Source organism: Glycomyces endophyticus, from assembly GCF_039531525.1.
Classification (GTDB): Bacteria; Actinomycetota; Actinomycetes; order Mycobacteriales; family Micromonosporaceae; genus Glycomyces; species Glycomyces endophyticus.
The window spans coordinates 166685-220931 of record NZ_BAAAQF010000010.1; the positions used below are offsets into that span (position 1 = coordinate 166685).

A 54247-nucleotide genomic window follows, 5' to 3' on the forward strand; every position below is an offset into this window, starting at 1 on the left:
GACGGCGCCTTCGACCTGGCAGCCGGTGAGCCAGGTGAAGTCGCTGTCGGCGCGGAAGAGGTAGTCGCTGTCGTCGTTGCGCACGCGGGCGGTGCCGGCGGCGGCGACGATCGCGCGGCCGGGGAGGCGGGCGCTGAGGCGGTCGCGGTGGGCGGCGGCGGCTTCGGGCGCGCCGGGGACCGGGGTCGCGGGGACGGGTCCGGCGGCCCAGCCGGTGGCGATGTAGTCGGTGAACGCGGGGATCTCGGCGAGCCGCGGGTAGCGGGTGCCGGCGTACGGGGGTCGGGTGTCGGTCATCGCCGTTCTCCTCCTCGGTCGCGGACCAGTTCGCGCAGGCGGGTGAGGACCCTGCCCGATCCGATGCCGTCGTGTTCGAACTCGTTGGTCACCCATGCCTGGGCGTTGCCGATGCCGTCGAGGGTGGCCAGTTGCAGTCCCGAGTCGACGAACATGTCGTCGAAGTAGACGACGGCGGCGAGGGGGACCTCGTTGGCGGCCAGGCGGTCGGCGTCGAGGATGGGGCTCCATTCGCGGCGTTCGGCGAGGGCGTGGACGGCGGGTTTGAAGCCGCGCAGGAGGCGGACCTCGTCGAACATCCAGGGGAAGGCCATCTCGCCGGTGAACGGGAGCGGGCGCCGGTCCTCGCCGAACTCGGGGCGGCGGTCGCGTTCGCGCTGGGCGGCCCAGGCGGTGGGGCCGTTGGGGCCGTCGCCGTAGATGGACTCCTGGAGGGTCCAGAAGAGGGGGTTGGCGGCGGAGGAGGTGCGGGCGAGGACGTCGGCGAGGAAGGCCTCGGAGAGGCGGCCGTCGCGGATGAAGGCGTGTTCGACGAGCCAGTGCATGCGCTCGAAGCCGGGTTTCATGCCGAAGTCGATGCCGAGGGTCTGGAAGCGGCGGACGGTGAGGACGTCGCCGTCGGGGAGGTGGACGGGGTCGGCGGCGAGCCGGTCGGCGACGGCGGCGACGCGGTCGGCGTCGTGGGGGTAGCGCCGGTAGTACTCGGCGGTCTTGGCGGCTACGCGGTCGAAGGTGCGGCGGTAGACCTCGTCGGCGTCCATGGGGTTGCCGGGGATGCCGCCGCACACGTATGCGGCGCTGAGGGCTTCGGGGGCGCGGGAGAGGTAGGCGAGGGTGAGCCAGCCGCCGTAGGACTGCGCGAGCGTCGCCCATTTCCGTCCGTTGTAGACGGTCTGGCGGACGTGCTCGAGGTCGCGGACGATGGAGTCGGCGCGGAAGCGGGCGAGGTGGTCGGCGCCGGCGTCGGCGTCGCCGATCTCGGCGAGGATCTGCGCGTCGAGGGGCGTGCTGCGGCCGGTGCCGCGCTGGTCGACGAGGACGACGCGGTAGTCCTGGAGGGCCTCCTCGATCCAGCCGTCGGCCTTGAGGGGGCGCGGGTTGGCGCCGCCGGGGCCGCCCTGGAGGTAGGTGAGGAGCGGGAGGTCGGCGTCGCGGCGGTCGGGGTCGACGAGTTCGCGCACGAACACCTCGATGCGGCCGCGGGTCGGGTCGTCCCAGTCGAGCGGGACCTCGACGTACCGCTCGCGCACGTGCATGCCCGGCATGGAGTACTGCACCTGGGTCATCGTCCGGCCTCCTGTCGTTGGGTGCGGGCGCGCTCGTTGCGCCGCCTCGCGGCGTCCCATTCTGGCCGGATGCGCGGGACGGCCGCGAGGAGTCTGCGGGTGTAGGGGTCCTGCGGGTCGCCGAAGACCTGGTCGCGGTCGCCGGTCTCGACGATGCGGCCGCCGTTCATGACCGCCACGCGGTGGGCGATCTGGCGGACGACGGCGAGGTCGTGGGCGATGAACAGGTAGCTGAAGCCCTCCTCGTCCTGGAGCCGCCGCAGCAGGTTGATCACCTGGGCCTGCACGGAGACGTCGAGGGCGGAGACGGCCTCGTCGGCGATGATGAGCTTCGGGGCGACCGCGAGCGCGCGGGCGATGCCGATGCGCTGGGCCTGGCCGCCGGAGAACTGGGCGGGGAAGCGCCCGGAGTGGTCGGGGTCGAGGCCGACGCGCTCCATGAGCTCCCTGGTGAAGGCGCGGGCGCCGCCGGGGATCGGGCGCTTCTGGTAGACGAGCGGGGCGGTGACGATCCGCTCGACGGTGTGCTTGGGGTTGAGCGAGGAGTAGGGGTCCTGGAAGACGACCTGGACCTCGCCGCGGTAGGCGTGGAGGTCCTTGCCGGTGAGGGAGTGGACGTCGCGGCCGGCGAACTCGATGGTGCCGCTGGTGGTGTCGATGAGGCGGGCGACGAGGCGCGCGGTGGTGGACTTGCCGGAGCCGGACTCGCCGACGAGGGCGAGGGTCTCGCCGGCGCGGACTTCGAGCGAGACGTCGTCGACGGCGCGGAACTTCGCGGTGCGGCCGAGGAGGCCGTCGCCGCGGATCGCGAACTCCTTGACGAGGCCGGTGGCGCGGAGCAGGGGGCCGCTCATCGGTCCTCCTCGGTGGTCGTGGTGCGGAGCAGGCCGATCTCGTCGTCGATGCGCGGGACGGCGTCGAGGAGCATGCGGGTGTAGTCGGCCTGCGGGTCGCAGAAGATCCGCTCGGCGGTGCCCTGCTCGACGAGGTCGCCGTCGCGCATGACGACGATGTGGTCGGCGACCTCGCTGACGACGGCGAGGTCGTGGGTGATGAGGATGAGGCCGGCGCCGGTGTCGCGGCGGATCTCGGCGAGGAGGTCGAGGATCTGGGCCTGGACGGTGACGTCGAGGGCGGTGGTGGGCTCGTCGGCGATGATGAGGTCGGGTTCCATGCTCAGGGTCATGGCGATCATGACCCGCTGGCGCATGCCGCCGGAGAACTGGTGCGGGTAGTGGTCGACGCGGCGGGCGGCGTCGTGGATGTGGACGCGCTCCATGGCCTCGATCGCGACCTTGCGGGCCTGGCGGCGGGTGACGCCGGTGCGGTGCGCCCGGTAGGCCTCGGCGATCTGGGTGCCGACGGTGTAGTACGGGTTGAGCGAGGAGAGCGGGTCCTGGAAGACCATGGCGATGCGGTCGCCGCGGACGGCCTGCATCTGGCGCTCGCGCAGGGTGGTGAGCTCGGTGCCGTCGAGTTCGATGGAGCCGGTCCGCCTGGCGCCCTTGGGGAGCAGGTCCATGATGGCGAGGCTGGTCATGGACTTGCCGGAGCCGGACTCGCCGACGATGCCGAGGGCGCCGCCGCGGGCGAGGTCGAAGCCGAGGTGCTTGACGACGTCCACGTCGCCTGCGGCCGTGGTGAAGCCGACGGTCAGGTCGCGCACGCGCAGCAGCGGCCGGTCCTGTTCGGAGGTCGTCATGTCGCGCTCCCCACTCGCACTCGCGGGTCGATGGCGGTGTACAGCAGGTCGACGACCATGTTGCCGACGACGACGAGGAACGCCGCGAGGAGCGTGACGCCCATGATGACGGGCTGGTCGTTCTTGGTGATGGAGTCGGCGGCGAGCTTGCCGATGCCGTTGAGGCCGAACACGGTCTCGGTGATGAGGGCGCCGCCGAGGAGGCCGGCGAAGTCCATGCCGAAGATCGTGACGATGGGGGTGAGGGCCGGGCGCAGGGCGTGCCGGCGCCAGACGAGGCCGGGGCTGAGGCCCTTGGCGCGGGCGGTGCGCACGTAGTTCTCCTGGAGGGTCTCGATGACGTTCGCGCGCGTGAGTCTGGTGTAGACGGCCGCGGCGCCGATGGAGAGGACGATCCAGGGCATGAGGAAGTTGAGGAACCACTGCGCCGGGTCCTCGCTGAACGGCACGGCCCGCGGGAACGGGAGCCAGCCGAGGGTGACGACCAGGAGGAACTGGAGCGTCAGGGCGAGCACGTAGTTCGGGACGGACATGCCGGTGAGGGTGAGGCCGGTGATGAACCGGTCGGCGAACCTGCCCTCCTTGACGGCGCTGAGGAGTCCGGCGGAGACACCGGCGAGGAGCCACAGCACGGCGGCGCCGACGGCGACGGTGGCCGAGACGGGCAGGCGCTGGAGGATCATGTCGAAGACCGGCTGGCTGGTCTGGAACGAGTAGCCGAGGCACGGTGCGGCGCAGTCGATCGCGTTGACGCCGGTGCCGTAGGTGCGGCCGGTGAACAGGCCGGTGAGGAACGTCCAGAACTGGGCCCAGAACGGCTGGTCGAGGCCGAGGTTCGCGCGGATCTGGTCGATCGCCTCGGGGGTGCAGTTCTTGCCGCAGATCTGAACGGCCGGGTCGGGCGAGAGCACGAAGAAGATCACGTAGGTGAACAGGCACACCAGGAACAGCACGACGACCATGCCCAGCAGGCGGTTCGCGAGGAAGCGGATCATGCGCGGCCCTCCCCGGACTCGGCGATCTTCTTGATGCGGTCGCCGAGGACGGTGAACGACAGCACGAGCAGGAACAGGAACGCGCCCGGGAACAGGAAGTAGGCGGGGTCGACCGCGTACCAGGGCACGGAGGAGGCGATCATCTGCCCCCAGGACGGGGTCGGCGGGACGACGCCGACGCCCAAGAAGGACAGTCCCGCCTCGGTGCCGACGTAGCCGGGCACCGCGAGGGTGGTCATGACGATGATGGTGGAGGAGAGGTTCGGGAGGATCTCCTTGAAGATGATCTGGGCGCTGGAGGCGCCCGACGCCTTCGCGGACTCGACGAACTCGCGCTGCTTGAGCGACATCGTCTGGCCGCGCACGATCCGCGCCAGGTACGGCCAGCCGAAGAACGAGATCACCACGACCAGGAGCGCCTGCCGGTTCTCGGCCGGGAGGGCCGAGAGGACCGCGATCATGAAGATGAGGGCCGGGAAGGCCATCAGGAACTCCATGACGCGGGAGACCACCATGTCGACGCGGCCGCCGAAGTACCCCGCGACGAGGCCGAAGACGACGCCGAGGACGCTGGTGAGCGCGGTCGCCAGGAGCGCGATCGTCATGGACACCCTGGCGCCGTAGACGATCCGCGCGAAGATGTCGCGCCCGTTGCCGGGCTCCACGCCGAACCAGTGGTCGGCGCTGATCCCGCCGCCCCAGCCGAGTGGGATGCCGCCCAGGTTGGGGTCGACCGCGGCCTGGTCGAACTCCAGCGGGCCGTGCCCGCTGAGCTTGACCAGGAGCGGCGCGAACAGCGCCATGAGGATGACGATGAGGATGTAGGCGCTGCAGGCGACCGCGACGCGGTCGCGGAGGAAGGTGCGGGTCAGGCGTCGCCCTGAGCGGGGCGGCGAGGTCGACGCGGGGTCGCCGGTCGCCTCACCGCCCGCCGCACCTTCAGCTTCGAGTGCTGTCGGAGTGAAGGTCATCGGTATCAGCCCGCGGACGGGTCCTTGAGACCGATGATCGTCAGGTCGGTCATGCTGGTGTTGGGGATGTAGTTCGCGACGTTCTCGCCGGGGAGGAAGACGCCCTTCTCCCACAGCAGCGGCGCCATCGGCGCGAGGCCCATGACCTGCTCGTCGAACTCGCCCCACGCCACGTTCGCGGCGTCGAGGTCGGTCATCGCCTTGATCTCGTCGATGCGGGCGTTGACGCCCTCGTCGTTCAGCTGCGCGAGGTTGTTGTTGCCCTTGTCGGTGATGAGTCGCCCGTCGACCAGCGGCGGGACCATCGTGGAGGCGCTGGAGGCCCAGTCGGGGCACCAGCCGGTGATGGCCGCGTCGGACTGCTGCGAGGGCGTGCCGATCGTCTCGTAGTACGTGGACGTGTCGATGACGTTGAGGACGACCTCGACGTTGATCTTCGCGAGCGCCTGCTGGATCGACTCGGCCTGCGCCTGCATGGCCGGCTGCGAGCGGATGTCCAGGGTGAACGAGAAGCCGTCCTGGAGGCCGACTGAGGTCAGCAGCTCCAGGGCCTTGTCCGGGTCGCCGGTGCCGTCGTCGCTCGGGTAGAGGTCGAAATCCTTGTGACCGTTCACCGCCGGAGGCGTGATCGTGGTCGCGGGGTCGGCGAGCTGGTTGCCGCCGGAGGCGGTCTGGAGGGACGCGCGGTCGATGGCGTAGTTCATCGCCTGGCGGACCTCGACCTGGTCGAACGGCGCCTTGGTGGTGTTCATGCCCATGTAGGTGGTGCAGTAGGCGTCGGCGGTCTCGACGCGGTCGGCGAGGTCCGGGGACTGGATGCGGGCCAGGGTGGCCGGCTGGATGCGCCCGGAGATCGCGTTGACGTCGGCGCCCTGCCCGGCCATGAGGCGCTCGTCGATCGTGGCCCCGTCGAGGCCGATCTCGAACTCCCACGCGTCGGGGTAGGCCTTGCGGACGTCGTCGGTGGCGGCGTCCCAGTGCTCGTTGCGGACGAGCTTGATGAGGCTGCCCGGGGTGTAGGTGTCCAGCGTGTAGGGGCCGGAGGCGATGATGTCGTTGATGAACTCGTCGCCCGCGCCGGTCCCGATCGGGAACGGCACCGCGTTCGGCTGGGCCAGCACGGAGTCGAACTCGGGGAACGGCTTGACGAGGTGGAAGACGATAGTGTGCTCGTCGGGCGTCTCGATGCCGGGGTGGTCGCCGGACTGGTACGGGCCGGCGTAGTCGGCGGGGGCCTCGACGGTGTTCTTGAGCCACGGGGAGCCGATGCCGATCTCGGGGTCCCACGCGCGGGAGATGCCGAACTCGAGCTCGGCGGAGGTGATGGGGTCGCCGTTGTCGAACTTCAGGCCGTCTTTGAGGGTGTAGGTCCAGGTGAGGCCGTCCTCGGAGGCCGTGCCGAGGCTTTCGGCCATGTCGGGGACGATCGCGTTCGGGTCCTCGGCGTCGCCGGAGGCCTGCATGGTGAGGCCGCGGTAGACGAGGCGGTAGAAGGCGTTGACGCCGCCGTCCCAGCCTCGGGCCGGGTCGAGGTACGAGAAGTCGGCGTTCTGGAGCATGTGCATGGTCCCGCCGGCCACGGGGTCGTCGCCGGCCGCGTCGCCGGCGCCGTCGTTCTGACCGCTGCAGGCGGTGAGGAGCAGCGCCGCGGCGACGAGGGCCGCCGGTGCTCGCGTGAGCTTCTTCAGCATGGGGGATTTCCTTTTCGGTTGTCGCGCCGATGACCGCTCCGCGGGGGCCCGGGGGGCGGGCGCGTGCTCGGAACCGTCGCACCGGCCCGTTGCGGCGCCGGTTCGCAGTAACATATCACATATCACATATCACTGAACCGGGCTGAACTTCGGCGGCGAACGGGCAGCGTACGGTGGGGAAAGAGCCGGTTTCGCGGATCTGGGCCGGGCCGCACGGGCCCAGGGCGGGCCGGGCGGGCTCAGGGGCGGGCCGCAGGGCCGGAGGCGAGGCGGGTCGGACCCGGCGCGCGGACCGGGCGGGGCCCGATGAATTCGGCGCGCGGGCGGCCGGGCGGGCCGGGCGCCGATGAATTCGGCGGGCGGGTCCGGTCATACGTGGAGAGGCGGTTCACCGGGAACCGCACCTGCCGAAAGGATCGGGCGATGACCGAGGCGACGATGGAGCCGCACTCCCCCGCACCCGGAAGGGCGCTGCCTCCCAACGGGTTCCGGACGTTCCTCCACGTGCTGGCGAACACCGCCGTCGCCAACGTGACGACGAGCTTCCTGTGGTTCGCGCTGACGTTCTGGATCTACGTCGAGACGCGCAACGTCATCGCCACCGGCGTGATCGGCGCGTCCTACATGCTGTTCCTCGCGGTGTTCGGGATGTTCTTCGGGACGCTCGTCGACCGGTTCCGCAAGAAGGCCGTGATGCTGTGGGCGACCGTCGCGGCGCTCGGGGTCTTCGTCGTGGACGCGCTGTTCTTCTTCGCGGCGGGCGCGGACCGCATCAAGGACCTGGGCGCGCCGTGGTTCTGGATCTTCGCCGTGGTGATGCTCGCCGGCGCGGTCGTGGAGCAGCTGCGCGCCATCGCGCTGTCGACCACGGTCACGCTGCTGGTCCCCCAAGAGCGCCATGCGAACGCGAACGGGATGGTCGGCACCGTCCAGGGCGTCGCGATGCTCGTCACGAGTGTCTTTAGTGGACTGTCGGTCGGATTCCTGGGCATGGGCTGGACCCTCGTCATCGGCATCACCGCGCTCGCGCTGACCCTCGTCCATCTGATCCCGCTGCCGATCCCCGAGGAGCGGGCCGAGCAGTCGGGGCCGGTGGAGAAGTGGGTCGACGTGCGCGGCGGCTGGCTCGCCGTCCGGGCCGTGCCCGGACTGCTGGCGCTCGTGCTGTTCAGCTCGCTGAACAACCTGTTCGGCGGGGTCGCGATGGCGGTCATGGACCCGTACGGGATCGACATGTTCGGCGTGGAGGGCTGGGGCTTCTGGTTCGCCGTGGCCTCCACGGGGTTCATCGCGGGCGGCGCGGTGGTCGCCAAGAAGGGCATCGGGAGGAACCCGCTCCGCACCATCCTGATCGTGGTCGTCGTCCTCGGCGCGGCCGGCGCGGTCTCCACGCTCCGCGAGTGGGCGTGGCTGTACATCGCGGGCGTCTGGCTGTTCATGGCGCTGATCCCCGCGGCCGAGGCTGCCGAGCAGACCGTCATCCAGCGGGTCGTGCCGTTCGAGCGGCAGGGCCGCGTCTTCGGGTTCGCGATGACGTTCGAGGCGGCCGCCGCGCCGGTCACGGCGCTGTTCATCGCGCCGCTCGCCGAGCTGCTGGTCATCCCCTACATGCGCACGGACGCCGGCCAGGCGCAGTGGGAGTGGCTCCTGGGCACCGGCGACGGCCGCGGCATCGCCCTGCTCCTCCTGTGCGGCGGCGCCTTCACCGCCGTCCTCGCGTGCGTCGCACTGCTCGCCCCGCAGTACCGCCAGTTGAGCGAGCGCTACCGCGAGGCGACCGAGCGGGCCGAGGCAGAGACGGAAGACCGCGAAGAGGTCGCGGTCTGAGCACGGCACCACACGGACGGCCGCATCCCCACGGACGCGGCCGTCCGCCGTTCGCGCGGCGCTGACGAGGTCGTTCGCGTGGCCGGTCGGCCCGGTGAATGGGCCTCCGAGTCGACGTCCTGAGCGTCGTGCCCGGGCGGGCGTTCAGTCGCGTTCGAGGACGCCCGCGAGGGCCGCGGCCGTCCGCGAGACGGTCGGGTCCTCATCACGGGCCGCCGAGCGGAGCATTTCCAGCGCGAGCGGTCGCGGCAGCTCGGCGAAGGCCTGCACGAGGCGGAGCCGGGCCGCGGCGTCCTCAGTGGATGCCGCGAGGACGTGTTCCAGGACGCGCTTGATGCGGTCCGCCTGCGCCGGATCGTTCGCCAACGCGCCCAGTACCTCCGCGGCGTCGACGTCGTTGGCGCCCTCGACCACCATGCGGACGAGGACGGGCACCGCCGCCGGATTCCCGCGCGAGCCGAGCGCCAGGGCCGCGTGCCTGCGGACCGCGCCGTCCGAGTCCTCCAGGGCCGTGACGAGGGCGGCCGAGGCGTCGTCGTCGGGGAGCTCGGCGAGGGCGAGGACCGCGCGGCGCCTGACGTCGACGTCGCCGGAGGCCAGCCCGGGGGCCAGGCTCGCGGCGACGTCGTGGTCGGCCCGCGCGAGCGCCCAGCGCAGCGCGCCCGCGACGTTGGTGTCGGCCTCGGTCAGGATCGCCTCCGCCAGCGCGGGCGCGGGCACGTCGGCGGCGGGGGCGAGGACGGCCTGCTGGCGGCGGGCGGCGTCGGGCGAGGTGAGGCCGTGGAGGAGTTCGACGATGCGCAGGACCTCCTCCCATCCGGCGGGCTCGCTGGAGTCGACGGCCTTGAGCCGCTTGAGGAGTTCGCGTTCGCGGGCGAGGCGGTGCTCGGTCGCGTCGATGAGGTCGCCGATGAGCGCGGCGGGCGCGAACTCGGGGTCGTCGAGGACGCGGCCGATCTGGCGCAGCGACAGGCCCAGGGTGCGCAGGCTCTCGACGTGGAAGATCCGGCGGATGTCGTCGTCGGAGTATTCGCGGTAGCCTCCGACGGTGCGGCCGGTGGGCCGCACCAGTCCGAGGTTGTCGTAGTGCCTGAGCATCCTGGTGCTGACGCCGGACCGGCGCGCGACCTCACCGATGAGCATCGGGTTCCTTTCCGCCGAGTGCGTAGGTGCGCCTGGCGGCGTCGAGGTTGAGCTCGAACGCGGCCTCGGGGTCGCGCAGGAGCCGTTCGGTGGCGGCCGCGTGGGCGGCGACGACCGGGTCGTCGCCGTCGATCGCAGCCTGGAGCACCGGTTCGACGGGTTCGCCGAGGGCGACGAGCGCCCGGCTGAGGCTGACCTGGACCTCGCGGTCGCCGCGGCCGAACTGGGTGGCGAGCGCGGCGGCGAGGTCCCGTTCCTGTCCCTCAGGGACGAGGACGACGGCGGCGCGCCAGGCGGCGCGGGCGACCTCGTCGTTCCGGTCGCGCAGGAGCTCGGGCGTGACGGCGGCCCAGGTGTCCGGGTCGCCGATCTTCGACAGCGTGTGCAGGGCCTGGCTGCGGTCCTGGTCGCGGCCGTCGGCGAGGGCCTCGCGCAGCTTCGGCACGACGTCGCCGGCCGGGTACCGGGTCAGGGCCCAGGTGAGCATGTCGCGCACGTAGAAGTCCGGCTCGACGCCGCACCGGGCGATGAGCGCGTCGACGTACGCGGGCTCGGGATCGGTCCCGGCGGCCATGGCGGCCTTGAGCCGCACCGACGACTCCTGGGCGCCGAGTGCGGCGATCAGGCTGGTGACCTGCGGGTTCGTGTGTGCCGTGTTCATCTGAAGCACCTCCGGTACTCAAGGGAACACCTTGTCACCGTGTCAATGTCAAGTCTTTCGCGGATCGGGCCCGGGCTCGGTGTCGAAGCGCTCGGGTTCTCCTGGCCGGGCTAGGGGCTGGCCGGTAGGCCGGGTCGGCGTCGTTCGCTCGGCGCGTGGTCGGGGCCGCCGCGTGGTCGGCGGCGGCCCCGGCGTTTCGGGCGGTCGTCAGCGGGCGAGGAGGGAGCGGAGGGCCCCGGTGATCTCGGCCGGGGCCTCTTCGGCCATGAAGTGGCCGGCGGTGGTGAGGCGGTGGTCGAGGTCGGGGGCCCAGGCGCGCCAGAGGGCGGCGGCGTCGTAGCCGAGGGCGGCGCCCCAGTCCTGCTGGACGACGGTGACGGGCATGGGGAAGGTGGTGCCGGCGGCGAGGTCGGCGCGGTCGTGGTCGATGTCGATGCCGGCGGAGGCGCGGTAGTCGGCGACGATCGAGGGCACGGCGGCGGCGGAGGCGCGGAGGTACTCGGCGCGGACGTCGGGGCCGATCGCGTCGGGGTCGCGGGTCCAGACGTCGAGGAAGTGGCCGAAGAAGGCGTCGGACTCGGCGGCGATCATGCGCTCGGGGAGGCCGGGGGGCTGGGCCATGAGGTACAGGTGGAAGGCGACGGCGGCGCTCGCGCCGTGGAGGACGTCCCACATGTCGAGGGTGGGGACGACGTCGAGCATCGCGAGGTGGGTGACGGCGTCGGGGTGGTCGAGGCCGGTGCGGAAGGCGACGAGGGCGCCGCGGTCGTGGCCGGCGAGGGCGAAGCGCTCGTGGCCGAGGGCGCGGGCGAGGGCGGCGACGTCGGCGCCCATGGTGCGCTTGCTGTAGGTGTCGGGGCCGTCCTCGGCGGGCTTGTCGCTGTCGCCGTAGCCGCGCAGGTCGGGGCAGATGACGGTGTGGTCGGCGGCGAGGTCGGCGGCGACGCGGCGCCACATGAGGTGGGTCTGCGGGAAGCCGTGGAGGAGGACGACGGGCGTGCCGGAGCCGCCGACGGCGGCGTTGAGCGAGACGCCGTCGGCGACGGGGACGCGGTGGTAGGCGAAGCCGGGAATCTGCATGGTTGCTCCTTCGTGTTCGGTGGGACTGCTGAAGCGTCTCCGGCGTCGATGAGCGTTCGATGAGCGATAGGTTGGGGCGTCGGCGGGAGGGGGCGCGGTGCAGGTGGGGTTCGGGGTGCTCGGGCCGGTCGCGGCGTGGGACGGCGAGGGCCGCGAGCTGGCGTTGAAGGGCGCGCGGCACCGGTCGGTGCTGGCGCGGCTGATCGCGGCGCGGGGTCGGACGGTGTCGGTGGAGCGGCTGGTCGACGACGTGTGGGAGGTGCCGCCGGACGGTGCGGTGGGCGTGGTGCGGACGTTCGTGGCGGCGCTGCGGCGGGCCGTGGAGCCGGGTCGGGAGCCGCGGACCCCGGCGCGGGTGATCGTGACGGACGGGCGCGGGTACGCGCTGCGGGCCGGGGAGGACGCGGTGGACGCGTGGCGGTTCGAGGCCGCGGTGGCGGCGTCGGCCGGGGCGGGGCCACGGGCGGTGCTCGCGGGGCTCGACGCGGCGCTGGGCTGGTGGCGGGGCGGCGCGTACGCGGATCTGGACGAGCGGCCGTGGGTGCTGGCCGAGCGGCGGCGCCTGGGGGAGCTGCGGCTCGACGCGGTGGAGCGGCGGGCGGGGGCGCTGGTGGCGCTGGGCCGGGCCGGTGAGGCGATCGCGGCGCTCGACGCGCACGTGGACGGGCACCCGTGGCGGGAAGAGGCGTGGCGGCTGCTGGCGCTCGCGCTGCACCGGAGCGGGCGCCAGGCCGAGGCGCTGGAGGTGGTGCGGCGCGGCGGCGCGCTGCTGCGGGACCGGTTGGGGCTCGATCCCGGTCCGCGCCTGCGGGATCTGGAGGTGGAGCTGCTGCGCGGGAGCGAGCCGGCCGCCGGTGCGCACGAGGCGGTGTGGGCGCAGGCGGCGGCGTCGCTGGACGGTTCGGTGGGCGCGCGGGCGGTGCTGGACTCGACGGTGGGCCTGCTGCGGTATCTGGCGGTGACGGGCGCGGGCGGCCTGGAGGCGGCGGGGGCGCGGCGGATCGAGGCGGTGGAGGCCGCCGAGCGGCTGGGCGACCCGGTGCTGACGGCGCGGGTGATCGGCGCGTACGACGTGCCGGCGATCTGGACGCGCTCGGACGACCCGGCCCGGGCGGCGCGGATCGTCGCGGCCGCCGAGCGCACTTTGAAGACGCTCGGCGAGGAGGCGTCGGCGGTGACGCGGGCGCGGCTGCTGGCGACGGTCGCGATGGAGTCGCGGGGCACCGGGGGGCCGCGGGCGCGGGCGGCGGCTCGGGAGGCCGAGCGGATCGCCCGGGACCTGGGCGATCCGCCGCTGCTCGCGTTCGCGCTCAACGGGGTGTTCATGCAGTCCTGCCACCGCGCGGGCCTGGCCCCGGCGCGCGACGCGGTCGGGGCGGAGCTGACGGCCCTGGCCGCCCGGCACGACCTGGCCTCGTACGAGGTCTTGGGGCGGCTGATCCGGATGCAGGCGCGCGGCGCGCTCGGGGACTTCGCGGGCGCCGACGCCCACGCGGCGGCCGCGGAGGCGCTCGCGGACCGGCACGAGCGGCCGCTCACGGGCGTGTTCACGGCCTGGTACACGGCGATGCGCACGGCGGCGACCGGGAGCCCGGAGGCGGCCGAGGCGGCGTACGCGGCGGCGGCGGACCGGCTCTCCGGTGCGGGGATGCCGGGGGTCGAGCGGGGGCTGGAGCCGTTGGCGCGGCTGTGCACTCGCATCCATTATGGACTGACTGAGGGGGCGGAGGACGGGTCGGACTGGGGGCCGTACCGGCCCTGGGTCGAACCGGTGCTGTCGCTGGCGCGCGGCGACCGGGACGGGGCGGCCGCGGCCCTGGAGCGGGCGCCCGCGCCGCCCGGCGACCTGATGCTCGAAGCACTGTGGACGGTCATGTCGCGGGCCGCGGTCGGCCTGCGGCACCGGCCGGCGATCGAACGGGCCCTGGCCGCGCTCGAACCGGCGGCCGGCGAACTCGCGGGGGCCGGCTCGGGGACGCTCACGGCGGGCCCGGTGGACCGGCACCTCGCCGAGCTGCGCCGCGCGCTCGCCGACGCGTGACCGCTTCCGCCGCAATGCAAGCGCTACCACAGTGGATCGCGTTCGGGGAATGCGCTGTACCGGCCGGTAACACTTCGGCCGCCAGAACACAAGTCGCACGGATCGCGCGAGACCTATTGAATCCCTTCGTATTCTGGCAATAGACTCACGGACATGCATCCCTCCCCCCGAACGGTCGCCGTCGGCGTCGACCTCGGATCTGCGACCACGACCGTGTCGACACGTCGCGACGGCGGCGCCGAGGAGCCCCGGGAAGTGCATCAGCGCCCGACCGCGGACGGCGGCGCGGCCCGGCCGGTCCCCGACGAGGCCGCGCTCATCGGACTCGCCGTCCCCGCCACCTGGAACACGACCAGGCGCCGCGCCCACGCCGAGGCCGCCGCGAACGCGGGCTTCGACGCGGCGTTCCTCGTCTCCGAACCCGAGGCGGCCGCACGGCACTTCGCCGCGGTCCAGGGCCGCCGGCTCGACGCGGGCGCGCCGCTCGTCGTCTGCAACCTCGGGGCCGCCTCCTGCCACGTGGCCGTCGTCCGCCGCGAGGGCGAGCGGTACCAGATCGAGGCCGCCCGCACCGCCGACGACCTCGGCGGCCGGGCCTTCGACCAGGACCTCCTCGACCACCTCGCCGGCCGGCTGCGCCGCACCGACGCCGACTACCTCGCGCGCGTGCAGAACCCCGGCGAGACCGCCCTGCGCGCGACCGTGCTCGACGAGGTGCGGCGCGCCCGCGAGCGCCTGACCGACCACCCGTCGGCCACCGTGAACCTCCCCGGCCTCGACCGCGAGCTGCGCCTGACCCGCGAGGACGCCGACCAGTGCCTCACCCCGGCGGCGCTGCGGACGGTGAGCCTCGTCGAGGACGCCATGCGCGACGCCGGGATCGAGTCCGACCAGATCGCGGCGCTGCTGCTGGTGGGCGGGGCGAGCCGCACACCGCTCATCGCGGACGTCGTCGGCCACCACTTCGGCGTCGAGCCCGTGCTCCCGGACCTCCCCGACCTGGTCATCGCCGAGGGCGCGGCGCTCGCGGGCCTCGCGCGGATCGGCGGCGGCGAGGACGACGAGTCCCCGGCGGCCGCGCACCTGGCCCGGATGCGCACGAGTCCCGAAGTGCTGGTGACGATGATGGTCGTGGTCTTCGCCGTGCTCTCCTTCGCGGGCGTCGCCCTGCTCAACCGCGGCGGCCCCGACGCGCAGGAGCTCGACGCCGCCACCGAGACACCGCTGCAGGACACCGGCAACGAGTCCGTGGCGGCCGACCCGACCTCGGCCGAGGCCGAACCGGAGCCGGACGCGGCGCCGGCGTCGCCCGAGCCGTCCGACGAGTCCGGCGAGCCGAGTCCGAGCCCGTCCGGGGCGACCGAGCCCGCCGCCGTGCCGGCCAGCGACGCCCCGCCAGAGTCCGCCACGCCCGTGACCGAGGCCGGGATCGCGGTGCCGGACGTGCTGGGACAGACGCTCGCCGACGCGATCAGGGCCCTCGAGGAGGCCGGGTTCACCATGATCGGATCGTCCGGCGAGGACCGCGGCGGCGACGGCGCGGACTCGCGGAACTGCCTGGTCCTCACCCAGTCGCCCGAGGGCGGCGTGCAGCACCCGGCGGACGAGCCGGTGAGCCTCGTCTACGCCTACGCGGGCAACGACGCCTGCCGGGGCTAGGGCGCGCAGGCGCGCACGAGCGCGGGGACGAGCCGCTCCAGCAGGGCCTGGTCGGCGGGATCGGACGGGGCGTACTCGGTGATGCCGAGCCCCGCGATCTCGTGGCGGGCCGCGAGCGCGGCGACGCCGTCGAGCAGCTCCGCCGCGCTGAGGCCGCCGGGCTCGGGGTAGCAGACCGAGGCGATGCCGTCGAGCACGTCGAGGTCGACGTGGACGTAGACGACCGCGTCGGGGTCCAGTGCGTCGGGACCGCCGATGTCGTGGCGGGCGATGTGCTCGGCCTCGCCGGGGTCGATCGAGCGCGCGCCGACGAGCGCGGTCCGGTCGGGCCGCAGCGCGGGCCCGGCGGTGAGCCCGGCAGGTCCTTCGCCATGCAGCGCACGGAGGATCATGCCGTGGAACGCCCCTGACGGGGAGGTCTCGGGGGTGTTCAGGTCCGGGTGGGCGTCGAACCACACGACGGCGAGCCGGTCGCCGTGGCGTTCGAGCGCGGCCTGGACGGGGGCGAGCTCGACGCCGCAGTCGCCGCCGACGGTGCAGGTGAAGTCGTCGCCGGGGAGGGCGTCGCGCACACGGGCGGCGGTCTCCTGCAGGGTCGCACCGGGTTCGACGCGCACACGCCGGTCCGCGGGAACCATGGCGGCGAGGCGCGCGGCGCCTTCGGCGAGCCGCTCGGCGTCCGGTGACCCCGACCCGCGCCACTCGGGCACTTCGACGACCGTGACCATGCGATTCCCCTTCCGTCCGTTGCGGTCCAGGCTAGCGCGGGCTCAGGCGACGGTGGTGAGGGCCGTGGTGCGGGTGCCGATCTCGGTCGCGACGTGCTCGGCGAAGGCGTCGACGGCGGCGGTGCCTTCGCCGTCGCGCCACACCAGGCCGTACCTGACGGGTTCGGCGTCGACGATCTGGACGTGCGCGACGCCGGGGCGGGCGTGGTAGGTCGCGGTGTGGGCGGCGGTGAGCATGGCGCCCTTGCCCGCGGCGACGAACATGAGGGCTTCTTGGAGGCTGGTGACGACCGGCCCGGCGGGCACGGGCAGGCCCGCGGGGGTGCGGCCGGGGGTCTGGAGCGCGCGGCGGTAGGCGGGGAGGTCGCCGTCGGTGGTGATGAGGTCGACTCCGGCGAGGTCGTCCATGGTGAGCCAGGGCCGGGCGGCGAGGGGGTGGCCGGCGGGGACGGCGAGCATGCGGCCCTCGGTGAGGAGGGTGGGGCCCTTGGCGAGGTCGTCCTCGCGCACGGGCAGCTCCATGAGGAGCACGTCGTAGTAGCGGTCGCGGACCTGCGCGAACGGGTCGGTGAAGGACATCTCGCAGATCTCGACGGCGAGTTCGGGGTGCTCCGCGCGGAGGGCGTCGACGGCGTTCATGGCGATCTCGCCGGTGAGCGGGGCGGAGAAGCCGACGCGGAGGGTGCCGCCGAAGCCGCGGGCGGCGGCCGCGGTGCGGGCCACGGCGCGCTCGATGGCGCGGTGGTGGGGCTCGACGTCGTCGCGGAAGCGGGCGCCGAGGTCGGTGAGGACGACGGTGCGGCTGGTGCGCTCGAACAGGGGCGCGCCGAGGCGGCGTTCGAGGCGCTGCACGAGCTGGCTGACGCGGGCGCGGGAGAGCCGCATGCGGGCGGCGGTGCGCCCGAAGTGCAGCTCCTCGGCCAGGATCAGGAAGCACTCGAGTTCGTCGCGTTCCATGGGGCCCTCCGTATCGGTAAGTCTCACTGAACGAACGTTGCCGACTTCGTCGTTGTTCCCGGGGGCGATCGGGCCGACGATTGCACGGCCAGAGAAACCACGTCCGTTGAGGAGAAACCCGTGAAAGCCCGTGAATGGGGTGTGCTGCTCGTCCTTTCAGGAGCGATCTTCCTGGAGGGCATCGACATCGCCATGCTCAACATCGCCCTGCCCTCGATCCGCACCGACCTCGGCCTGGACACCGGGTCGCTCCAGTGGGTCGTGAGCGCCTACGTCCTCGGCTACGGCGGCTTCATGCTGCTGGGCGGCCGGGCCGCCGACATCCTGGGGCGGCGCCAGGTGTTCCTGACCGCGCTCCTGGTCTTCCTGCTGTTCTCCGGGCTCGGCGGCCTCGCCGAGAACGGGGCGACGCTCATCGCCGCCCGGTTCGTCACCGGCCTCGCGGCCGCGTTCATGACGCCCGCCGGCCTGTCGATCATCACCACCGGGTTCGAGGAGGGGCCCAAGCGCGACCGGGCCCTGATGATCTACGGCGCCATCGGCGCCGGGGGCTTCACCCTCGGCATGGTCATCGGCGGCCTGCTCACCGCGCTCGACTGGCGCTGGGTGTTCTTCATGCCGGTGGCGCTGTCGCTGGTCCTGCTGGTGGCCGCGTTCGTGCTCATCCCCCGGTCGCCGCGCCCCGAGCGCCGCGGGCAGCGCTTCGACCTGCTCGGCGGGCTCACCATCACCGCGGCCGTCGTGCTGCTCGTGCTCGGCGTCGAGCGGGCGGCGCATGTCGGCGTCGGCTGGACGGTCGGCGCGGTCGCGGCGAGCCTCGCGCTGATCGCCGCGTTCGTCGCGGTCGAGCGGCGCACCGCCTCGCCGCTGGTGCGGCTGGGGATCTTCAAGTCCGGGTCGCTGGTGCGCGCCAACGTGGTCGGGATGCTGTTCATGGCCGGGTTCTTCGGCTTCCAGTTCCTGGTGGTGCTGTACCTGCAGGAGCTGCGCGGCTGGTCGACGATCGAGGCGAGCCTGGCGATGCTGGTGATGGGCATCGACGTGGTGCTGGCGCCGACCCTGACGCCGAAGCTGTTGCGCCGCTTCGGGAACGCCCCGGTGCTGCTGGGCGGCCTGGTCGCCGCCGCGCTCGCCTTCGCGCTCTTCCTGACGGTCGGAGCGAGCACCTCGTACCCGGCGATGCTGCCGAGCCTGGTGTTCATGGGCCTGGCGTTCACGCTGGCGTACGGCCCGCTGACCATCATCGCCACCAACGGGATCGACGAGGAGGAGCAGGGGCTCGCCGGCGGGCTGCTGTACACCTCGTTCCAGTTCGGCGCGGCGATCGGCCTCGCGGGCGTGGCCGCGGTGAACGTCGCGGCCACGGCGTCGGCGTCGTCGCAGGACCTGCTCGGCGGCTACCGGGCGGCGATGCTGGTGCCGCTCGCGGCCGCGGTGGTCGCGGTCGCGGTGGGGGCGTTCAACCTCCGCCGCCGCGAGCGCGAGGCGGCCGCGGAGCCGCAGCTCGCGGGCGTGGCCTGACGCCGGGCGCGGGGGCGCCGGACCGCCGATGCGGTCCGGCGCCCCCGCGGCGCGTCACGGGAGGGGTTCGGCGAGGTACCGCTGGATGGTGGGGCCGTAGCTGGCCGCCAGCTCTTCCACGTCCATGGCGGCCACGTCCGGGACCTCGAGGATGTAGCGGCACAGGGAGATCCCGAGGATCTGCGTGGCGACGAGCCCGGCCCGCCGCCGCACCTCCGCTTCGTCGGCCACGAACGCCCGGACGACCGCGGCGAACTCGTCCTGGATGACGCCGCGCATCCGCTCGGCCGCCTCGGGGTCGTTGACGGCGCGGCGCAGCCGGGCCAGGACCGCCGGGTCGCCCTCCCAGAGCGCGAACATGCGCCGGACCACGGCCTCGCCGATCTCCGCGGGGGGCACGGACTCGAGTTCCGGGAGCCGGTACGGGACGTCGACGGCGGTCGCGAACAGCTCCTCCTTGCTCCCGAAGTAGCGCATCACCATCGAGGGGTCGATGCCGGCGTCCGCGGCGATGGCCCTGATGGTCGCCCGGTCGTACCCCTCCGCGCCGAACCGCCTGCGGGCGGCGGCGAGGATCGCGGCCTTGGTCGCGTCGGAGCGGCGCGGCTTCGGTGTGTGCATGCCGAGCAGTGTATGCCAACACGCGTTGACTCCCGGCGTTCGCGGGGCCTATGATGCCAACAACCGTTGGCAAACAGTTGTTGGCGGACTACACCCCAAGGGAGACATCATGTCTGCTGACCCGCAGCCCGAAGTCGTCATCGTCGGTGCCGGGCCCACCGGCCTGCTGCTGGCGGGCGACCTCGCCGAAGCGGGCGTCCGCGTGCTCGTGCTCGAACGGCGCGGCGCCGAGATCTCGAACCTGTCCCGCGCCTTCGGCGTCCACGCCCGGACCATGGAGGAGTTCGACGCCCGCGGCCTCGCCGAGGAGCTGCTCGACTTCGGCGGCGCGCGGCTGCCGGGCATCCGCCTGTTCAACCGGGTCACGCTCCACCTCGCCGACCTGGAGACCCGCTTCCCCTACCTGCTCATGACCCCGCAGTACAACGTGGAGAAGGTGCTGCTGCGCCGGGCGCTCGACGCGGGCGCCGAGATCCGCTACGACAGCCCGGTGACGGGCGTCGAGCAGGACGGCGGCGCGGTGACCGTCCACACTGGAAGCGAGTCCGTGACCGCCTCGTACGTCGTCGGCGCCGACGGCGTCGGCTCGGCCGTGCGCCGGGCGATCGGCATGCCCTACCCGGGCGAGTCGGTCCTGAAGTCGATCATGCTCGCCGACGTGCAGCTGACCGACCCGCCCGCCGAGAGCCCGGCGATCCAGGGCGTCAACGGCGCGTTCTGCTTCGTGGCGACCTTCGGCGACGAGTACTGGCGGATCTTCGCCTGGAACTCGGCCGACCAGAAGAGCGACGACGAGCCGATCGAGCTCGACGAGGTGCGCGAGGCGGCCCGCCTGGCGTTCGGCACCGACTTCGGGATGCACTCGCCGCGGTGGCTCTCGCGCTTCCACTCCGACGAGCGCCAGGTCCCCGAGTACCGGTCGGGGAACGTGTTCCTCGCCGGGGACGCGGCCCACTGCCACTCCCCCGCCGGGGGCCAGGGCATGAACACGGGCCTCCAGGACGCGGCGAACCTGTCGTGGAAGCTCGCGGCCGTCCTCCGCGGCGCCGACCCCGCGCTCCTGGACACGTACCACTCCGAGCGCCACCCCGTCGGCAAGGCGGTGCTGCGTTCCAGCGGCGCGATCATCCGGCTCGCGGCCGAGCGCTCGAAGCTCAAGGCCGCCATCGGCGGCCTCGCCGCCGCCACCGCGCTGCACATCAAGCCGATCGAGGCGAAGGCCATGGGCATGATCTCGGGGGTCGGCATCCACTACGGGCACGGCAAGGGCGAGGACGCGCTCGTGGGCCACCGCGCCAACGACATCGCCCTCGCCGACGGCACCCGCCTGTACGAGGCGCTGCGCGGCGGGCGCTTCGTCGTCCTCGACAGCGCCGAGTCGTTCGCCGGGGACTTCACCGCCGACGCGGCCTCGGCCGCGCCCGACGGCGAGGCGAAGGTGATCCGTCCCGACGGGTACGTCGGATGGGCCGGCGAGGACGACCCCGCCGCGATCCGCTCCTACCTGAAGCACCGCGCGGGCTGACGCGCGGCGGTCGCGGCGGCGCCCGGCGCGGGCGCCGCTGTGACCGGTCGTCCCACTAGCCGGTCGGCCGGATGGTTCACGGTCCCCGGGGTTCTACGATTGCGCCATGAAGGTCTGGATCCCTCACGAAGCAGGACTGGCGTACCTCGGCGACCTCCCCGAGGACGTCGACGTCGAGATCTACGAAGGCGGCGAGCGCCCCTCGGACCCGGCCGGCGTGCGGCTGCTGGTGCCGCCGGGCGGGGTCGAGCCGGCGCAGGTGTTCGCGGACTTCCCGGCACTGGAGGCGGTGCAGCTGCTCAGCGCCGGCGCCGAGACCTGGGTGCCGCACATGCCCGAGGGGATCGCCTTGTGCGACAACAAGGGCGCGCACACCGAGGCCACCGCGGAGTGGATCCAGACCGCGACGCTGGCGTCGATCCGGCGGTTCGACGCGTTCGCGCGCGGGCAGGCCCACCGCGACTGGCGGCCGGTGCGGACCGGGACGCTGACCGGCGCGACCGCGCTCATCGTGGGCGCCGGGTCGATCGGCGAGTCCGTCGCCAGGCGGTTCGCGGCGAGCGGCACCGAGATCCTGCGGATCGCCCGCACCGCGCGGGCCGGGGTGCACACCGTCGAGGACCTGCCCGACCTGCTGCCGAAGGCCGACGTCGTGGTGATCATCGTGCCGCTGACGCCGGCGACCGAGCGCCTGGTCGACGCCGCGTTCCTCGCTCGGATGAAGGACGGCGCGCTCCTGGTCAACGCCGCCCGCGGCCGCGTGGTGGACACCGACGCGCTCACCCGCGAGGTGGCCTCCGGGCGCCTGCGGTGCGCGCTCGACGTCACCGAGCCCGAGCCGCTGCCGGCCGACCACGAGTTGTGGGGCCTCGAGGGCGCCCTCATCACCCCGCACGTCGGCGGGGCCGTGGAGGGCTTCATCGGGCGGGTGTACCCGCTGGTGGGCGACCAGATCCGCCGCCTCGCGGCCGGGGAGCCGCTGGCGCACACCACCGAGAACGGGTACTAGGCCGCGTTTCATCACCCGGGCGAGGTGGCGTCCGAGTCCGTCCCTTCGCTCGCAAGGCGCCGGGCGACCCGGTGACCGGGTCGTTCGGCGACGCAGCGAACGGGCCTGATGCGGACCGGTCGGGTCGTGCGACAGGGCCTGAGGCCCGTGCCTCCTGAGACCGGACCGATTTCGGGAGGGCCGACGACGCGGCGACCGGTCCGATGCCGTGGGCGGGCGTCAGCTCGCGAAGATCCGCGCGCGGGCCTCGACGGTGTCGACGCCGAGGGCGGTGAAAAGGTCCGCGACCGGGTCGCGCGGGTCGCGTTCGAGGAGTGCGAGGAGCAGGTGGCGCAGCTCGATGCGCTTGGCGCGGGCGCCCATCGCGAGGGTGAGCGAGCGCGCGAGGACGTCTTTCGCGCCCGCGCCGAAGCGGGGGCTCTTGCGGCGCGGGGCCGGGCCGGTCGGCCGGAAGGTCCCGAGGTCGACGCCGACGGCGGCGAGCGCGCGGCGGTCGAGTTCGTCGGCGGCGGCGCGGGCGTCGGCGGCGCGCACGCCGAGGAGCGTCTCCCCTTCGCCGTCGCGGAGGACGGCGAGCAGGAGGTGCTCGGTGCCGACGCTGCGGTCGCCGCGTTCGCGGGCCTCGTCGACCGCGGCGGTGACGGCGGACTTCGCGGTGGCGGCGAAGCGCTCGAACATGTCAGTGCCCCTTTCCGTGCTTGGCGTGCACCGACTGTCGCGTGACGCCGAGGGCGTCGCCGATCTGCTCCCAGGACCAGCCCTGCGAGCGGGCGCGCGCCACGTTGGCGGCCTCGACCTGCTCGGCGAGCCGGTGCAGGGCGCCGACGGCGCGCAGCCCCACGGCGGGGTCGTCGGTGGCGATGCGGGTCGAGAGGTCGTCGGTGCTCATGCTTGTCAGTTTAGACTGACAACTCACATGCTGTCAATTCAGACTGACAGTCAGCGGCCGATGGGCTCCTGGGCGTGGAGGCGCGCGGCGTCGGCGGCGGCGAGGCCCGCCACGTGGCCCTCGTAGTTGGTGATCCGGGTGGAGCGCCCGAACTTCAAGCGCGGGAACAGCTCCTCGGTGCGGGTGTCGACGCGCTGGTCGCGCTCGCGCATGACCGGCACGAGGTCGGTGCCGGTCTCCTCGGCGACCTCGCGGGCGGTGTCGTCGGCCGATTCGCGCAGGCGCTCGCCGATGCGCATGGCGAAGGAGGCGAGGAACGACTGCCGGAACGAGCGGGTCTGCGACTTGCCGCGCTTGGCCGAGACCGAGCCGACCCGGGCCATCGCCGCGGTGGCCTGGACCAGGAGCGAGTGGTACAGCAGCTCGACCGAGCGCAGGTCGGCGCGGTCGCCGATGATCGTGGTGAAGCCGCCGTCGGGCCAGTAGACGGACCGGCAGTGGTTGGCGTCGGCGATCTGCGCGATCAGCTCGGACTTGGGCTGCTCGTAGGGGCGCTCGATGACGACGCGCAGCGCCTCCGGTTCGCGCCGCTCCTGGCCGGTCTCGGCGAGGAGGGCCTCGTTGATGCTGTGGCGCGCGATGAGCTGCTGGGCCTTGGCGGTGAACGCCTCGGCCTCGGCGTCGGAGTCGGTCGACTCGGCCTTCGCCAGGAGCGCCCGGATCTTCTGGTACTCGCGGGAGGACTCGGCGACGCCGAGCTTGTGGGCGATGAGCGGCGTGCCGGGCAGGGGCTCGACGCGCGGGATCTTCGGGAGCCCGCCGACGAACTCGAGGGCTTCGAGGACCGCGGCCCACAGGACGATGCGGTCCCACCGGCCCAGGCCCGCGCAGGCCGCGGGAACGCCCGCGTCGGAGACGACGGCGGCCAGCTCCTCGCGGTGGACGTTCCAGCGGTCGCTCAGCTGCGACTCGCCGTACCGCGCGAGCTGGCCGCGCATCATGACGGCGCCGGCCTGGGCGGCCTCCGGAGCGCACGACTTGCGCAGGGCGCTGGAGACCTCGCGTGGCATCCAGCCCCACTCCCAGGCGCGGAGCACGGCGTCGTCGCCGAGCTCCTCGAAGACGCGGGCCAGCACGGCCGGCCAGCCCGCGTCGTCGGAGGCGCCTTCGAGTCCGGAGGCGGCGTCGACCCAGTCGGGGCGCGCGCTCATGGCGCGCTGGAGGACGCCGAGCACGAGCTGGCGTGCGCGGCCTTCGGGCGGCAGCCCGTTCAGCTCGTCCTGTTGCACCGGTCCCCCAACGACGTGCGCGAAAGGTGCAACTGTACCCGCGGGGCTCAGGCCTCGTCGGTGTCGATGTCCTCGCGGGTGACGTCGGCCCTGCCGTCCTTGGTGTACATCCGCAGGAAGGCGAAGATCCCGGCCAGGCCGGCGACGACGCAGACCGGCTGGAAGAGGGTGGTGCCGCCGAAGACCACGGTGTCGGCGTCGCCGACGAGGATGCCGATCACCTGCGTGAAGGTGACGACGAACCCGCCGATGACGAGGACGACGATGCAGATCCGCGAAGCGGCGGAGAGCAGGCTGCTCATTGGTCGGTGCTCCTAACTGTCCGGTTCACGGGACCCAGGCGATGCCGACGGCCATGAGGACGCCGAGCACGAACGTGGGGATGAGGTAGTAGGCGATGACCGGCTTGAAGGTCTTGACCGGGTTGACGTCGGCGATGCCGGCCGCGACGTACAGCGGCGCGGCGCCCGGCGGGGAGGCGCTCTCGGAGGCGGCCCAGACCAGGACCGCGGCGAAGGCGGCGGCGGGCGCGACCCCGACCGCGGTGAGGGCGGCGTAGCCGACGCCGCCGACGGCCGCGATGGTGCCGGTGGTGCTCAGCGGCCCGGCGATGACGATGATGAGCGCGCCGACGACGAGCGCGGCGACGACCGTGGGGACTCCGCCGAGCTGTTCGAGGAGGGGCGCGAGCTGCTCCCCCAGGCCGAGGTTCGAGATGACCTCGGAGGCGGAGAACGCCGCGATCATGGTGACGGCGACCAGGCCGAGCTTGGGGCTGACGTCGCCGAGGAAGTCCCACCAGGCGCGGGTGGTCTTGGGCAGGAGCCTGCGCCCCACGATGAGGCCGGGGATGAGCATGGCGACGGGGAGCCAGAACAGCACGGGGATGGTGTCGGCGGCCTCGGGGCCGATGCGGGCGGTGACGGCCTCGCCGGTGGCGCCGTTGGTCGCGAGGATGGGCACGGCGATCGCGAGGAGCACGATGAACGACGACCATCCGGCCTTGGCGGTGCGCCGCAGCGGCTGGACGTCCTCGGGGTTCATGGCGCCGACGCCGCGCCGGCGGATCATGACGTACGCGGCGATGACGCGGGAGGCGAGGAACCACAGGGCGGCGACGAACATGGTCAGGATGACGTCGTTCGAGGTGAGGTCGCCGACGACCGTGGGGAAGGCCAGCAGCAGGAAGAACGCGCCGCTGAAGGGGAAGACCGCGCCGATGCCGGCGTTGCCGCCGAGCACGGTCGCGGCGGTCTCGCCGCTGGCGTTGGAGCGCTTGATCCAGGGGATGGTGATCGAGCCGACCGTGGCGGCGGTGGCCGCGCCGTTGTGGGCGACGGCGCCGAAGAGGGCGGAGCCGAGGGTCGCGGCGTAGACGGAGCCGCCGCGGAAGCGGCCGATCATGGAGCTGAGGACGTCGACGATGCGCTGGACGACGCCGACGCGCACCAGCAGCTCGCCGACGATCACGAACGCGAGGGCCGCGTAGGTGACCTCGTTCATGAGGCCGTCGAGCAGGCCGGTCCACAGGGCCGGGAAGAAGTCGGCGCCCGCGAAGAGGGCGCTCACGATGAAGCCGGCGAACATCGACTCGCCGATGTTGCGCTTGAGCAGCACGTTCCAGACGACGATGGTGCCGATGAAGGCGGCGAGGGCGATGACCGCGATGTAGTCGCTCACGAGTCGCCTCGCGGGGCGGGCGGGCCCGAGTCGGACCGAGGGGTACGGGGACGGGACATGGTCTGGCCTCCTCTTTGAAACCTGATGGACTGTTGCCCGACCGACAATACTATAGTTTGGATCAAGATCAAACAGTATCTCGCCCTGAATTCCAGCGCGTGTGCACCGCTCGCGGCGCACGCCGAAACCCGGCCCGTCGCGGTGGACGGGCCGGTGAGCGGTGGTGCGGAGGGGGTGGTCTAGGCCAGGACGCGGTGCTTGGCGCCCTCGATGTGGCCCTTCATGAGCGCGGCCGCGCGCTCGGCGTCGCGGGCCTGGAGGGCGTCGAGGATGAGGCGGTGCTCGCGGGCGGCGTCGCCGACCCCGGTGCGGCCGCGCTTGGTGAACAGGCGGAACCGCTGCATCTGGCCGTCGAGGGAGTGCAGGGCCTGCTCCAGGAACGGGTTGTCGCTCTGCACGGCGATGAGACGGTGGAACGCGTCGTCGGAGGTCCAGTAGTGTCGGAATCCCTCGGGGTCCTCGTCGGCGTGCGGCACGGTGGCGTCGAGGTCCTCGACCGTCGCGCGCAGCTCGTCGAGGAACTCGGGCGTGGTGCGCAGGCCCGCCTGGAGCGCCAGCTCGGGCTCGATCACCATGCGCGCCTCCATGAGCTTGGCGACCTCGCGGTCGGTGAGGGCGTCGGCGACCTGGTAGCCCTTGAGCGCCTCGCGGCGCACGAGCCCGGTGTGCTCCAGCCGCGCGAGGGCCTCGCGCAGCGGCGTCTGGCTGACCTCCAGCTCGCGCGAGAGGGCGCCGATGTTGAGCGGCTCGCCCGCGGTGCGGCGGCCGTCGAGGAGCTGCTGGAGGAGGACCCCGTACATCCGGTCCGCCACCGGTTCGCGGGTCGACCGCCTGCTCGTGACCACTGGACGCTCCTTCGCTTTCGGACCCTTGATTCTGCCATACACGATCGGGCCCGATTCGATACCAGTCGCGGCGATCCCCGAGCGCGGAGGCCGCCGGGCGGCCTCCGCGGGCGTCCTAGGCGACGGTCAGGAGGTTGGTCCGCCCGTAGGCCGCGGCGGCGACCGGTCCGGTCAGGTAGTCGACGAACGCCTGGGCCGCAGCCGAACCGGCGCCGGCGGCGAGCGTCGCGGAGAACTCGGTGTAGTGCTGGACCTCGTCGGGGAACGGGCCGACGATCACGGCCTCGGGCACGAAGAGGAGCTCGCTGAGCTGCTGGATCGCGACGTCGGCGCGGCCGTCGACCACGGCTTCGGCGATGAACCCCTTCTCGATGATCGTGGCCCGCTCGTTGAGCCGGTCGGCGATCCCGAGGTCCTCGATGAGCCGCTTGAAGTAGATGCCGCTGGCGCCGGTGACCGAGTACGCGACGCTGCGGGCGTCGAGCAGGGTCTGCACGAACGCGTCCTTCGTGGCGATGTCGGGCAGGGGCGCGCCCGGGGGCACGGCCAGGCCGATGCCGCAGCGGGCCACGGCCGTGCGGGTGGCGAGGTCCACGATCCCCTGCTCGGCGAGCGGGTCGAACGAGCCGGTCACCCCGATCATCACGTCGAAGGTCTCGCCCGCGTCGATGCGGCGCACGAGCTGGACCGTGGGGTCGAACACGGTGTGCACGGCGATGCCGGTCTCGGCGGTGAACGCCTCCAGGATCGCGTCGTCGAGGGCCTTGCGGACGGCGAGCGTGGAGAACAGCGTGATGGAGCTGGACATGGCGGTTTCCTTCTGTCGGTGAGCGAGTGGGACGGAACGGGTCTAGGACGGGCGCAGCGCGGCGGCCTGCGCCGCGGTGAGGGGCCGGGTCGCGGTGCCGCGCAGCAGCAGGTGCAGCTTCGCGGTCTCCTCCAGCTCCTCGACCGCGTCCACGGCCGCGGCGAGCGTGCGGCCGGAGACGACGGGGCCGTGGTTGCGCAGCAGCATCGCGTGGCCTTCGCGGGCGGTCGCCTCGGCGAGCGCTTCGAGGGCCGCGTCGCCGGGCGCGTGGTACGGCAGCAGGGGGAGCCGGCCGATCCGCATGGCGTAGTAGGCGGTCAGGGGCGGCAGCGCGTCGTCGGGGTCGAGCCCGTCCATGCAGGAGACGGCGGCCGCGTGGGTCGAGTGCGTGTGCGCGACGGCGTGGTCGCCGGGCCTGGCGCGCAGCACGGCCGCGTGCAGGAAGGCCTCTTTGGACGGTTTCGGGCCGTCGAGGTACGCGCCGCTCACGTCGATGAGGGAGAGGTCCGCGGCGGTGACGGTGCCCAGGCTGGAGCCGGTGGGCGTGATGAGGATGCCGTCGGCGGTCCGCACCGAGAGGTTCCCGGTGCTGCCGTGGGTGAGGCCCCGCGAGAACAGCGACCGCGCGGCGGCGACGATCTGGTCGGCGGCAGTGGCGGTGTCGGTGGTCATCGCGGCTCCGATGCGGTGAGGAGGAGGTCCGGATCGCCGAAGTTCCCGGACTTGAGCAGGACGTCGAGGCCGTCGGCGGTGTGGATCCAGGGCACGCCGCGCGCGGCCTCGGCGCCGATGAGGCCGCCGCCGATCCCGAGCGCGGCCACGATCGCCCCGGAGGTCTCGCCTCCGGCGCACACGAACCTGGTGACGCCGCGTTCCTTGAGGCCCAGGGCGACCCGGGCGACGGCCGCTTCGAGGATCTGGGCCGAGCGCTCGGTGCCGTGGGCCCGCTGGACCTCGGCCAGCGCCTGGGGCGGGAGCGAGGCGTAGACGAGCGGCGCCGCTTCGGTGTCGAGCGCGTCGTACCAGGCGAGGGCGGTCGCGGCGAGCGCCTCGGGGTCGGGGGTGGCGAGGGCGTCGAGGCGGTGCGCGGGGCGTCCGGCCTCGCGCAGGTGCGCGATCTGTTCGAGGGTGCGCCGGGAGCAGCTGCCCGCGAGGACGGCGGCGCGTCCGCCGGGCGGCTGCGGGGGCGGACCGGTCGCGGGGCCGCGGCGTTCGGCCGCGACGCGGGCGAGGGCCCCGGCGAGGCCGGCGCCGCCGCCGGTGAGCGGCTCGTCGGCCACGGCGCGGGCGACGGCGAGCAGGTCGGCGTCGGTGAGCGCGTCGGGGAACAGGTATCGGAAGTCTCTGCGGGCCTTCGTGATCGCGGCGGCGATGGCTTCGGCGCCGTCGCTCACGACCTGGTGCGGGACGGCGGCGCTGCGGCCGGTGCTCTGGGCGTCCATGAGCCGCACCAGGTTCGCGTCGCGCATCGGTGTGAGCGGGTGGTCGCGCATGGGCGAGTCCGACAGGAGCTGGTCGTGCACGAAGAGGTGCCCTTGGTAGGCGGTGCGGCCGTGCTCGGGCGAGGCGGGGGTGTGGACGACGGCGTCGGCGCCGGTGAGGGCGGCCAGCGCGTCGAGCACCGGGCCGATGTTGCCTGCGGCGGTGGAGTCGAAGGTGGAGCAGTACTTGAAGTAGAGGCGGTCGGCTCCGGCGGCGCGGAGGCGGTCGGCCGCGGCGAGGCTCTGGGCGACGGCGTCGGCGGCGGGGATCGTGCGGGTCTTGAGTGCGATGACGACGGCGTCGAGGCCGGGGTCCACGGCCTCCGGGAGTCCGAAGTGGATGGCGGTGCGCAGGCCCTGGCGGCGGAAGGCGACGGCGGCGTCGGTGCCGCCGGTGACGTCGTCGGCGATCGCGCCGATCATGACGCGTCCTCGGCGAGGCGGCGGCGCAGGGCGGCGGCGGCGCTGGCGGGGCCGGAGACGACGGGGAGGCCGAGGGCCGCGGCGAGCCGGTCGCCGGCGGGGGCGAGCGAGTACTGGGCGAGGAAGACCGCGTCCACGTCGGCGGCGAGGGGGCGGCAGGCGTCGACGAGGGCGGTCGCGAGCGCGTCGGCGTCGCCGGCCTTGGTGGCGGCCATGGCGGCGGGCACGGCGAGGGCGGTGACCTCGGTGCCGTTGTCGCCCAGGGCTTCGCGTAGGCGGGCGGCGGAGTCGTCCTTGGCGGTGTCGAAGGAGGCCACCACGAGCACGCGGGCGTGTCCGGCGGCGGCGAGGTCCGCGAACGCGGACTCGTCGGGGGCGAGGACCGGGCGCTCGGACCGGTAGCCCTGGGCGACGGGGCCGTAGAGGGAGCAGGTGAGGAGGACGCCGTCGGCGCCGCTGTCGAGCGCGAGGGCGATGAGGGCGTTCATGCGGGCGCGGAGGTCGTCGTCGAGGCCGCCGCGGGCGTCGGCGTCGGCGAGGAGGCGGTCGTCGAGGAGGTTCCACACCTCGGCCTGCGGGAAGTCGCGGGCGAGGGCGTCCTGGGCGGGCGCGATGGCGGCGGCGACGGCGTTGATCAGCGCGATGCGGGTGCTCATGCGCTGTGCTCCTTCATCCAGGCGAGGCCGGCGACGGTGTCGGTGCGGGGGCGGTACTCGCAGCCGATCCAGCCGTCGTAGCCGGATTCGGCGATCGCGGCGAACAGTGCGCGCCAGCCGATCTCGCCGGTGCCGGGTTCGTTGCGGGAGGGCGGGTCGGCGATCTGGAGGTGGAGGACCAGGTGCTGGAGCCGCTGGTAGGTGCGGATGAGGTCGCCTTCGTCGATCTGCGCGTGGTAGAAGTCGAGGAGGAGGCCGACCCGGTCGGGGCCGACGGCCTCGGCGACGGCGGCGGCCTGGTCCTGGGTCTCGAGGATGAAGCCGGGGGCGTCGCGCTTGTTCTGGGCTTCGACGAGGAGACGCACGCCGGTGCCGTTCGCCTGGTCCGCGGCCCAGGCGATGTTGGCGGTGTACTGGGCGAAGGCGCGGTCGCGGGTGGTGCCGTCGGGGACGATGCCGCCGACGACGTGGAGGAAGGGCGCGCCGAGCGCGGTGGCGTATTCGAGGCCGCGGAGGACGCCGTCGCGGTACTCCCCCACCGCGTCGGGGAGGCACGCGAGGCCTTGGCGGGTGGGCGATCCGGCGGGGCCCATGGGGGTGTTGACGAGGATCTGCTCCAGGCCGTTGTCGTCGAGGAGGCGCTTGAGGCGCGCGGCGTCGTGCTCGTAGGGGGAGGCGTACTCGACGGCGGCGAACCCGGCGTCGGCGGCCGCGGCGAAGCGGTCTTCGAAGGCGTGCTCGGTGAAGAGCCACTTGAGGTTGGCGTCGAACCGGAGTGTCATGTCGGTGCTCCTCAGACGGCGGTGCGCGCGTCGGCGCACTCGGGGTTGACGGTCTGCGGGGGGATGCGGCCCTGGAGTCCGTCCACGACGGACTGGGCGGCCATCATGCCGGAGCGGGCGCGGGACTCGACGGTGGCGGCGCCGATGTGGGCGGTGATGAGGAGGTTGTCGAGGCCGCGGAGGCGGCTGTCGGCGGGGAGCGGCTCGGTCTCGACGGTGTCGAGGGCGGCTCCGGCGAGCTTGCCGGAGGCGACGGCGTCGGCGAGCGCGTCCTCGTCGATGAGGCCGCCGCGGGCGGCGTTGACGAGGTAGGCGCCGTCCTTCATCTTCGCGATGGCGGCGGCGTCGACGAGGTGGTGGGTCTCGGGGGTGAGGAAGAGGTGGAGGCTGGTGAAGTCGGCTTCGGCCAGGAGTTCGTCGAGGGTGGCCTCGCGGATGCCGTGGGCCTCGGCGAAGGCGTGGTCGAAGTAGGGGTCGTAGGCGATGACGCTCATGCCGATGGCCTGGGCCATGGTGGCGACGAGCTTGCCGATGGCGCCGAGGCCGACGACGCCGAGGACGGCGCCGCCGAGTTCGCGGCCGGAGACCTGGTCCCAGCCGCCCGCGCGCACGGTCGCGACGTTCTGGGGGATGGTGCGGGCGGCGGCGAGGAGGAGGCCGATGGTGTGCTCGGCGACGGACTGGCGGTTGACGCCGGGGGTGGGGCAGACGGCGATGCCGCGGGCGGTGGCGGCGGCGACGTCGATGTTGTCGTAGCCGACGCCGGTGCGGCCGATGACGCGCAGGTTCGGCGCGGCGTCGAAGAGCTCGGCGGTGAAGGGGTCGGTGCCGGCGACGATCGCGTCGAAGGGGCCGACGAGGTCGGCGAGCCGCTCGCCGGTCTCGGCGCGGTCCTTGAAGGAGCTGTGCACGACGTCGAGTCCGGCTTCGCGCAGGTGGCGGTCCACCGCGTCTCCCGGTCGCAGCCATGCGGTGGTGACGAGCACGCGCCCACTGGTCATCTCATCGGTCCTCTCGTCGCGTCCGAACGTTAATAAAATACTATAGTAATCGATTCGATCGTACAACGATGATCCGGCACACGTGTGCCGCGGGGCGAAGGAGAGGCCGGTCGGCGAGGGACGACGCGGCCGACGAGGGCGGTCCGCCTGCCGCGGGGCGTCGGAGGCCCCGCTCCGCGGGTGTCGACCGGGCGCGACTCGGTCACCGCCGGCGGGTCGCGAAGCAACCCGTCGCCACGGGTCGGCGTGGCGGATCGCCGCGGGCGGGCCGAGGGCCGGTCGCCGAGGGCGGTCTACGCGGGCGGGTCGAGGGTGTCGAGTGCGCCGAGTGCGATCGCGGCGGCGCGGCGCATGGCGTCGGCGGTCTCGGCCTGGCCGTCGCCGGCGCTCAGACTCGCGATGGCGGCGGCGCTGACGGCGCCGACGAGGGCACCCAGGACGGCGGCGGCGCTGGTGCGGTCGAGGACGTCGGGATAGGCGTCGACCAGGGCGTCGGCGATGCGGGCCTGGCCGGCGAAGGCGGTGTGGAGCACGCGGGCCTGGACGGCGGGCGACTCGGCGATGAGGCGGGCGCGGAGTGCGGCCATGCCCGAGGGCAGGTCGCGGGCGGCGGTGTCGTCGATCATCGCGGCGAGCGAGGCGGCCAGGACCTCGCGCAGCGGCGCGCCGGGGGCGCGGTCCTCGATGACCCGCAGCGCCAGGTCGAGGCGGGCACGGCCGTCGCTGAGGAGCACGTCCTCCTTGGTGGGGAAGTGGAGGAAGAAGGTGCGCTTGGAGACGTCGGCGGCCTCGGCGATGGCGGCGACGCCCGTCGCCTCGTAGCCGTGCTCCTCGAACAGCCTTGCGGCCGTGGCGATGAGCGTCTGCCTGGTCTGCTGCTTCTTGCGCTCGCGGCGCCCCGACTCCTCCGGCACCCGGTCAGCATAGTGCAGCCCGGATATCGATGCACCCGGAATATAAGTGCACTCGGTATACTCATATACTCAGTGCATCGATCGCGCGAGGGCGCGGACGGAAGGAGCATGCGATGAGCAGTCTGGAAGGGCGCACGGTCCTGGTGACCGGCGCGGGCCGGGGCATCGGGCGCGCGGAGGCGCTGCACCTGGCTTCGCTCGGCGCGAACGTGGTCGTCAACGACCCGGGCGTGGGCGTCGACGGCCGCGGCGGGGACGCGGGCGTTGCGCAGGCGGTGGTCGAGGAGATCACCGCGGCCGGCGGCAGCGCGGTCGCCGACCACGGGAGCGTCGCCGACTGGGACGACGCCGAGCGGATGGTGGCGCGGGCGGTGGCCGAGTTCGGCGACCTCCACGCGGTGGTCAACAACGCCGCCACCGAGGTCAACAAGGGACTCGAACGGCTCGAGGAGGCCGAGTTCGACGACGTGGTCGCCGTGAAGCTCAAGGGCGCCTTCGCGGTCAGCCGCTGGGCGGCCGCGCACTGGCGCCGGGCGTGGGACGCCGGCGAGCGCACCCCGCGCGCGATCGTGAACACCGCCTCGGGCTCGGGCCTGTACAACTCGCTGCCGGGCCAGTCGAACTACGCGGCGGCGAACGCGGGCGTCGCGGCGCTCACCACGGTCCACGCGCTCGAACTGGGGCGCTTGGGAGTGCGCGTCAACTGCGTCGCGCCCTCGATGGTCCGCACCCGGCTCACGCACGGCGTGCCGGGCATGGACGAGGCGCCCGCCGACGGCCCCGACCCGAAGGACCCCGCGATGGTCGCCCCGCTCGTGTCCTATCTGGCCGGTCCCGACTGCGCGTTCACGGGCCAGGTCCTCTCGATCCGCGGCACCACCGTCCTCGCCTCGAACGGCTGGTCGCTCGGGGAGCACGTGACGAAGGAGGGCGGCCCGTGGACGGCGGCCGAACTCGGCGACGCCCTCGCCGGACTCCCGCTGGAGGACCCCTTCGATAAACTCGCGGCCGCGCTCGGGGCCGCGCTGGGTACCCAGGGGCGCGAGGCGATCGAGGCCATGATCGCGGCCGAGCTCGACAAGGCGTAGCGGGCCGGGCGGTACGCGGGCCGGCGCGGCCGAGGGCGCCGGCCCGGAGGTCCGGGGCGGCGGTGCTCCCCCGCCCGCGCGGCGGATGCGAACCGGGCGGGCCACATGCCAAGCGAAACCGCAGGTCAATGCGCATGCGAGGGATGCCATCAGCGGTTGTCAGCGGTTGTCAGCCGGATATCAGTGCGCTGTCAGGGCGGCCCCCGATAGTTGCTTCATCAAGGCGAACCGCCGAGAAACGAACCGCTTGAAGGAGCACCGAAATGTCGAACGTCACCCTCTCCCCCGCCGACGAGACCGTCATCCGCACCGCCGCGTGGGGCGCCGTCTCCCTCATGTCCGCCGCCGGGATCGCCGGGTCGGCGCACAAGATCGGCACCGAGTCCTCGCTGGCGCTCGTCGCCGCGACCGGCACCGTCGGCCGCGTCGTCGCCAGCGCCAAGGGCGCGAAGCTGAAGGGCAAGTCCACCGCCGAGCTCGCCGACCAGGTCTTCCCCGCGATCACCGAGTCGGTGAAGCTCCTGGAGAGCCGCGACCCGGCCGAGGCGCAGGAGTTCCGGAACCTGATCGGGATCGTCGTGGCGTCGGCGAACCGCGCGCACCGCGGCGGCCCGAGCCCGGTCATGGAGGACATGGCCCGCAAGATCGACGAGGCGATGAACGCCTAGCGATCCGAATCCGCCCCAGGAGAAACGAGGGGGCCGACCGCGCGAGCGGCCGGCCCCTCGTTGCGTTCCCGGGTCCGGAGGCGGCCTCGCCGCGCCCTGAAGCGGGCCTGCCTGCAGCGAGCCGGCCTCGATGCGGAAACGAACACTCGCGGCGGGCCGCCCGGCGCCGGAAGCGGACGGCGTTCACGCCTGAACCGGACTGCTCGGCGCGCTCGGTGCGTGACGGGGTGTCATCGCGCGGCAAGCGGGTACCCGGAGGGGACGCACAGAGAGGGGCCCGCCATGAACGCACGACCGATGTCGACGACCGGCCGCCACTGGTGGGAGGCCGAGCGGCGGCGCACGACCGCCGTCCAGCAGGGGCTGAGCGTGGTCTCCTGGTTCTTCCTCCTGATCGGCGTACTGGGCTTCGTGCCCCTCGTGACGCCCGGGTACTCCGGGATCGCGTTCGCCGGGTCGGACGGCTCGGCCGAGCTGTTCGGCGTCTTCGGGATCTCGGTGCTCACCAACCTGCTGCACCTGGCCTTCGGTGTGCTGGGCTTCATCATGTCGTGGATGGCCGGCGCCGCGCGGCGCACGCTGATCGGCGGCGGCGTGGTGTTCGCCCTCCTGGGCCTGTACGGGCTGTTCACCGACGCGGCCGGGGCCGGGAACTTCCTCGGGAGCAACTGGGCGACCGGCCTGCTCCACCTGGGCCTGGGCATCGTGATGGTGGTCCTGGGCGTGGTCCTGCACCGCCGCCTCCCCCGCGAGAGCGAGGCCCGCGGCGAGGGCGACTTCGGCGAGACGAACCGCGGCGCGGCCCGTTGAGCGGCGGCTGGTTCCCCGGGTTCGAGGAGTGGGACCTCAAGGTGACGCCCGGCGTGGTGCTGCACGGCCGCTCCGGGGGCGCGGGGCCGGCCGTGGTGCTGCTGCACGGGCATCCGCGCACGCACGCGACCTGGTACCGGGTCGCTCCGGCGCTGGCCGCCGCCGGGTATTTCGTGGTGTGCCCGGACCTGCGCGGTTACGGCCGCTCCTCGAAGCCCGAGCCGGACGCCGAGCACCTGCTGTACTCCGACAGGGCGATGGCGGCCGACGTCGCCGGGCTCATGTCGGTCCTGGGCCACGAGCGGTTCGCCGTGGTCGGGCACGACCGGGGCGCGTACGCGGCGTTCCGGACCGCGATGGACTTCCCCGACCGGGTCGCGGCGCTCGCGGTCTGCGACGGGGTGCCGATCCTGGAGGCGCTGGAGCGCGCCGACGCGAAGTTCGCGGCGCGGTGGTGGCACTGGTTCTTCTACGGCGCGTCGCCGCACGCCGAGCGCGTGATCACCGCCGACCCGCTGGCCTGGTACGGGTTCGACGAGGCCGCGATGGGTCCGGAGAACTACGCGGACGCGGTGGCGGCGGTCGCCGATCCGCGCACGGTGCGGGCGATGCTGGAGGACTACCGGGCCGGGCTCACGCGAGACCTTGAGAACGACGCGGAGGACCGGGCCGCGGGCGGGGTCGTCCAGGCGCCGGTGCTGGCGATGTGGTCGCGCTTCGACGACATGGAGGAGCTGTACGGGGACCCGGCCGCGGTCTGGGCGCCGTGGTGCGCGCTCCCGGTGCGCGCGGCGGTGATCGACTCGGGGCACCACATGGCGGAGGAGGCGCCGTCGCAGACGGCCGGGGCGCTGCACGCGTTCCTCGAAGCCGTGCGCCCGCACTGAGCGGCCGTTTACCGGGTCCGCCGCCGGGCATGTTCAGGGATGAGCGATACCCCGCAAGCATCCGAGAAGGAGACGGCCACGATGCCGTCCGACGTCGACGGGAACGTGGGCCGGTTCGACCGGTTCTCGTCCCTGGCCTCGAAGCTCACGAGCAGGCCGGGGTACTTCGCGTTCTGCGTGCTGCTGGTGCTGATCTGGGCGCCCACGTTCTTCGTGTTCGACAAGCTGACCTGGCACCTGCTCATCGACACGGTGACCACGGTGATCACGTTCCTGACGGTGGCGCTGCTCCAGAACAGCGAGACCCGGAACGAGGCGGCGCTCCAGCACAAGCTGAACGCAGTCGCGGGCGGGCTCGCTGACATCATGGACCGGCTCTCCGACGACGAGACCCCGGAGGAGATGCGCCGCCGCCGCGACGAGCTGCGCCGGGCCGTGGGCCTGGAGGAGAACGAGAGCGTCTGAGGTGGCGGGAGCGTCTGCGGTCAGGCGCTCTTGCGCCTGCTCGCGGCGGTCTTCTTGGCCGCGGTCGTCTTGGCGGTGCTCTTGCGGGCGGTGGTCTTCTTGGCGGCGGCCTTGCGCGCGGTCTTCTTGGCGGCCTTGGCCGTGGTCTTCTTGGCCGCGGCTTTCTTGGCGGTGGTCTTCTTTGCCGTGGTCTTCTTGGCGGCCTGCTGCGCGGTGCGGCCCTTGGCGCCCTTCGCGTCGACGCTCTTCTGGAGCGCGTCCATGAGGTTGATGACCTTGGCCTTCGGCGCGGCCTTCTCCTGCTTCCCCGGGGTGGAGCGTCCGGCGGCCTTCGCCTCGATGAGGTCGGCGAGGGCCTCCTGGTAGGCGTCGGTGTAGTCCTCGGGGTTGAAGTCGGCGGTCATGGAGTCGATGAGGGTGGCGGCCATCGCGAGCTCCTGCTTGCGGGCCTCTCCCGCGGCGGCGGTGAACTGGGGTTTGCGGATCTCGTCGGGCCAGAGCATGGTGTGGATGACGAGGAGGTCGTCGCGGGGCCGCAGCACGGCCAGGGTCTCCCTGCGCCGCAGCGTGATCCGCACGATCGCGAGCTTGCCCGAGTCGATGAGCGCCTGGCGCAGGAGCACGTAGGGCTTCTCGGCGCCGTCGCCGGGCTCGGCGTAGTAGGACTTCTCGTAGTGGATGGGGTCGATCTGCTCGGCGGGCACGAACTCGACGACGTCTGCGGTCTTGGAGGAGCTGACGGGCAGGTCGGCGAGGTCCTCGTCGTCGATGAGCACGACCTCGTCGCCGACCTCGACGCCCTTGACGATCTCGGCGGGCGGCACGACCTCCTCGTCGATCTCGCAGACCTTCCAGTAGCGGATCCGCCCGGCGTCCTCGGCGTGATACTGGTGCAGCGCCGGGTCGTGGCTGCTGGTCGCGGTGTGGAGCTTCACCGGGATGCTCACCAGTCCGAACGCGATCGTTCCGCTCCAAATCCCCCCTGGCATGACCACAGCATGACACCGCGGAGCGCCTCGGAACCGAGATATGTCATCTTCTCGTGTTTTCAGGGAGGAGACTGGCGGCAGGACCGACCGCCGCGCACCGCGGCGGGAACGACGGGCGGATCGACGGCGCGAGGGGCGCGCCGAGCCGGGAATGCGGGGCGGGCATGGCGCCGACCATCCACGTGGACGGGCACGACATCGCGCTGTCGAAGCTCGACAAGGAGCTGTTCCCCGAGGACCACGTGAGCAAGGACGACCTGCTCGTGCACTACCTCGCGGTCTCCGAGGCGATGCTCCCGCACCTGGCGGGCCGCCCACTCACGCTGCTGCGGTTCCCGCACGGGATCGGCGGCGAGGGGTTCTTCCAGAAGGAGGCGCCCGACCACTTCCCCGACTGGATCCGCACGGTCGAGGTCCCCCACAAGCACAGCCCGGGCAGCGGCCGGTACGCCGTCTGCGACGACACCGCGACCCTGCTGTACCTCGCGAACCTGTCCGCGATCGAGTTCCACGTCTGGCCCGCGCGGGCGGACCGCATCGACCGCCCCGACCGGCTCGTCATCGACCTCGACCCGCCCGACGGCACCCCGCTCCCGGCCCTCCGCTCGGTCGCCCGCCGCGCGCGCGACCTCTACACCGAGGTCGGGCTCACCCCGTACCTCCAGGCCACGGGCGGGCGCGGCTACCACGTGGTGGCGCCGCTGGACCGCAGCCGGGACTTCACGTTCGTGCGCGACCTGGCCGGGCGCCTCGCCGCGCACCTGGCCGCCGACGACCCCGAGCTGCTGACGACCGCGTTCCGCAAGAACAAGCGCGGGAACCGCGTATTCCTCGACGCCAACCGCAACGGCCGCGCCCAGACCTTCATCGCCCCGTACTCGGTGCGCGCCCGGCCCGGCGCGGCCGTCGCGACCCCGCTGGACTGGAACGAGCTGGGCAGGTCGGTGCCGAACGGGTACACGACGGCCGCGATCCGCCGCCGCCTCGCGCGCAAGCAGGACCCCTGGGCGGACATGGACCGCGAGGCGGCCGACGCCGGGGCGGTGAGCGACCGGCTCGACGCGCTCGACTGAACGGGCGGGGCGCCGGCGGGCGGCAGTCGGTGCCGCGGCGGAGGCCGAGGTCCTTCGCTCGCCGCGTAGGCGGTCTCTGGGACGGGCCGCGGACTGGGGGGGTGCTGTCGGCGGCGGTCGCCGCGAGGGCGGCAGCCGTCCGCTCGGGCGGTTTCCGGTCGATACGCAAACGCACTTCGCGTTCCGGTCATAGGCTCGGTCGATGGACCTGCCCGCACCGATGCTGGCGACCGCCGGGCCGCTGCCCACGGCGAGCGGTTGGGCGTACGAGTTCAAGTGGGACGGCGTCCGCGTGCTCTGCGAGACCGGCGGCGGGTCCTGGCGGCTGCTCACGCGGCACGGCACCGACGTCACGGCCAAGTTCCCCGAACTCGCCGAGATCGCCGACATCGGCGATGCGGTGCTGGACGGCGAGCTCACCGTCTTCGCCGACACGCTCCCCGACTTCAGCGCCGCCGTGCGCCGCCTCCGCGCCGACCCCGCGAAGGTCGAGCGCCTGTCGGTGTCGCTCCCCGCGACCGTGCTCGTCTTCGACGTGCTCCGCTACCGGGGCAAGGACCTGCGGTCGGAGCCGTACGTGCACCGCCGCGTGACCCTCGACGGCATCGGCCTCGACGGCGAGCGCTGGGCGGTGCCGCCGTGGTCGGACGACCGGCTCACCGTGGAGGCGACCAGCCTCGCCCACGGACTCGAAGGGGTCGTCGCCAAGAAGCTCAACAGCCCGTACGTGAGCGGGCGGTCCCGGCTGTGGATCAAGGAGCGGCACGCCAACGTCATCGACACCGTGGTCGCCGGGTGGCTGCGCACCCCTTCGGGGAAGGTCTCGCTGCTGCTCGCCGAGCGGACTCCCGCCGGGCTGGAGTACCGCGGCCGCTGCACGGCCGATACCGACGTGCTCCCCGCACTCGAACCGCTCGCCGCCCACGACCCGCCCGTCGAGGTGGCGGACGCGCCCGAGGGCGTCCAGTGGGTGCGCCCGGACCTCCAGGTGGAGGTCACCGCCGCGTCCCGTCGCCCGGACGGGCGGCTGCGCCAGCCGAAGTTCGTGCGGGCCCGGTTCGACCAGCTCGGCTAGGAACGCACCTGGCGCCCGGCCGCGGGCGTGCCCGCGGCCGGGCGCGTTCGCTCAGGCGTCAGAAGCCCGTGTTGACGGAGTACAGGTCGGGGCGGCGGTCCGGGTCCGTGTAGACCTGCATGGACGCGTAGCTCGTCGCCGAGTCGGGGGTCTTCTCCGTGTAGGTGTAGCCCTGCCAGGTGATGCTTCCGGTGAGGAACACGACCTCGTTGAAGCTCCCCTCCTTGAACCGGACCTTCGCGGTGAAGCCGTCTCCCTGCACCATGTCGCGGAGCTGGCCCGAGTAGTAGCCGTTGCCGTCGCAGGTGCCGGTGACCTGGCGCTCCTGTGCGACAGCGGTCGAACCGTGGTAGCGGGTGATCGTGTAGCCGTTGGCCTGGCCGTTGCAGGCGGCCTCAGCGGGGGCGGAGGAGACGAGCACGGTGCCCAGGGCGGCGAACGCCGACGCGGCGGCCAGGGCCAGCCCGCGTGTGACGGTAGTGCGCTTCAGTGGTCGCATATGCGGTCCTCTCGGGATCGGATCTGGTGGGCGGAAGCACCCACGAGCATCTCGATTCTTCTGTCCTGGAAGGGGATTCGCGAGGCGGTGGACCGGCGGGAGACCGGCGGGTCGGGCGCGAAGCGGCGGGTGGCAGGAAGTCCCGCGGCACGGCCGGGAGCAGCGCCCCGGCTCAGCGGGTCAGGGCGCTGCTTCCGGCGGCAGGGGTGCCGCGCGTCAGGATCGGACGAGTTCGGCCAGGCGCACGTCGTAGACCTCGGCGTAGGTCGCTTCGATGTCGTGCCCCTCGTCGATACAGAGCTCATGGGCCGCCGAGGCGGCGAGCTCCCGCTGTTGCAGTCCCTCAAGGGCGGCAGTCTGGTCGGCGTCGAGGACGTCGGCGACGCGCAGGTCCGCCCAGGTCTGACCGGCGTCGATCAAGGGCTGGCCCTGGGTCCCGTAGGCCTCGATGAACGTCTGGGCCTCCTCTTGCAGCGGCAAGCCCATGTCGTCGCGGTTCGCGAAGTCGTATCCCTGCTCGGCCATGCAGTTCGACCACGCCTCGGTGGCTTCGGCGAGCCGCGGATCGTCGGCCGTCGCCGCGGAGGCCTGCTCGATGTACTCGTTGATCGGGGAGTCGTTGGGCAGGTACACGTTTCCGTCGGCGGGGAAGCCGAACTCGCCGTAGGACCGTTCGAGGCAACCGAGTTCGCTCGGCCGGTACCTATCGCGGTCGTCGGCGGGCAGGGCCTCGAACGCGGCCCGCTGCTCCTCGGCGGTGGCGTACACGAAGTCCTCGTAGGCTCTGGAGAGGTCGATGGTCGTCGAGTGCCCGAACCCGTATTCGGCCGCGAACTGCTCGTCAGTGAGCCCGAGCCATTCGGTCATCGACAGGGCCTCGGCGGGCCCGAGGTACTCCAGGTCGTCTTCGGCCATGCACTCGGCGACGAACTCGTTCCGCGCCGCCTCGGTCTCCGCAGGGTCGGTCTCCGCGCTCGGTGTCTCGCCCAAGCGGTCGACGATGGCCTGCTCGGCTGCGGTGAACTCGCGTCCGGTGTCGCCGGAGCAGCCGGCGGCGACCAGGAGCGCAGCCGCAACGAGCGGCCCCAGGGGGCTTCGTGCCCTCATGTGGCGGTTCCCTTCGAAGGATGCGGCCGGACGAGTCACGTCCGGCCGGGATCATCCTCGCGGCCGATCGAAGGGGTATCAAGGCGGTTCGGCGGCGGGACACCGGCATGAACGAGCGAGGGGCGCTCCCGGCGGGAGCGCCCCTCGTCTCGGTCGTGGATCTAACGAACGGCCCGCTGCGCGAAGCAGTCCGGTGAAGTCGGCCGTGTGGAGGTCGAAGATCGGAGAACCTTCGCCGAGCTTGCTGTCCCGGACCTGGAAGCCGACAGCAGCGGGGCGGGCCTCGACGCAGTCGCTGTTTGCTGAGCCATCACTCCGGCTCGACTTCCGCCAGGGAGCCACCCGTGCCTCGACGCAGTTGCTGTTTGCTGAGCCATCACTCCGGCTCGACTTGCGCCACCCATCCTGGCTCATCGACGGAACTCCTTCAGAGACTTGGCTTGAAGAACCCCCGTTTCGAAAATCTGGCTGTACATCCCCACCGCGTCGGGCTTCTCATAGAAGCGGAACTCGTAGGGGCTCTCCAGATAGACGATGCTGGGGTTCCGGTGATCTCTCAAGGATAGTAGGGAGAAGGGCATCCGCATCTTCGGATACGGTCCCTCCGAGAACGGCAGGTACTTGAAGGTGACGTTCTCGTGCTCATCGAGCTCCAGCATGCGGTTGATCTGCTCGCCATCGCACCCGTTGTGCAGAGCGGCCTCGCTTAGCAGAATCGTCCAGACCGTGGTACCCAGCCGAGCCACGAACTCGCCTTGCCGATGAAGTCGCTCCTCGATGAGGCTCGGGATCCTCCCGGGGTCCTCGCCGCCCTTCTCGAACAGTCGCTGCATGAAGCGTTCGGTCTGCGCCAGCCCAGGCGGGAACTGCGATTCGTATTGCTGGAGACCGACTGCCATCCGCTCGAACTCTAGATACGAGTCCCACCCTGAGTTCGCGACCGCATGGCTGGTCTGCGCCCAGATTTTCGCGTCTGCCAAGCGCCACAGACGCTCCATCTCGTACTTCACCTGGGGTGGCGCCCCGTAGTAGTCGCAGAGCCGACCGATCTGCGAGAAGTTGACGCGTGTCCTGATCCCCTGTTCTACCCGCTTGAGCGACCTCGACGATCCGACGATCGCGCAAGCCTCCGGGTCGTTGGTGCTCTTTCCGGCCCGATCGCGATGCTTCCGCAAGCCACGGCCGACGATCACGAGAAGTTCTGATTCGGTCGCCATCCGTTCATTATCACAGCTTTCGGCGGATTCACAACGGTCGGAAACAGTCGGCAGTTATGCACGCCAAACTGCCGATCATTACTGCCGGTCATTACTGCCGATGCATTGTGGCCCTGCTCAACTGCCCCACCCTCTACCAGGCGATTCGCTCTTGTGGAGGCTGCTCCCCCGTCCTAACCTCGATCCATCGCGGGCGGTAGATGCGGCCCACAAGGGGTCTGAAGTGGAGGAAGCGCGATGGTGATCTCATACGGCGGAGACGATCCGGGCCCGAGCCGGCTCGAACGAGGGCGGTTCAGCGACGGGCACACGAATTTCACGGTCCGGGCGTCGAGTGCGGACGCGCCGGACTCGTTCCAGGTCTCGGCAGACGGGAATGCGGCGGACATCGTGCTGATCGTCTCGGGGCTGAACACCGGTCGGCTGCATGCGACCTGGGGCCAGGGCTGGCGGAGCTTCGCGCCCGACTGGAAGGTCTGGGTGGAGGATGCGGCATACCAGGTCTTCTACAACGGCCTGCGGCTCGGCGAGCGCGGGACCGACGACGGCCGACCGGGACAGGTGCGGTTCTGTGACGGGTGAGGGAGCCGCCGCCGAGCCGCACCCGGACCGGGACGGCTGGCTCGGCGATTTCAGAAGGGGCCCTGCGGTGTTCGCGCTCTTTCGCATCGGGGTCGAGTCGGGCGGGCATCCGCTCGGGCCGCCCGAGTACCGGATCGAGTGCAACGACGGCGCGGGACCGCGCGAGATCTGCCGGTTCGTGGACGAGCCCGACCCCGTTCCCGAGTGGCGGGGCGCCTGGCGCGGCGACGAGTGGTGCGGCTGGATCCTCGATCGCGCCCGCGAGCTGATAGCCCGCCCCCGGAACACCTGATTCCGGTGCGGCGAGGGGCCGGCCGATCCTGGGTGGAGGATCGGCCGGCCCCTGTGACAGCACCGGGCCCGTTCCCGACTTCGGTCGGGCCCGTTCGGCGTTGTGCCTCTGGGCGGTCCGGTGCGGCGATGAGCCGCAGGCCGGTTCTAGAGGCGGCCCTCGTAGTACACGTGCCAGACGGTCCCCATGGCGTTGCCCTGCAGGCACCAGGTGTCGGTGATGCCGTCGAAGGTCCACAGCCAGTCGGCCACCTCCTGGCACCGGGTGGAGGTCCTGAAGGTCATGTAGTACGTGCCCCGGGCCGCCGCGTAGTCGCCGGAGGCGGTCGCGGTCGTCTCGGTCTGGGCCGGGGCCGGGGCCGCCGAAGCGGTGCCGGTGACCGTGAGCCCGGTGATGGTCGCCGCCATCGCGAAGCCGGCGAGCACGGCCGAGACCCGTCGCGCGTTCCTCTTGAGGGCACTGTTCATGGACATCGCGTTCCTTCCGCTGCAAGGGTCGCGCCTGGTGCCGGCGCGGGGCGGCGTTCGGGGCCCGGCCGAGGGACCCGACGCGGGTCGATCGGTGCGGGCCGCCGCCGAGATCAGTCTGGCGGCGGGAGGCGTCGCGTACCAGGCGGAACAGCGGCGGACCAGCGGCGGGAACGCCGATCGAGGGGCCGACGGCGGCGCTACTTCGCGGCGGGTTCGGGGGCCATGATGAGGCCGATGAGTGTGATGCCAAGGGCCGCAGTGGTGTACAGGGCGATCGCGTCGGTGCCGTTCACCCGGTAGAGGGCGATGGCGACAAGCGGCGCGAGGGCGCCGCCGGGGATGCCGGCGAGCTGGTAGCCGAGGGAGGTGCCCGAGTAGCGCACGCGGGTCTCGAAGCGTTCGGCGATGAAGGCGGCCTGGGGCGCGTACATGGCCGCGTGGGCGATGAGGGCGCCGATCACGGCCACCACGATGAGCGCGGTCGAGTCGGTGTCGAGGAGCGGGAAGAACATCCAGACCCAGATCCCGGCGGCGATCGCTCCGGCGAACATGATGCTCGCGCGGCCGATGCGGTCCGAGAGGCGCCCGAACCACGGGATGAGCACCAGCTGCACGGCCGATCCGGCGAGCACCGCGCCGAGGCCCACGTCCTGGCTCACGCCGACGATCCCCGTCAGGTAGGTGATGAGGTACAGGGTGAAGACGTAGAAGGCCACGTCGACGCCGATGCGGGTGAGGAACGCCGAGGCCAGCGCGCGCTTGTGGGTGCGGAAGACCTCGCCGAGCGGGTTGGAGGGGACCGCGCGGATGGAGGCGAACAGGGGCGATTCGGCGACGTTGCTCCTGATCCACAGGCCCACCAGGGCGAGCAGGGCCGAGACCAGGAACGCGAGGCGCCAGCCCCAGGTCATGAAGGCCTCGTCGCTGAGGACGAGGTTCGAGCCGGCGAGCACGCCCGCGGCGAGGAGGTTCCCGGCGGGGACGCCGAACTGGACCCAGGCGGCGGCCGCGCCCCAGCGGTCGCGGCGGTCGTGCTCGATGGAGAGGAGGACCGCGCCGCCCCATTCGCCGCCGAGGCTCAGGCCCTGGAGGAAGCGGAGCAGGACGAGGATGATCGGCGCGGCGAGACCGATGCTGTTGTAGGTGGGCAGGATGCCGATGAGGAAGGTCGACATGCCCATGAGGAGCAGGGAGACGGCGAGGACGTTGCGGCGGCCGACGCGGTCGCCCATGTGGCCGAAGAGAATGCCGCCGATGGGTCTGGCGGCGAAGCCGATGCCGTAGGTGGCGAAGGCGAGGAGGGTGCCGGCGGCCGGGGAGGCGGAGGGGAAGAACAGCGGGCCGAAGACGAGCGCGGCGGCGGTGCCGTAGAGGAAGAAGTCGTACCACTCCAGCGAGGTGCCGACCGCGCAGGCGGCGATGACGGCGCGGGGCGAGCGGGCGGTGCCCGCGGGGGCGGCGGTGAGGGCGGCCATCATTCACATCCTTCGAACTGGGGGATGGGGATCGAGGAGAGGTCCATGCCGGCGGGGGCGAACCACTGCTGCATGAGGAGTTCGGCGGTGCCGTCGGCGTACATGTCGGTGATCGCGCGGTTGATCGCCTCGCAGCCGGCGGTGTCGCCGGGCTGCATGCCGATGCCGAGGCGCTCCTCGGAGTAGCCGGCGCCCACGAGGCGGGCCTGGCCGCCGGACTGCCAGGCGAGGCCGGCGAGGATGCGGTCGTCTGTGGCGATGACGTCGACGCGGCCGTCGATGAGCATCTCCAGGCAGTCGATGGAGTCCTCGGCCTCGACGGGGATCGCGGAGACGCCGTGCTCGACGGTGATGCGGTCGGCGACGTTGGAGCCGCGGGTGGAGCACAGGCGGCGGCCCTCGATGTCGGCGAGCGCGGTGATAGAGGTGTCGTCGGCGCGCACGAGGAGGTCCTGGTGGGCGATCATGTACGGGCCGGCGAAGTCGATGTGCCGCTTGCGTTCCTGGGTGATGGAGAACGAGGCGATCGTGATGTCGGCGCGGTCTTCGAGGAGCACGGTCTCGCGGTCGGCGGTGAGGACGGGGACCCACTCGATGTCCTTGCCGAGGCGGTCGGCGATGTACCGGGCGGTGTCGACGTCGTAGCCCTCGTACTCGCCGTCCTCGCCTTCCCAGCCGATGAGGGGCTGGTCGGCCTGGATGGCGACGCGGAGGACGTCGGCGTCGAGTATGGAGCGGTCGTCGGCGGCGCAGCCGGCCGCGGTGAGCGGCAGGGCGAGCGCGGCGGCGAGCAGGGGCGCGGCGCGTCTCATCGGAACTCCCTGAGTCTGGGCGCGATGCCGGTGAAGGTGAAGGCGGCCAGGGAGACCATCGCGGCGGGCAGGAGGAACGCGAAGTCGGCGATGGCCTGCTCCCCGTCCTCGATGCCGGCTCGGAAGGTGTCGAGGTGCTCTTCGGAGAGGGCGGCGAGCGCGGTGTCGTAGGCGTCGTAGGCGGCGCTGACGGAGGCGAGGCGTTCGCCTTCGGTGCCGGTGCCGGTGCGCATGGCGGCGTCGGCGTCCATGAGGGACTGCCAGGCGCGGGCGGCGTCCCAGGCGGCGGTGGAGTCGGTGAAGCCGTCGGAGAGGAGTCCGGCGGTGCCGGCGGGGACGCCGGCCGGGTCGGTCCAGGCGGCGGCCACGAGGTCGCGGTACTCGTCGAGGTTGCCGGCCTCCTCGTAGTGGAGGGACTGGGCCTTGTCGAGGAGGGTCTGCTCGTAGATGTCGGCGCGTTCGGTGTCGAGGAGGAAGCGGACCTGGTCGACGTAGAGGGCGTTGGAGACGGCGTTGGCGCGGGCGAGGGAGAGGGCGTTGTCGAAGCCGTCCTCCTTGGCGGTCTCCTGGGCGGACTGCTCGGCGGTGAGGACGGCGAGGCCGGTGCCGAGGTAGAGGAGGCAGACGGCGGTGGCGACGAGGAGGGAGGGGTTGAAGACGCGGCCGAAGCCGCGCGCGATGTGGAGCTGGAGCCAGACGAGGGCGGCGAGGGCGGTGAGTCCGGCGACGGCGACCACGAGGAGGCCGGTGCCGATGCGGTTCTCGGAGCGGTCGTAGGCCTCGCGGACGGCGGTGGCGTTCTCCAGGGTGAGGTTGTAGGACAGGGGAAGGAGCCGCCCGCTCATGAGGTCGCCGGCCTCGCGGTAGGCGGCGACGACCTCGGGCGGGGCCTGGCCTTGGGGGTAGGCGGCCTGGTCGGCGAGGAGGAGGGCTTCGGCGGCGAGCTGCTCGTACTCGCCGTAGTGCTCCATGACCGCTTCGATGGTGGTGCGCTGGGCGGCGTCGTCGCCGGCGAGGCGGTGGGCTTCGAGGAGGGCGGCGGCGATCTCGCCGCGGCGCTGGGCGTAGCGGGTCTCGGCGGCCGCGGTGGCGGTGGCGTCGGAGGTGCCGAGGAGCAGGAGGGTGGCGACCTGGGCGTCGGCGTCGGAGAGCGCGAAGTAGAGGTCGGTGGTGGCGACGACCTGGGGTCCGGCTTCGTGGCCGATGACGTCGAGGGCGTCGTTGGCCGCGGCGGCGGCCACGGCGAGCGCGGTGAGCATGGCGGCGAGGGCCGCGACGGCGGCGACGGCGCGGATGAGGAGGCGGGGCGGGGAGGCGGTGCGGTGGGCGAGGTCGAGCCGGGTGGCGAGCGGGTCGCCGTCGGGGCGGGGGCGGGCGATGACGGGGGTGTGGCTCATCGCTGGTCGTCCTTTCCGGTGCGGCGCAGACGGATGGCGGTCCAGGCGCCGAGGTGGAGGACGGTGCCTTCGGGGAGGGGCACGGGCACGTTGGCTTCGAGGCGGCGGCCGCCGAGGCGGGTGCCGTTGTAGGAGCCTAGGTCCACGATGGACCACCCGTCGGAGGTGCGCATGAGCACGGCGTGGAGGTGCGAGACGCCGATGTCGGCCGGGGGCGAGGAGAGGTCGACCTCGGGGCGGTCGCCTCCGTCGCGGCTGCCGCGCCCGATGCGCACGTGGTCGCCGCGCAGCGGGATCCTGCGGTCGGGGGCGTAGGGCGGGAAGGGGAGCGAATCGCCGCCGGGGTGCGCGGCGAGCCGGTCGTAGAACTCGCGGTCGGCGCTGACGAGGACTTCGAAGCCGCTGTCGGGCGCGGGTGGCGCGGGGTCCTGGGGGCGGGCGGGGTCGGGGTCGGGGGCGGCCTGGTCCCGGGCCGCCGGGTCGCGGTCAGGGTCCTGGCCGGCGTCAGCCGGGTCGCGGTCGGCGTCGGCGTCGAGGGCGGGGGCGGCGTCGGGGGCGAGCGTGGTGTGGCCGCTGATCGGGGTCGGTCCGGCGTCGCCCGCGAAGTCGTAGCCGCAGGCCTGGCAGAAGCGGCCGAGCTGGCGCTCCGCGCAGGCGGGGCAGCGGGGCGGGGGCAGGATCGGGCCGGTGGCGTGGAGCGGCAGGGCCGGGTCGCCGCCGGTGAGGGGGCGGCCGCAGTTGTCGCACCACTCGGTGTCGGCGGACTCGTGGGCGCAGCTCGGGCAGGTGACGGTCATGTGCGCTCCGTTCGCGAGGTCGGGGTGCGGACGGTGACGTCGGTGCCGACGTCGAGTTGGAGCCGGTCGGCCTCGGTGACGCCCTGCTTGAGGCGGGCGGTGCCGGTGCCGGGGTCGAAGTCGATGATGCGCTCGATGAGGCGGGCGGTGGCCCGGTTGCCGGCCTCCTCGGCGAGGGTGCGGGCGGTGGCGAGGTGGCGGGTCGCGGTGGGCGGGTCGCCGGCGCGGAGTGCGGCGAGGCCGGTGCGCACGTGCTCGGCGAGCCGCACCTGCCCGGTGTGGACGGCGACCTTGGCGTTGACCTCGGTGTTCAGCACCGGGTCGTCGGTCCAGCACATGAGGACGTTGGCGCGGGCCAGCACCTCGCTGCCGGCGCCCTGCACGACGAGGACCTGCGCGGCGCGGATCTCCTCCCCCACCCGCCAGGCCGGGGCCGCCACCTCCAGCATGTACTCGCGGGTCTCGGTGCCCCACGCCGCCAAGGAGAACAGTGCGCTGCGGCCGTCGAGGTCGCGGCGGTGGCCGCCGAGGTCCTGGAGGGTCGGGTAGACCTGGCGGAGCGAGGCCACCGAGACGTCGGCGGGGGTCTTCACGAGGATCGCGACCTCGCCGTAGGCCCGGCCCATGGCCTTGCCGCAGACCTCGGTGAAGTGGTCGGTGAGGTCGGCGAGGTCCTCGATGAAGGCGCGGGTGCCGTGGAAGCGGTCGGCGATCTGCTTGAGCTGGTCGGGGTCCCAGTCGACGCCGATGCCCACGGCGTCGCAGGCGAACCTGCCCTCGCAGTAGTCGAGGTCGGCGCCGTAGGAGTGGGCGTCCTGGTTGACCATGCCGTCGGTGAGGAGCAGCACGTGGCCGATCGCGCCGGGGCGGGTGGCGAGCAGGTCGGCGGCGCAGCGCAGCCACACCCCGGTGTAGGTGAGGTTGCCGAGCTGCATGCGGTCGATCGCCAGCGCGGCCGCCCTGCGGTGCTTGGGGATCGCCGTGGCGAGGCGGCCGTTGCCGGGGTAGAGCTGGCTCGCGTCGTGGCCGCCGGCGACGATCGCGAAGTGGGCGTCCTCGCGGAGGGCCTCGACGGCGGCCTTGGCAGCGCGCTTGGCCTCCTCGAGTTTGGGACCGCCCATCGACGGGGAGCGGTCGATGACGATGACCTCGGCGACCTCGGCGGCGGCGGTGCCGCCGGTCTGGCATTCCACGCTCAGCACGGCCGCCATCTCGGCGGTGCCGGGCGGCACGAACTTGTTCTGGTCCACGGTGAGGGTGAAGGCGGTGGCGTCGGTCATCGGGGGTTCCTCTCGTGAGAAGCGGGGCGGAGGGGCGGCGGTGCGGCCCGGCGGGCGGGGCGGACCCGCCGTGGCTTGGAACGGGCCCCCGCCGGTGCGAGCGCGGGGCCGCGAGCACCCCGCCGAGGTCGATGCGCGTGAACCGCGGCGGCGGGCCCATCAGCGGGACGCCGCCTGAGCGTCCGGCTCGGCGGCCCGGCCGGTGCGCCCGGCGGGCAAGTACCGGGCGCACCGGAGCCGCGCGGCCGGAGGGTCGGCGTGCGGGCCGGCGCGGCGGGCCCGTTCGCGGCGCTCACAGCCATGTCCTGGGTCTGACCCGGTTGGCCTCGCCGACCACCCACCAGCGCACGCGCTGCGAAGGGACCCTCCCGGCAATGCGGCGCAGCACCGCCTCCCGGGCGGAGCCGACCGCCTCGGAGGTGAACGGCACGCCGTACAGGAGCGTCTGCGGGTCGGGGCCGTCGTCGTCGAGCACGTCCGCGGCCGCGCGCCACAGCTCGGCCTCCAGGAGGTCCGCCTCGGCTCGGTCCAGTGTGGTCAGTCCTTCCAGGAGGGCGGCGGCGCGCTTGAGGTCGGCGAGCGTGGCGTCCGGGTCCCTGACGAGCCGCGCGAGCAGGGCCTGCCGTGCGGCGGCGTGGCTCGACGACGAGGCCGGGACCGCCTCCAGCGCCGCGAAGTCGCCCTTCGCGCGCGCCAGGCCGAAGGCGGCGCTGGTGTACGCGCGGTCGGTGCGCCACACCCGCGCGTGGTGCTCGGCCCCGCCCGCCGGTTCGGCGCAGATCGCCAAGGCCTGCAAGGGGGCCAGCTCTCCGGGCAGGTGCGCCCGCACGCGCGAGAACCAGTACGCGGCGTCCGGCATCCGGTCGGCGTCGCCGAGCGCGGCCATGCCCCGGTACCAGTCCAGGCGCCAGTCCCCGCCGAGCTCGTCGGCGGCCTCGACCAGGAGCGGATCGGTGCGCTCCGAGCCGGTCTCGGCCGCGAGCCGCACCTGCGCGAGCCGGGCCTCGGCGGTGCGCGGCAGGGCCTCCACCAGCGGCAGCGCGGTCTCGGCCGGCTCGGCCGCGAGCGCGGCGAGCGCCACGGCCGCCGGGTCGGACGGATCGGTGAGCGGGGCGGGCAGGAGCCGCCGGGCCTGCACCGGGGCGGCCGGGGCCAGGATCCGGTCGGGGTCGGCGCTCACGGCGCTGGCGTAGGCCCCGCGCTCGGGTCCGAAGTGGGCGGAGACGGCCGGGAACGGCGTGCCGTCGATGCCCGCGCGGATCTGGCGGAGCACGCCGGTGAGCTGGTCGGCCATGTCGGCGGCGGTGGCGAAGCGGGAGCCGGGGTCGGGGTGGCAGGCGCGTTCGAGGAGCAGGTACAGGGACTCGTCGAAGCCGTCGGGGCGGGCCGGGAGCGGCGCGGAGACGATCGTCCCGGCCGCGCCGCGCACGGCCGGGCTGAAGGCGAGGGTGAGGACGGCGAGGGTGCGGCCGACCGTGTAGAGGTCGGAGGCGACGTCGGGGAAGCGGTCGCCGGTGACCTCGGGGGCCTGGTAGCCGATGGTGCCCCAGACGTCGCCGCCGGTGTCGCCGATGCGGCGCATCGCGCCGAGGTCGATGAGGCGGATGCGGTCGCCCACTTGGATGAGGTTGGCGGGCTTGAGGTCGCAGTAGACCATGTCGGCGTCGTGGAGGTGGCCGAAGGCGGCGAGGGCTTCGAGGACGCACGGGATCGCCCACTCCGGCGGCATCGCGCCCTCGCGCCGGCCCAGGCGGGCGCGGAGCTGGTCGCCGAGGGAGACGCCGCCGATGTACTCCATGACGAGGTAGCCCGAGAGGGTGCCGTCGCGGGCGTCGCGGTGCTGCACGAAGTTGTGGATCTTGACGATCCCGGGGTGGTCGACGGCGATGAGGTAGCGCCGCTCGGCCTCGGCGGCGGCGAGCGCGGCCGGGTCGGTGGTGTTGAGCAGTCCTTTGAGTACGACCCACTTGCCGTCGAGGTTCCGGTCCGCGGCGAGGTAGATCCAGCCGAGGCCGCCGTGCGCGAGGCACCCGCGGATCTCGTACTGGCCCGCGACGAGGTCGCCGGGCTTGAGCGCGGGCGTGAAGTCGAACCCGGCGCCGCACTCGGGGCAGAAGCCCTTCGGGCGGTCCACGTGGTCGAGCCGGTGGCCGTTGGCGCAGCGCCGGTCCGCCTGGGGCACGGCGGGATCGGTCATGAGCGCGGAGACGGGGTCGGTGACCGGCACCGAGGGCAGGTCGGCGAGGCCGGTGCCGAGGCGGCCCGCGCTGCGGCGCGAGGAGGTCGAGGGCCGGGAGGGCTGCGTCGGGGGCGCGGCGGCCGCGGGGGCGGCCCGGAGCCCGCAGTCGTCGCAGTAGCCGTCGGCGTCGATGGCACCGCCGCAGTGGACGCAGGTGCCGGGTCGGGCGGGCGGTGCGGGGTGCGGCGGGGCGGCCGGGGCGGCGGTCGGGGCCATCCGGCCGGTGGCGAACGGCGCGGCGGGCGGCGCCTGGAGGCCGCAGTCGTCGCAGTAGCCTTCGGCGTCGATCGCGCCGCCGCAGCGGAGGCAGGGGTCGGTCATGGGCGGTCTCCGTTCGCGAGGGCGGCCAGGTCGTCGACCGCGGTGCGGGCCTCGGGGATCGAGCAGGGGGCGGTCCACAGGACGGCCTTGGCGCGGGCCCACGCCTCGCGGAAGGCCGGTCCGTCGTCGGCGCCGGTGCGCTCGGCCCGGGCCCGGTAGGCCTCGGCCTCACCGCGGAGCCGGTTGCGGATGTGGAGCGGCGTGTTGCAGGCGGCGAACGCCGTCTCGGCCCGGCTCTCGGCCAGCTCGATGCGGCGGCCGAGGCGCTTGCGCGCCACGGCCGTCTCGGTCCAGCCGGCCTCGCCGAATCCCGGGATCTCCGCCAGCCGCTCGCGCAGTTCCGCTGCGGCGGTGAGGGGTTCGGGAACGCGCGGGTCACTGATGCGCTCGCGGGTCTCGGTCCACCTGGCGAGGAGGCGCCGCTCGCGGACCTCCAGGGCGTCGATGCGCTCGGCGAGCGGATCGGGGTCGCCCGCGGCGGCGATGGCCGCCTCGATCTCCTCCAGGAGGTCGCCCACGCGCCCGAAGTCCTGTTCCATGACCTCCAGGGCCCGGTCCGTCGGCATCTCGGCGTTCCGGGGGCCGGACGGAAAACAGGGGTCCGCGCCGGGCACGCGGGCGAGCAGCAGCGCGGCCTTCTCGGCGCTGCGCCTGCCGAACCGCCCCTTCCCGTCGCGCAGCGCGGCCACTTCGGCGAGGCGCCCGCTCCAGTCGTGGAACAGGATCCAGAGGGCGTCCCACTGCTGCAGCGCCCAGCCGCACCGCCCTTTCGGCAGTGCCGCGGCTTCGGCCCGCAGGGCGGCGAACGCGGCGCCGGACTCGCGGTCGAGCAGCCGGGCGGCGAACCGGTCGCGCTCGGCGAGGCGGTCGGCGAGCTCCCGCTCCACCGCGTCGCGGTCCACTGGTGCCATGCCGACCTCCTTCCGCTGCAACCGGTTCCTGTGTCCTATGCGACAGCGTAGTGCGGAAGTGCGCACGAAGGGTACCGCGAGAATCCGCTGAATCAGGCCGCTACCTGGGCGAACTGGGCATCTTCAGCGGGCCGCGGGAACCCGCTGTGAAGAAATCATGAGCCCGCGATGCGCCGCAGGCTCGCCCGCGACTGCGTGTGGCGGCCCCAGGCCCGGTAGACCTCCGCGAAGTGCGCGTGGACCTCCCGCGCGCCCGCCGCGTCGCCGCCGCGCTTGAAGCGCGCCAGCGCGAGTTCGAGCTCGCGCTCGGCGGCCGGGAAGTCGCGCATGCGGAAGTGGAGCCAGCCGAGGGTCATGCCCATGACGGCGGCGTCGCCGTCGCGCCCGGCCCCGGCGGCGGCCGCCAGCGCGGCGGTCAGGAGCGGCAGCGCCTCCCGCTCCCGGCCCAGGCGCGCGAGCGCGGTGGCGAGGTTCGCGCGGGCGGCGCCGAAGCGGTCGCCATGGTCGGTGCGCTCGACCGCTTCCAATGCGGCCCTGCCGTGCTCCTCGGCCTTCGCGAGCGCGCCGCGCGCGTACGCGGCGACGGCCACGAGGTTGCGGTGCCGGGCCAGGTGGGCCGGGTCGGGTCCCGCGGCGGGGAGCGCGGCCTCGGCGAGGCGTTCGAGCTCCTCGGGGCGGTGGCCGCGCTTGGCGTAGCCGCAGAGGACGTCGGCGAGCAGCGCGCCCTCGGGGAACGCGGCCCACGCGCGGTAGGCGGCGGTCAGGAACCCGTACTCGGCCAAGGGGGCCGGGGCGCGCAGGTCGCGGAAGCCCGCCACGGCGCGTTCGCGCAGGGCGCGCAGTTCCGCGGCGGTGGCGGGTGATTTGGCGCGGGCGTACTCGGCGACGAGGCGGTGCAGGCGGTAGCGGCCGTCCGCGCCCGTGCGGATCAAGTGCGCTGCGGCGAGGGCGGCGAGCACGCGTTCGCCGTCCGCGGCGGCGGGGCCGCCGTGTTCGCGTTCGCGGCCGTCTGCGTCGCCGCGATCGCGGCCCTGTCCCCCGCCGCCGGAGGCACCGGCATGGTCGTCGGCGCCGCCCGCCTCCGCAACGGCGCGTGCGCTGGCCGCTGCCGCGATGCGCAGCGCGACCGGCTCGCCGATGTCGGGCACGGGCAGGAGTGCGAGGTCGCGCAGGCAGCGGCGCTCGCCGTCGTCGAGCCCGGCGTGGGAGAGGTCGAAGACGCGGGCGATCTGGCCGCGTTCGCCGGCCTGC

At 73.1% G+C, this 54247-nt stretch carries 55 protein-coding genes (2 of these 55 cut by a window edge); 15 read left to right on the forward strand and 40 right to left on the reverse strand.

All coding sequences use genetic code 11. The annotated features are described in order from the left end of the window. The 7 genes in view from ABD419_RS14565 to ABD419_RS14595 are tightly spaced (at most 5 nt apart) and all read right to left on the reverse strand, a layout consistent with a single transcriptional unit that may run on beyond the window. Positions 1 to 297: the beginning of an aminopeptidase P family protein gene (locus tag ABD419_RS14565; RefSeq protein WP_344487586.1), read on the reverse strand. The gene continues 1125 nt to the left of window position 1, outside the view; only the first 297 of its 1422 coding nucleotides appear in the window; it begins with the start codon at positions 295 to 297; its stop codon lies off the left edge, out of view. Then, a complete protein-coding gene (locus ABD419_RS14570; RefSeq protein ID WP_344487588.1) occupies positions 294 to 1583 on the reverse strand; it encodes an alpha/beta fold hydrolase in 1290 nt (429 codons plus the stop codon). The genes ABD419_RS14565 and ABD419_RS14570 overlap by 4 nt, the downstream gene beginning before the upstream one ends. After that, complete coding sequence (locus ABD419_RS14575) at positions 1580 to 2437, reverse strand: ATP-binding cassette domain-containing protein (protein WP_344487590.1); 858 nt, start codon at positions 2435 to 2437, stop codon at positions 1580 to 1582. The genes ABD419_RS14570 and ABD419_RS14575 overlap by 4 nt, the downstream gene beginning before the upstream one ends. Beyond that, positions 2434 to 3285, reverse strand: a complete 852-nt coding sequence (locus ABD419_RS14580) for an ABC transporter ATP-binding protein (RefSeq protein WP_344487592.1) — start codon at positions 3283 to 3285, stop codon at positions 2434 to 2436. The genes ABD419_RS14575 and ABD419_RS14580 overlap by 4 nt, the downstream gene beginning before the upstream one ends. Then, positions 3282 to 4280 (reverse strand): ABC transporter permease, encoded by a 999-nt coding sequence (locus ABD419_RS14585; protein WP_344487594.1) that lies wholly within the window; start codon positions 4278 to 4280, stop codon positions 3282 to 3284. Before ABD419_RS14585 ends, ABD419_RS14580 begins: the two co-directional genes overlap by 4 nt. Continuing rightward, positions 4277 to 5251 (reverse strand): ABC transporter permease, encoded by a 975-nt coding sequence (locus ABD419_RS14590; RefSeq protein ID WP_344487595.1) that lies wholly within the window; start codon positions 5249 to 5251, stop codon positions 4277 to 4279. Before ABD419_RS14590 ends, ABD419_RS14585 begins: the two co-directional genes overlap by 4 nt. A 5-nt stretch (positions 5252 to 5256) precedes the next feature. After that, positions 5257 to 6942 carry an ABC transporter substrate-binding protein gene (locus ABD419_RS14595; protein WP_344487596.1) on the reverse strand — a complete coding sequence of 562 codons (1686 nt, stop codon included), beginning with the start codon at positions 6940 to 6942 and terminating at the stop codon, positions 5257 to 5259. A gap of 423 nt (positions 6943 to 7365) precedes the next feature. Here ABD419_RS14595 and ABD419_RS14600 point away from each other — a divergent pair, with 423 nt between their 5' ends. Next, positions 7366 to 8769 carry an MFS transporter gene (locus ABD419_RS14600; protein WP_344487598.1) on the forward strand — a complete coding sequence of 468 codons (1404 nt, stop codon included), beginning with the start codon at positions 7366 to 7368 and terminating at the stop codon, positions 8767 to 8769. Between the two features lie 144 nt (positions 8770 to 8913). Here ABD419_RS14600 and ABD419_RS14605 read toward each other — a convergent pair whose 3' ends face one another. The 3 genes from ABD419_RS14605 to ABD419_RS14615 all read right to left on the reverse strand — a co-directional run bounded on the left by ABD419_RS14605 (position 8914) and on the right by ABD419_RS14615 (position 11653). Then, positions 8914 to 9912 (reverse strand): HEAT repeat domain-containing protein, encoded by a 999-nt coding sequence (locus tag ABD419_RS14605; protein WP_344487600.1) that lies wholly within the window; start codon positions 9910 to 9912, stop codon positions 8914 to 8916. Then, positions 9899 to 10573, reverse strand: a complete 675-nt coding sequence (locus ABD419_RS14610; protein WP_344487602.1) for a HEAT repeat domain-containing protein — start codon at positions 10571 to 10573, stop codon at positions 9899 to 9901. Before ABD419_RS14610 ends, ABD419_RS14605 begins: the two co-directional genes overlap by 14 nt. A 207-nt stretch (positions 10574 to 10780) precedes the next feature. Further along, on the reverse strand, positions 10781 to 11653 hold the full coding sequence (locus tag ABD419_RS14615) for an alpha/beta fold hydrolase (protein WP_344487604.1): 873 nt from the start codon (positions 11651 to 11653) through the stop codon (positions 10781 to 10783). Between the two features lie 97 nt (positions 11654 to 11750). On the opposite strand from ABD419_RS14615, the gene ABD419_RS14620 reads away from it, so the two are divergent. After that, the gene (locus ABD419_RS14620; protein ID WP_344487606.1) at positions 11751 to 13694 is read left to right on the forward strand and encodes an AfsR/SARP family transcriptional regulator; all 1944 of its coding nucleotides are present in this window, start codon (positions 11751 to 11753) and stop codon (positions 13692 to 13694) included. A gap of 153 nt (positions 13695 to 13847) precedes the next feature. Then, complete coding sequence (locus ABD419_RS14625; protein ID WP_344487608.1) at positions 13848 to 15353, forward strand: Hsp70 family protein; 1506 nt, start codon at positions 13848 to 13850, stop codon at positions 15351 to 15353. Here the strand turns inward: ABD419_RS14625 and ABD419_RS14630 are convergent. Next, positions 15350 to 16081 (reverse strand): arginase family protein, encoded by a 732-nt coding sequence (locus ABD419_RS14630; RefSeq protein ID WP_344487610.1) that lies wholly within the window; start codon positions 16079 to 16081, stop codon positions 15350 to 15352. The two genes, ABD419_RS14625 and ABD419_RS14630, sit on opposite strands and share 4 nt — an antisense overlap. A 42-nt stretch (positions 16082 to 16123) precedes the next feature. Further along, a complete protein-coding gene (locus tag ABD419_RS14635; protein WP_344487612.1) occupies positions 16124 to 17038 on the reverse strand; it encodes a LysR family transcriptional regulator in 915 nt (304 codons plus the stop codon). 120 nt (positions 17039 to 17158) lie between these two features. Here ABD419_RS14635 and ABD419_RS14640 point away from each other — a divergent pair, with 120 nt between their 5' ends. After that, a complete protein-coding gene (locus ABD419_RS14640; protein ID WP_344487614.1) occupies positions 17159 to 18559 on the forward strand; it encodes an MFS transporter in 1401 nt (466 codons plus the stop codon). A 54-nt stretch (positions 18560 to 18613) separates the two neighbouring features. Here ABD419_RS14640 and ABD419_RS14645 read toward each other — a convergent pair whose 3' ends face one another. Beyond that, a complete protein-coding gene (locus ABD419_RS14645) occupies positions 18614 to 19180 on the reverse strand; it encodes a TetR/AcrR family transcriptional regulator (RefSeq protein WP_344487615.1) in 567 nt (188 codons plus the stop codon). A gap of 109 nt (positions 19181 to 19289) precedes the next feature. Between ABD419_RS14645 and ABD419_RS14650 the strand changes: the two genes are divergently transcribed. Together ABD419_RS14650 and ABD419_RS14655 are read left to right on the forward strand one after the other, a co-directional pair. Then, positions 19290 to 20705 (forward strand): FAD-dependent monooxygenase, encoded by a 1416-nt coding sequence (locus tag ABD419_RS14650; protein WP_344487616.1) that lies wholly within the window; start codon positions 19290 to 19292, stop codon positions 20703 to 20705. A gap of 106 nt (positions 20706 to 20811) precedes the next feature. Then, positions 20812 to 21714, forward strand: a complete 903-nt coding sequence (locus ABD419_RS14655; protein ID WP_344487618.1) for a 2-hydroxyacid dehydrogenase — start codon at positions 20812 to 20814, stop codon at positions 21712 to 21714. Between the two features lie 219 nt (positions 21715 to 21933). Here the strand turns inward: ABD419_RS14655 and ABD419_RS14660 are convergent, their stop codons facing one another. From ABD419_RS14660 to ABD419_RS14720, 13 genes are all read right to left on the reverse strand, one after another. Further along, entirely contained in the window at positions 21934 to 22392 is a 459-nt protein-coding gene (locus ABD419_RS14660; protein WP_344487620.1) for a Clp protease N-terminal domain-containing protein, read from the reverse strand. A 1-nt stretch (position 22393) separates the two neighbouring features. Continuing rightward, entirely contained in the window at positions 22394 to 22603 is a 210-nt protein-coding gene (locus ABD419_RS14665) for a helix-turn-helix domain-containing protein (RefSeq protein ID WP_344487622.1), read from the reverse strand. Positions 22604 to 22653: 50 nt separating this feature from the next. Further along, entirely contained in the window at positions 22654 to 23892 is a 1239-nt protein-coding gene (locus ABD419_RS14670; RefSeq protein WP_344487624.1) for a DUF2786 domain-containing protein, read from the reverse strand. Between the two features lie 47 nt (positions 23893 to 23939). Next, entirely contained in the window at positions 23940 to 24194 is a 255-nt protein-coding gene (locus ABD419_RS14675; RefSeq protein ID WP_344487626.1) for a hypothetical protein, read from the reverse strand. A 25-nt stretch (positions 24195 to 24219) separates the two neighbouring features. Next, positions 24220 to 25572, reverse strand: a complete 1353-nt coding sequence (locus ABD419_RS14680; protein ID WP_344487628.1) for a TRAP transporter large permease subunit — start codon at positions 25570 to 25572, stop codon at positions 24220 to 24222. 239 nt (positions 25573 to 25811) lie between these two features. Continuing rightward, complete coding sequence (locus ABD419_RS14685) at positions 25812 to 26477, reverse strand: GntR family transcriptional regulator (protein WP_344487630.1); 666 nt, start codon at positions 26475 to 26477, stop codon at positions 25812 to 25814. A gap of 115 nt (positions 26478 to 26592) precedes the next feature. Beyond that, a complete protein-coding gene (locus ABD419_RS14690) occupies positions 26593 to 27285 on the reverse strand; it encodes a substrate-binding domain-containing protein (RefSeq protein WP_344487632.1) in 693 nt (230 codons plus the stop codon). 42 nt (positions 27286 to 27327) lie between these two features. Next, positions 27328 to 27957, reverse strand: coding sequence for a 3-oxo-tetronate 4-phosphate decarboxylase (gene otnC / locus ABD419_RS14695; RefSeq protein WP_344487634.1), 630 nt, complete (start codon positions 27955 to 27957; stop codon positions 27328 to 27330). Further along, complete coding sequence (gene otnK / locus ABD419_RS14700; RefSeq protein ID WP_344487636.1) at positions 27954 to 29189, reverse strand: 3-oxo-tetronate kinase; 1236 nt, start codon at positions 29187 to 29189, stop codon at positions 27954 to 27956. Before otnK ends, otnC begins: the two co-directional genes overlap by 4 nt. Next, a complete protein-coding gene (locus tag ABD419_RS14705; protein ID WP_344487638.1) occupies positions 29186 to 29845 on the reverse strand; it encodes an aspartate/glutamate racemase family protein in 660 nt (219 codons plus the stop codon). The genes otnK and ABD419_RS14705 overlap by 4 nt, the downstream gene beginning before the upstream one ends. Beyond that, positions 29842 to 30627 (reverse strand): hydroxypyruvate isomerase family protein, encoded by a 786-nt coding sequence (locus ABD419_RS14710; protein WP_344487640.1) that lies wholly within the window; start codon positions 30625 to 30627, stop codon positions 29842 to 29844. The genes ABD419_RS14705 and ABD419_RS14710 overlap by 4 nt, the downstream gene beginning before the upstream one ends. 11 nt (positions 30628 to 30638) lie before the next feature. Continuing rightward, the gene (locus ABD419_RS14715) at positions 30639 to 31628 is read right to left on the reverse strand and encodes a phosphoglycerate dehydrogenase (RefSeq protein ID WP_344487642.1); all 990 of its coding nucleotides are present in this window, start codon (positions 31626 to 31628) and stop codon (positions 30639 to 30641) included. A gap of 293 nt (positions 31629 to 31921) precedes the next feature. Further along, on the reverse strand, positions 31922 to 32542 hold the full coding sequence (locus ABD419_RS14720) for a TetR/AcrR family transcriptional regulator (RefSeq protein ID WP_344487644.1): 621 nt from the start codon (positions 32540 to 32542) through the stop codon (positions 31922 to 31924). 113 nt (positions 32543 to 32655) lie between these two features. On the opposite strand from ABD419_RS14720, the gene ABD419_RS14725 reads away from it, so the two are divergent. The 5 genes from ABD419_RS14725 to ABD419_RS14745 all read left to right on the forward strand — a co-directional run bounded on the left by ABD419_RS14725 (position 32656) and on the right by ABD419_RS14745 (position 36460). Next, positions 32656 to 33630 carry an SDR family NAD(P)-dependent oxidoreductase gene (locus ABD419_RS14725; RefSeq protein ID WP_344487646.1) on the forward strand — a complete coding sequence of 325 codons (975 nt, stop codon included), beginning with the start codon at positions 32656 to 32658 and terminating at the stop codon, positions 33628 to 33630. 263 nt (positions 33631 to 33893) lie between these two features. Continuing rightward, on the forward strand, positions 33894 to 34298 hold the full coding sequence (locus ABD419_RS14730) for a hypothetical protein (RefSeq protein WP_344487648.1): 405 nt from the start codon (positions 33894 to 33896) through the stop codon (positions 34296 to 34298). A 282-nt stretch (positions 34299 to 34580) separates the two neighbouring features. Beyond that, the gene (locus tag ABD419_RS14735) at positions 34581 to 35108 is read left to right on the forward strand and encodes a DUF4383 domain-containing protein (RefSeq protein WP_344487650.1); all 528 of its coding nucleotides are present in this window, start codon (positions 34581 to 34583) and stop codon (positions 35106 to 35108) included. After that, the gene (locus tag ABD419_RS14740) at positions 35105 to 35995 is read left to right on the forward strand and encodes an alpha/beta fold hydrolase (protein ID WP_425556060.1); all 891 of its coding nucleotides are present in this window, start codon (positions 35105 to 35107) and stop codon (positions 35993 to 35995) included. Before ABD419_RS14735 ends, ABD419_RS14740 begins: the two co-directional genes overlap by 4 nt. An 81-nt stretch (positions 35996 to 36076) precedes the next feature. Further along, entirely contained in the window at positions 36077 to 36460 is a 384-nt protein-coding gene (locus ABD419_RS14745; RefSeq protein WP_344487652.1) for a low affinity iron permease family protein, read from the forward strand. A 20-nt stretch (positions 36461 to 36480) separates the two neighbouring features. Here ABD419_RS14745 and ku read toward each other — a convergent pair whose 3' ends face one another. Next, positions 36481 to 37449: a non-homologous end joining protein Ku gene (ku, locus tag ABD419_RS14750; protein ID WP_344487653.1), complete on the reverse strand. Its 969-nt coding sequence runs from the start codon at positions 37447 to 37449 to the stop codon at positions 36481 to 36483. 164 nt (positions 37450 to 37613) lie between these two features. Here ku and ligD point away from each other — a divergent pair, with 164 nt between their 5' ends. Further along, complete coding sequence (gene ligD / locus ABD419_RS14755; protein WP_344487655.1) at positions 37614 to 38522, forward strand: non-homologous end-joining DNA ligase; 909 nt, start codon at positions 37614 to 37616, stop codon at positions 38520 to 38522. A 202-nt stretch (positions 38523 to 38724) separates the two neighbouring features. Then, positions 38725 to 39597, forward strand: a complete 873-nt coding sequence (locus tag ABD419_RS14760; RefSeq protein ID WP_344487657.1) for an ATP-dependent DNA ligase — start codon at positions 38725 to 38727, stop codon at positions 39595 to 39597. Between the two features lie 58 nt (positions 39598 to 39655). Here the strand turns inward: ABD419_RS14760 and ABD419_RS14765 are convergent, their stop codons facing one another. From ABD419_RS14765 to ABD419_RS14780, 4 genes are all read right to left on the reverse strand, one after another. Further along, a complete protein-coding gene (locus tag ABD419_RS14765; RefSeq protein ID WP_344487659.1) occupies positions 39656 to 40096 on the reverse strand; it encodes a hypothetical protein in 441 nt (146 codons plus the stop codon). 216 nt (positions 40097 to 40312) lie between these two features. Beyond that, positions 40313 to 41203, reverse strand: a complete 891-nt coding sequence (locus ABD419_RS14770; protein WP_344487661.1) for a hypothetical protein — start codon at positions 41201 to 41203, stop codon at positions 40313 to 40315. Positions 41204 to 41281: 78 nt separating this feature from the next. Next, the gene (locus ABD419_RS14775; RefSeq protein WP_344487662.1) at positions 41282 to 41617 is read right to left on the reverse strand and encodes a DUF397 domain-containing protein; all 336 of its coding nucleotides are present in this window, start codon (positions 41615 to 41617) and stop codon (positions 41282 to 41284) included. Next, positions 41614 to 42420, reverse strand: coding sequence for a helix-turn-helix domain-containing protein (locus ABD419_RS14780; RefSeq protein WP_344487663.1), 807 nt, complete (start codon positions 42418 to 42420; stop codon positions 41614 to 41616). Before ABD419_RS14780 ends, ABD419_RS14775 begins: the two co-directional genes overlap by 4 nt. A 237-nt stretch (positions 42421 to 42657) precedes the next feature. Here ABD419_RS14780 and ABD419_RS14785 point away from each other — a divergent pair, with 237 nt between their 5' ends. Both ABD419_RS14785 and ABD419_RS14790 read left to right on the forward strand, forming a co-directional pair. After that, positions 42658 to 43002: a hypothetical protein gene (locus ABD419_RS14785; RefSeq protein ID WP_344487664.1), complete on the forward strand. Its 345-nt coding sequence runs from the start codon at positions 42658 to 42660 to the stop codon at positions 43000 to 43002. 67 nt (positions 43003 to 43069) lie between these two features. Further along, entirely contained in the window at positions 43070 to 43294 is a 225-nt protein-coding gene (locus ABD419_RS14790) for a hypothetical protein (protein WP_344487665.1), read from the forward strand. Between the two features lie 146 nt (positions 43295 to 43440). On the opposite strand, the gene ABD419_RS14795 is transcribed toward ABD419_RS14790, so the two are convergent. The 9 genes from ABD419_RS14795 to ABD419_RS14835 all read right to left on the reverse strand — a co-directional run. Beyond that, positions 43441 to 43767 carry a hypothetical protein gene (locus ABD419_RS14795; protein ID WP_344487666.1) on the reverse strand — a complete coding sequence of 109 codons (327 nt, stop codon included), beginning with the start codon at positions 43765 to 43767 and terminating at the stop codon, positions 43441 to 43443. Positions 43768 to 43961: 194 nt separating this feature from the next. Next, positions 43962 to 45239 carry an MFS transporter gene (locus ABD419_RS14800; RefSeq protein WP_344487667.1) on the reverse strand — a complete coding sequence of 426 codons (1278 nt, stop codon included), beginning with the start codon at positions 45237 to 45239 and terminating at the stop codon, positions 43962 to 43964. Further along, positions 45239 to 46051: a transporter substrate-binding domain-containing protein gene (locus ABD419_RS14805; protein WP_344487668.1), complete on the reverse strand. Its 813-nt coding sequence runs from the start codon at positions 46049 to 46051 to the stop codon at positions 45239 to 45241. The genes ABD419_RS14800 and ABD419_RS14805 overlap by 1 nt, the downstream gene beginning before the upstream one ends. Further along, complete coding sequence (locus tag ABD419_RS14810) at positions 46048 to 47448, reverse strand: hypothetical protein (RefSeq protein ID WP_344487669.1); 1401 nt, start codon at positions 47446 to 47448, stop codon at positions 46048 to 46050. The genes ABD419_RS14805 and ABD419_RS14810 overlap by 4 nt, the downstream gene beginning before the upstream one ends. Next, positions 47445 to 48245 carry an FHA domain-containing protein gene (locus tag ABD419_RS14815; protein ID WP_344487671.1) on the reverse strand — a complete coding sequence of 267 codons (801 nt, stop codon included), beginning with the start codon at positions 48243 to 48245 and terminating at the stop codon, positions 47445 to 47447. The genes ABD419_RS14810 and ABD419_RS14815 overlap by 4 nt, the downstream gene beginning before the upstream one ends. Further along, complete coding sequence (locus ABD419_RS14820) at positions 48242 to 49525, reverse strand: VWA domain-containing protein (RefSeq protein ID WP_344487673.1); 1284 nt, start codon at positions 49523 to 49525, stop codon at positions 48242 to 48244. The genes ABD419_RS14815 and ABD419_RS14820 overlap by 4 nt, the downstream gene beginning before the upstream one ends. Before the next feature lie 292 nt (positions 49526 to 49817). Then, positions 49818 to 52085 carry a tetratricopeptide repeat protein gene (locus ABD419_RS14825; protein WP_344487675.1) on the reverse strand — a complete coding sequence of 756 codons (2268 nt, stop codon included), beginning with the start codon at positions 52083 to 52085 and terminating at the stop codon, positions 49818 to 49820. Next, positions 52082 to 52996: a hypothetical protein gene (locus ABD419_RS14830; RefSeq protein ID WP_344487677.1), complete on the reverse strand. Its 915-nt coding sequence runs from the start codon at positions 52994 to 52996 to the stop codon at positions 52082 to 52084. The genes ABD419_RS14825 and ABD419_RS14830 overlap by 4 nt, the downstream gene beginning before the upstream one ends. 155 nt (positions 52997 to 53151) lie before the next feature. Further along, positions 53152 to 54247 carry the 3' portion of an AfsR/SARP family transcriptional regulator gene (locus ABD419_RS14835; RefSeq protein WP_344487679.1) on the reverse strand. The gene runs 1484 nt beyond the window's last position, so only the last 1096 of its 2580 coding nucleotides appear in the window; its start codon lies beyond the right edge, outside the window; it ends in the stop codon at positions 53152 to 53154.

What these genes read in the sequence shown, in the direction of transcription:
- ABD419_RS14570 (WP_344487588.1), bottom strand. Translation starts at nt 1,583, where the DNA reads ATGACCCAGGTGCAGTACTCCATGCCGGGCATGCACGTGCGCGAGCGG.
- ABD419_RS14575 (WP_344487590.1), bottom strand. Translation starts at nt 2,437, where the DNA reads ATGAGCGGCCCCCTGCTCCGCGCCACCGGCCTCGTCAAGGAGTTCGCG.
- ABD419_RS14580 (WP_344487592.1), bottom strand. Translation starts at nt 3,285, where the DNA reads ATGACGACCTCCGAACAGGACCGGCCGCTGCTGCGCGTGCGCGACCTG.
- ABD419_RS14585 (WP_344487594.1), bottom strand. Translation starts at nt 4,280, where the DNA reads ATGATCCGCTTCCTCGCGAACCGCCTGCTGGGCATGGTCGTCGTGCTG.
- ABD419_RS14590 (WP_344487595.1), bottom strand. Translation starts at nt 5,251, where the DNA reads ATGACCTTCACTCCGACAGCACTCGAAGCTGAAGGTGCGGCGGGCGGT.
- ABD419_RS14595 (WP_344487596.1), bottom strand. Translation starts at nt 6,942, where the DNA reads ATGCTGAAGAAGCTCACGCGAGCACCGGCGGCCCTCGTCGCCGCGGCG.
- ABD419_RS14600 (WP_344487598.1), top strand. Translation starts at nt 7,366, where the DNA reads ATGACCGAGGCGACGATGGAGCCGCACTCCCCCGCACCCGGAAGGGCG.
- ABD419_RS14605 (WP_344487600.1), bottom strand. Translation starts at nt 9,912, where the DNA reads ATGCTCATCGGTGAGGTCGCGCGCCGGTCCGGCGTCAGCACCAGGATG.
- ABD419_RS14610 (WP_344487602.1), bottom strand. Translation starts at nt 10,573, where the DNA reads ATGAACACGGCACACACGAACCCGCAGGTCACCAGCCTGATCGCCGCA.
- ABD419_RS14615 (WP_344487604.1), bottom strand. Translation starts at nt 11,653, where the DNA reads ATGCAGATTCCCGGCTTCGCCTACCACCGCGTCCCCGTCGCCGACGGC.
- ABD419_RS14625 (WP_344487608.1), top strand. Translation starts at nt 13,848, where the DNA reads ATGCATCCCTCCCCCCGAACGGTCGCCGTCGGCGTCGACCTCGGATCT.
- ABD419_RS14630 (WP_344487610.1), bottom strand. Translation starts at nt 16,081, where the DNA reads ATGGTCACGGTCGTCGAAGTGCCCGAGTGGCGCGGGTCGGGGTCACCG.
- ABD419_RS14635 (WP_344487612.1), bottom strand. Translation starts at nt 17,038, where the DNA reads ATGGAACGCGACGAACTCGAGTGCTTCCTGATCCTGGCCGAGGAGCTG.
- ABD419_RS14645 (WP_344487615.1), bottom strand. Translation starts at nt 19,180, where the DNA reads ATGCACACACCGAAGCCGCGCCGCTCCGACGCGACCAAGGCCGCGATC.
- ABD419_RS14650 (WP_344487616.1), top strand. Translation starts at nt 19,290, where the DNA reads ATGTCTGCTGACCCGCAGCCCGAAGTCGTCATCGTCGGTGCCGGGCCC.
- ABD419_RS14655 (WP_344487618.1), top strand. Translation starts at nt 20,812, where the DNA reads ATGAAGGTCTGGATCCCTCACGAAGCAGGACTGGCGTACCTCGGCGAC.
- ABD419_RS14660 (WP_344487620.1), bottom strand. Translation starts at nt 22,392, where the DNA reads ATGTTCGAGCGCTTCGCCGCCACCGCGAAGTCCGCCGTCACCGCCGCG.
- ABD419_RS14665 (WP_344487622.1), bottom strand. Translation starts at nt 22,603, where the DNA reads ATGAGCACCGACGACCTCTCGACCCGCATCGCCACCGACGACCCCGCC.
- ABD419_RS14675 (WP_344487626.1), bottom strand. Translation starts at nt 24,194, where the DNA reads ATGAGCAGCCTGCTCTCCGCCGCTTCGCGGATCTGCATCGTCGTCCTC.
- ABD419_RS14690 (WP_344487632.1), bottom strand. Translation starts at nt 27,285, where the DNA reads ATGTCCAGCTCCATCACGCTGTTCTCCACGCTCGCCGTCCGCAAGGCC.
- otnC (WP_344487634.1), bottom strand. Translation starts at nt 27,957, where the DNA reads ATGACCACCGACACCGCCACTGCCGCCGACCAGATCGTCGCCGCCGCG.
- otnK (WP_344487636.1), bottom strand. Translation starts at nt 29,189, where the DNA reads ATGATCGGCGCGATCGCCGACGACGTCACCGGCGGCACCGACGCCGCC.
- ABD419_RS14705 (WP_344487638.1), bottom strand. Translation starts at nt 29,845, where the DNA reads ATGAGCACCCGCATCGCGCTGATCAACGCCGTCGCCGCCGCCATCGCG.
- ABD419_RS14710 (WP_344487640.1), bottom strand. Translation starts at nt 30,627, where the DNA reads ATGACACTCCGGTTCGACGCCAACCTCAAGTGGCTCTTCACCGAGCAC.
- ABD419_RS14715 (WP_344487642.1), bottom strand. Translation starts at nt 31,628, where the DNA reads ATGACCAGTGGGCGCGTGCTCGTCACCACCGCATGGCTGCGACCGGGA.
- ABD419_RS14725 (WP_344487646.1), top strand. Translation starts at nt 32,656, where the DNA reads ATGAGCAGTCTGGAAGGGCGCACGGTCCTGGTGACCGGCGCGGGCCGG.
- ABD419_RS14730 (WP_344487648.1), top strand. Translation starts at nt 33,894, where the DNA reads ATGTCGAACGTCACCCTCTCCCCCGCCGACGAGACCGTCATCCGCACC.
- ABD419_RS14735 (WP_344487650.1), top strand. Translation starts at nt 34,581, where the DNA reads ATGAACGCACGACCGATGTCGACGACCGGCCGCCACTGGTGGGAGGCC.
- ABD419_RS14745 (WP_344487652.1), top strand. Translation starts at nt 36,077, where the DNA reads ATGCCGTCCGACGTCGACGGGAACGTGGGCCGGTTCGACCGGTTCTCG.
- ku (WP_344487653.1), bottom strand. Translation starts at nt 37,449, where the DNA reads ATGCCAGGGGGGATTTGGAGCGGAACGATCGCGTTCGGACTGGTGAGC.
- ligD (WP_344487655.1), top strand. Translation starts at nt 37,614, where the DNA reads ATGGCGCCGACCATCCACGTGGACGGGCACGACATCGCGCTGTCGAAG.
- ABD419_RS14760 (WP_344487657.1), top strand. Translation starts at nt 38,725, where the DNA reads ATGGACCTGCCCGCACCGATGCTGGCGACCGCCGGGCCGCTGCCCACG.
- ABD419_RS14765 (WP_344487659.1), bottom strand. Translation starts at nt 40,096, where the DNA reads ATGCGACCACTGAAGCGCACTACCGTCACACGCGGGCTGGCCCTGGCC.
- ABD419_RS14770 (WP_344487661.1), bottom strand. Translation starts at nt 41,203, where the DNA reads ATGAGGGCACGAAGCCCCCTGGGGCCGCTCGTTGCGGCTGCGCTCCTG.
- ABD419_RS14775 (WP_344487662.1), bottom strand. Translation starts at nt 41,617, where the DNA reads ATGAGCCAGGATGGGTGGCGCAAGTCGAGCCGGAGTGATGGCTCAGCA.
- ABD419_RS14780 (WP_344487663.1), bottom strand. Translation starts at nt 42,420, where the DNA reads ATGGCGACCGAATCAGAACTTCTCGTGATCGTCGGCCGTGGCTTGCGG.
- ABD419_RS14785 (WP_344487664.1), top strand. Translation starts at nt 42,658, where the DNA reads ATGGTGATCTCATACGGCGGAGACGATCCGGGCCCGAGCCGGCTCGAA.
- ABD419_RS14795 (WP_344487666.1), bottom strand. Translation starts at nt 43,767, where the DNA reads ATGTCCATGAACAGTGCCCTCAAGAGGAACGCGCGACGGGTCTCGGCC.
- ABD419_RS14800 (WP_344487667.1), bottom strand. Translation starts at nt 45,239, where the DNA reads ATGGCCGCCCTCACCGCCGCCCCCGCGGGCACCGCCCGCTCGCCCCGC.
- ABD419_RS14805 (WP_344487668.1), bottom strand. Translation starts at nt 46,051, where the DNA reads ATGAGACGCGCCGCGCCCCTGCTCGCCGCCGCGCTCGCCCTGCCGCTC.
- ABD419_RS14810 (WP_344487669.1), bottom strand. Translation starts at nt 47,448, where the DNA reads ATGAGCCACACCCCCGTCATCGCCCGCCCCCGCCCCGACGGCGACCCG.
- ABD419_RS14815 (WP_344487671.1), bottom strand. Translation starts at nt 48,245, where the DNA reads ATGACCGTCACCTGCCCGAGCTGCGCCCACGAGTCCGCCGACACCGAG.
- ABD419_RS14820 (WP_344487673.1), bottom strand. Translation starts at nt 49,525, where the DNA reads ATGACCGACGCCACCGCCTTCACCCTCACCGTGGACCAGAACAAGTTC.
- ABD419_RS14825 (WP_344487675.1), bottom strand. Translation starts at nt 52,085, where the DNA reads ATGACCGACCCCTGCCTCCGCTGCGGCGGCGCGATCGACGCCGAAGGC.
- ABD419_RS14830 (WP_344487677.1), bottom strand. Translation starts at nt 52,996, where the DNA reads ATGGCACCAGTGGACCGCGACGCGGTGGAGCGGGAGCTCGCCGACCGC.